This is a genomic window from Photobacterium panuliri (assembly GCF_059920555.1).
Window position 1 is genome coordinate 1,782,037 of record NZ_CP197192.1, and the last position, 57,671, is coordinate 1,839,707.

47 protein-coding genes (2 of these 47 only partly in view) are annotated in these 57,671 nt (G+C 46.7%); 15 read left to right on the plus strand and 32 right to left on the minus strand.

Annotated features, from left to right (window positions below; genetic code table 11):
* From ACSF8X_RS08315 to ald, 5 genes are all read left to right on the plus strand, one after another.
* Window positions 1-853 carry the 3' portion of an ArsJ-associated glyceraldehyde-3-phosphate dehydrogenase gene (locus ACSF8X_RS08315; RefSeq protein ID WP_500849632.1) on the plus strand. The gene continues 149 nt to the left of window position 1, outside the view, so only the last 853 of its 1,002 coding nucleotides appear in the window; its start codon lies off the left edge, out of view; its stop codon occupies window positions 851-853.
* Between the two features lie 63 nt (window positions 854-916).
* Window positions 917-2,137, plus strand: a complete 1,221-nt coding sequence (gene arsJ / locus ACSF8X_RS08320) for an organoarsenical effux MFS transporter ArsJ (RefSeq protein ID WP_500849633.1) — start codon at window positions 917-919, stop codon at window positions 2,135-2,137.
* A gap of 74 nt (window positions 2,138-2,211) precedes the next feature.
* A complete protein-coding gene (locus ACSF8X_RS08325) occupies window positions 2,212-2,859 on the plus strand; it encodes an HAD family hydrolase (protein ID WP_500849634.1) in 648 nt (215 codons plus the stop codon).
* A gap of 15 nt (window positions 2,860-2,874) precedes the next feature.
* Window positions 2,875-3,141, plus strand: a complete 267-nt coding sequence (locus ACSF8X_RS08330; RefSeq protein ID WP_047877897.1) for a hypothetical protein — start codon at window positions 2,875-2,877, stop codon at window positions 3,139-3,141.
* A 481-nt stretch (window positions 3,142-3,622) separates the two neighbouring features.
* Window positions 3,623-4,738: an alanine dehydrogenase gene (gene ald, locus ACSF8X_RS08335; RefSeq protein WP_500849635.1), complete on the plus strand. Its 1,116-nt coding sequence runs from the start codon at window positions 3,623-3,625 to the stop codon at window positions 4,736-4,738.
* A 153-nt stretch (window positions 4,739-4,891) separates the two neighbouring features.
* Here ald and ACSF8X_RS08340 read toward each other — a convergent pair whose 3' ends face one another.
* The 5 genes from ACSF8X_RS08340 to ACSF8X_RS08360 form a co-directional block, all read right to left on the minus strand.
* A complete protein-coding gene (locus ACSF8X_RS08340; RefSeq protein ID WP_500849636.1) occupies window positions 4,892-5,539 on the minus strand; it encodes a murein L,D-transpeptidase catalytic domain family protein in 648 nt (215 codons plus the stop codon).
* 465 nt (window positions 5,540-6,004) lie between these two features.
* Window positions 6,005-9,193 carry a chitinase C-terminal domain-containing protein gene (locus ACSF8X_RS08345; protein ID WP_500849637.1) on the minus strand — a complete coding sequence of 1,063 codons (3,189 nt, stop codon included), beginning with the start codon at window positions 9,191-9,193 and terminating at the stop codon, window positions 6,005-6,007.
* Between the two features lie 613 nt (window positions 9,194-9,806).
* On the minus strand, window positions 9,807-10,457 hold the full coding sequence (locus ACSF8X_RS08350; RefSeq protein WP_500849638.1) for a YccT family protein: 651 nt from the start codon (window positions 10,455-10,457) through the stop codon (window positions 9,807-9,809).
* Window positions 10,458-10,749: 292 nt separating this feature from the next.
* Window positions 10,750-11,940 (minus strand): class I SAM-dependent methyltransferase, encoded by a 1,191-nt coding sequence (locus ACSF8X_RS08355; RefSeq protein ID WP_500849639.1) that lies wholly within the window; start codon window positions 11,938-11,940, stop codon window positions 10,750-10,752.
* Between the two features lie 114 nt (window positions 11,941-12,054).
* The gene (locus ACSF8X_RS08360; RefSeq protein WP_500849640.1) at window positions 12,055-13,455 is read right to left on the minus strand and encodes a methyl-accepting chemotaxis protein; all 1,401 of its coding nucleotides are present in this window, start codon (window positions 13,453-13,455) and stop codon (window positions 12,055-12,057) included.
* A gap of 98 nt (window positions 13,456-13,553) precedes the next feature.
* Between ACSF8X_RS08360 and yccX the strand changes: the two genes are divergently transcribed.
* On the plus strand, window positions 13,554-13,826 hold the full coding sequence (gene yccX, locus ACSF8X_RS08365) for an acylphosphatase (protein ID WP_047877904.1): 273 nt from the start codon (window positions 13,554-13,556) through the stop codon (window positions 13,824-13,826).
* A 74-nt stretch (window positions 13,827-13,900) separates the two neighbouring features.
* Here the strand turns inward: yccX and ACSF8X_RS08370 are convergent, their stop codons facing one another.
* The 15 genes from ACSF8X_RS08370 to ACSF8X_RS08440 all read right to left on the minus strand — a co-directional run bounded on the left by ACSF8X_RS08370 (window position 13,901) and on the right by ACSF8X_RS08440 (window position 34,913).
* Window positions 13,901-14,230 (minus strand): TusE/DsrC/DsvC family sulfur relay protein, encoded by a 330-nt coding sequence (locus ACSF8X_RS08370; protein ID WP_047877905.1) that lies wholly within the window; start codon window positions 14,228-14,230, stop codon window positions 13,901-13,903.
* Window positions 14,231-14,378: 148 nt separating this feature from the next.
* Window positions 14,379-15,044, minus strand: coding sequence for a Bax inhibitor-1/YccA family protein (locus ACSF8X_RS08375; protein ID WP_047877906.1), 666 nt, complete (start codon window positions 15,042-15,044; stop codon window positions 14,379-14,381).
* 365 nt (window positions 15,045-15,409) lie between these two features.
* Window positions 15,410-16,159 carry an amino acid ABC transporter ATP-binding protein gene (locus tag ACSF8X_RS08380; protein ID WP_500849641.1) on the minus strand — a complete coding sequence of 250 codons (750 nt, stop codon included), beginning with the start codon at window positions 16,157-16,159 and terminating at the stop codon, window positions 15,410-15,412.
* 22 nt (window positions 16,160-16,181) lie between these two features.
* Entirely contained in the window at window positions 16,182-17,279 is a 1,098-nt protein-coding gene (locus ACSF8X_RS08385) for an amino acid ABC transporter permease (RefSeq protein WP_500849642.1), read from the minus strand.
* A 17-nt stretch (window positions 17,280-17,296) separates the two neighbouring features.
* A complete protein-coding gene (locus tag ACSF8X_RS08390) occupies window positions 17,297-18,505 on the minus strand; it encodes an amino acid ABC transporter permease (protein ID WP_500849643.1) in 1,209 nt (402 codons plus the stop codon).
* A gap of 30 nt (window positions 18,506-18,535) precedes the next feature.
* Entirely contained in the window at window positions 18,536-19,765 is a 1,230-nt protein-coding gene (locus tag ACSF8X_RS08395) for a transporter substrate-binding domain-containing protein (RefSeq protein ID WP_240478254.1), read from the minus strand.
* 285 nt (window positions 19,766-20,050) lie between these two features.
* Entirely contained in the window at window positions 20,051-20,995 is a 945-nt protein-coding gene (locus ACSF8X_RS08400; protein ID WP_500849644.1) for an SPOR domain-containing protein, read from the minus strand.
* A 186-nt stretch (window positions 20,996-21,181) separates the two neighbouring features.
* Window positions 21,182-23,458 (minus strand): cytochrome c peroxidase, encoded by a 2,277-nt coding sequence (locus ACSF8X_RS08405; protein WP_500849645.1) that lies wholly within the window; start codon window positions 23,456-23,458, stop codon window positions 21,182-21,184.
* Window positions 23,459-23,767: 309 nt separating this feature from the next.
* Complete coding sequence (locus tag ACSF8X_RS08410) at window positions 23,768-26,125, minus strand: cytochrome c peroxidase (protein WP_500849646.1); 2,358 nt, start codon at window positions 26,123-26,125, stop codon at window positions 23,768-23,770.
* Between the two features lie 455 nt (window positions 26,126-26,580).
* Window positions 26,581-27,807, minus strand: coding sequence for an L-lactate MFS transporter (locus ACSF8X_RS08415; RefSeq protein WP_047877912.1), 1,227 nt, complete (start codon window positions 27,805-27,807; stop codon window positions 26,581-26,583).
* Window positions 27,808-28,228: 421 nt separating this feature from the next.
* Entirely contained in the window at window positions 28,229-28,465 is a 237-nt protein-coding gene (locus ACSF8X_RS08420) for an HP1242/YdcH family protein (protein WP_047877913.1), read from the minus strand.
* 299 nt (window positions 28,466-28,764) lie between these two features.
* On the minus strand, window positions 28,765-29,991 hold the full coding sequence (gene gltS / locus ACSF8X_RS08425; RefSeq protein WP_047877914.1) for a sodium/glutamate symporter: 1,227 nt from the start codon (window positions 29,989-29,991) through the stop codon (window positions 28,765-28,767).
* 576 nt (window positions 29,992-30,567) lie between these two features.
* Window positions 30,568-30,903 carry a hypothetical protein gene (locus ACSF8X_RS08430; RefSeq protein WP_500849647.1) on the minus strand — a complete coding sequence of 112 codons (336 nt, stop codon included), beginning with the start codon at window positions 30,901-30,903 and terminating at the stop codon, window positions 30,568-30,570.
* 100 nt (window positions 30,904-31,003) lie between these two features.
* On the minus strand, window positions 31,004-34,153 hold the full coding sequence (locus ACSF8X_RS08435; RefSeq protein ID WP_500849648.1) for an EAL domain-containing protein: 3,150 nt from the start codon (window positions 34,151-34,153) through the stop codon (window positions 31,004-31,006).
* Between the two features lie 166 nt (window positions 34,154-34,319).
* The gene (locus ACSF8X_RS08440) at window positions 34,320-34,913 is read right to left on the minus strand and encodes an HD domain-containing protein (protein ID WP_500849649.1); all 594 of its coding nucleotides are present in this window, start codon (window positions 34,911-34,913) and stop codon (window positions 34,320-34,322) included.
* 867 nt (window positions 34,914-35,780) lie between these two features.
* Here ACSF8X_RS08440 and ACSF8X_RS08445 point away from each other — a divergent pair.
* From ACSF8X_RS08445 to ACSF8X_RS08480, 8 genes are all read left to right on the plus strand, one after another.
* On the plus strand, window positions 35,781-36,392 hold the full coding sequence (locus ACSF8X_RS08445; protein WP_047877917.1) for a hypothetical protein: 612 nt from the start codon (window positions 35,781-35,783) through the stop codon (window positions 36,390-36,392).
* Between the two features lie 62 nt (window positions 36,393-36,454).
* Window positions 36,455-37,474, plus strand: coding sequence for a penicillin-binding protein activator LpoB (locus ACSF8X_RS08450; protein ID WP_240478257.1), 1,020 nt, complete (start codon window positions 36,455-36,457; stop codon window positions 37,472-37,474).
* The gene (locus tag ACSF8X_RS08455) at window positions 37,474-39,015 is read left to right on the plus strand and encodes a hypothetical protein (RefSeq protein WP_500849650.1); all 1,542 of its coding nucleotides are present in this window, start codon (window positions 37,474-37,476) and stop codon (window positions 39,013-39,015) included. The genes ACSF8X_RS08450 and ACSF8X_RS08455 overlap by 1 nt, the downstream gene beginning before the upstream one ends.
* A gap of 25 nt (window positions 39,016-39,040) precedes the next feature.
* Entirely contained in the window at window positions 39,041-39,991 is a 951-nt protein-coding gene (locus tag ACSF8X_RS08460) for a hypothetical protein (RefSeq protein ID WP_500849651.1), read from the plus strand.
* A 23-nt stretch (window positions 39,992-40,014) separates the two neighbouring features.
* Window positions 40,015-41,133, plus strand: coding sequence for a tetratricopeptide repeat protein (locus ACSF8X_RS08465; protein WP_157037783.1), 1,119 nt, complete (start codon window positions 40,015-40,017; stop codon window positions 41,131-41,133).
* Between the two features lies 1 nt (window position 41,134).
* Window positions 41,135-42,748, plus strand: coding sequence for a hypothetical protein (locus ACSF8X_RS08470; RefSeq protein ID WP_047877920.1), 1,614 nt, complete (start codon window positions 41,135-41,137; stop codon window positions 42,746-42,748).
* Window positions 42,749-42,804: 56 nt separating this feature from the next.
* Complete coding sequence (locus tag ACSF8X_RS08475; protein WP_047877921.1) at window positions 42,805-43,407, plus strand: LPP20 family lipoprotein; 603 nt, start codon at window positions 42,805-42,807, stop codon at window positions 43,405-43,407.
* Window positions 43,408-43,418: 11 nt separating this feature from the next.
* Window positions 43,419-44,570 carry a transglycosylase SLT domain-containing protein gene (locus tag ACSF8X_RS08480; RefSeq protein ID WP_053062382.1) on the plus strand — a complete coding sequence of 384 codons (1,152 nt, stop codon included), beginning with the start codon at window positions 43,419-43,421 and terminating at the stop codon, window positions 44,568-44,570.
* Window positions 44,571-44,628: 58 nt separating this feature from the next.
* Here ACSF8X_RS08480 and torA read toward each other — a convergent pair whose 3' ends face one another.
* The 8 genes from torA to punC all read right to left on the minus strand — a co-directional run bounded on the left by torA (window position 44,629) and on the right by punC (window position 53,407).
* The gene (gene torA, locus ACSF8X_RS08485) at window positions 44,629-47,091 is read right to left on the minus strand and encodes a trimethylamine-N-oxide reductase TorA (RefSeq protein ID WP_047877922.1); all 2,463 of its coding nucleotides are present in this window, start codon (window positions 47,089-47,091) and stop codon (window positions 44,629-44,631) included.
* Window positions 47,092-47,112: 21 nt separating this feature from the next.
* Window positions 47,113-48,291 (minus strand): pentaheme c-type cytochrome TorC, encoded by a 1,179-nt coding sequence (gene torC, locus ACSF8X_RS08490; RefSeq protein ID WP_500849652.1) that lies wholly within the window; start codon window positions 48,289-48,291, stop codon window positions 47,113-47,115.
* Between the two features lie 38 nt (window positions 48,292-48,329).
* Window positions 48,330-48,506: a trimethylamine N-oxide reductase system protein TorE gene (torE, locus tag ACSF8X_RS08495; protein WP_084722167.1), complete on the minus strand. Its 177-nt coding sequence runs from the start codon at window positions 48,504-48,506 to the stop codon at window positions 48,330-48,332.
* Between the two features lie 496 nt (window positions 48,507-49,002).
* Window positions 49,003-49,674 (minus strand): arginine ABC transporter permease ArtM, encoded by a 672-nt coding sequence (gene artM / locus ACSF8X_RS08500; RefSeq protein WP_047877924.1) that lies wholly within the window; start codon window positions 49,672-49,674, stop codon window positions 49,003-49,005.
* Window positions 49,671-50,357, minus strand: a complete 687-nt coding sequence (artQ, locus tag ACSF8X_RS08505; RefSeq protein ID WP_500849653.1) for an arginine ABC transporter permease ArtQ — start codon at window positions 50,355-50,357, stop codon at window positions 49,671-49,673. The genes artM and artQ overlap by 4 nt, the downstream gene beginning before the upstream one ends.
* Before the next feature lie 3 nt (window positions 50,358-50,360).
* A complete protein-coding gene (locus ACSF8X_RS08510) occupies window positions 50,361-51,092 on the minus strand; it encodes an arginine ABC transporter substrate-binding protein (RefSeq protein WP_047877926.1) in 732 nt (243 codons plus the stop codon).
* 58 nt (window positions 51,093-51,150) lie between these two features.
* Window positions 51,151-51,879 (minus strand): arginine ABC transporter ATP-binding protein ArtP, encoded by a 729-nt coding sequence (artP, locus tag ACSF8X_RS08515; protein WP_500849654.1) that lies wholly within the window; start codon window positions 51,877-51,879, stop codon window positions 51,151-51,153.
* 319 nt (window positions 51,880-52,198) lie between these two features.
* A complete protein-coding gene (punC, locus tag ACSF8X_RS08520; protein ID WP_500849655.1) occupies window positions 52,199-53,407 on the minus strand; it encodes a purine nucleoside transporter PunC in 1,209 nt (402 codons plus the stop codon).
* Window positions 53,408-53,702: 295 nt separating this feature from the next.
* Here punC and punR point away from each other — a divergent pair, with 295 nt between their 5' ends.
* Complete coding sequence (gene punR, locus ACSF8X_RS08525) at window positions 53,703-54,605, plus strand: DNA-binding transcriptional activator PunR (protein WP_047877929.1); 903 nt, start codon at window positions 53,703-53,705, stop codon at window positions 54,603-54,605.
* Window positions 54,606-54,642: 37 nt separating this feature from the next.
* Here punR and ACSF8X_RS08530 read toward each other — a convergent pair whose 3' ends face one another.
* The 4 genes from ACSF8X_RS08530 to ACSF8X_RS08545 form a co-directional block, all read right to left on the minus strand.
* Window positions 54,643-54,846 (minus strand): DUF2986 domain-containing protein, encoded by a 204-nt coding sequence (locus ACSF8X_RS08530; protein WP_500849656.1) that lies wholly within the window; start codon window positions 54,844-54,846, stop codon window positions 54,643-54,645.
* A gap of 137 nt (window positions 54,847-54,983) precedes the next feature.
* Entirely contained in the window at window positions 54,984-55,595 is a 612-nt protein-coding gene (locus tag ACSF8X_RS08535; RefSeq protein WP_500849657.1) for a CDP-alcohol phosphatidyltransferase family protein, read from the minus strand.
* Window positions 55,589-56,248, minus strand: coding sequence for an ATP-binding cassette domain-containing protein (locus ACSF8X_RS08540; RefSeq protein ID WP_500849658.1), 660 nt, complete (start codon window positions 56,246-56,248; stop codon window positions 55,589-55,591). Before ACSF8X_RS08540 ends, ACSF8X_RS08535 begins: the two co-directional genes overlap by 7 nt.
* On the minus strand, window positions 56,245-57,671 hold the 3' portion of the coding sequence (locus tag ACSF8X_RS08545; RefSeq protein WP_500849659.1) for an ABC transporter permease. It continues 346 nt past the right edge of the window; 1,427 of the gene's 1,773 nt are visible here — the last part of the coding sequence; the start codon falls outside the window, past its right edge; it ends in the stop codon at window positions 56,245-56,247. Before ACSF8X_RS08545 ends, ACSF8X_RS08540 begins: the two co-directional genes overlap by 4 nt.

Here is a 57,671-nt window from a genome sequence, read left to right on the forward strand (position 1 = left end):
GGTACAAGGGCGTTGGCACCATGCCGTTACATCGCAAGGCGATACGATGACAATTGACGGCAAGTCGATCCGTTGCACGCAAGAGCGCGATATCGATGCCGTTGATTGGTCACAGTGTGATGTGGTTCTTGAAGCAACGGGAGTTCATCGCCAGACTGTGTTTTTGAACAAGTATCTTGCGCAGGGGGTTAAGCGCGTGGTTGTTTCGGCTCCCGTCAAGGAAGAAGGGGTATTGAACGTTGTCGTTGGCGTCAACGATCACCTATTTGATGCACAGCAGCACAAGATTGTCACCGCTGCATCCTGTACGACAAACTGTATTGCACCGGTCGTAAAGGTTATCCAAGAGAAATTCGGTATTGAGCAGGCATCGTTCACGACCATTCACGATTTAACCAATACCCAGACAATTTTGGATGCGCCGCACAAGGATCTTCGTCGGGCACGCGCTTGTGGTATGAGTCTGATCCCGACCACGACAGGTTCGGCAAAGGCAATTATTGAAATTTTCCCTGAACTTGAAGGCAAGATTAACGGCCATGCGGTACGTGTTCCTCTTGCTAATGCCTCGCTGACTGACATTATTTTTGATGTGAGCCGTGATGTAACGGCAGAGGAAATCAATGCGGCGTTGCAGGAAGCGGCCGAGGGTGAGTTAACAGGGATTCTGGGCTACGAAGATCGTCCGTTGGTTTCCATTGATTATAAAGGCGATCAGCGTTCGACTGTGGTTGATGCGCTGTCTACCATGGTTGTTAATAACCGCATGGTCAAGGTGTACGCGTGGTATGACAATGAAATGGGCTATGCCACCCGTACCGCCGAGTTGATCCGCAAGGTCGGGTTGGTGTAAGAGGTACTGAGCTGGTCGCAATAAGGCGGCCAGCTTGTTCAAGAGTGAATCGGGCTTACAGGTATGATTGCTGCTATATCGAACCTTTCTAAGGATGTCCGCCAGTACATGCTGGTGACGTTTAATTACTGGAATTTTACGATTACTGACGGTGCATTGAGGATGCTGGTGGTGTTGCATTTCCATCAGCTTGGCTATACCTCGTTGGAAATCGCCTCTTTGTTTTTGTTCTATGAATTTTTTGGCGTTGTGACCAATTTGATTGGTGGTTGGCTCGGTGCCAAGTTAGGTCTGAACCGAACAATGAACATTGGTTTGGGGATGCAGGTGATTGCTTTGCTTATGCTGGCGGTGCCTTCGACCATGCTGACGGTGCCTTGGGTGATGTTGGCTCAGGCGATGTCGGGTATTGCGAAAGACCTCAATAAAATGAGTGCTAAAAGCGCGATCAAGACGCTAGTGCCCAATGAGCAGCAGGGGGCATTGTACAAGTGGATCGCGATTTTGACCGGTTCGAAAAATGCGCTGAAAGGGGCCGGTTTTTTCCTTGGCGGTTTGTTGTTGGCTGTTATTGGCTTCAAAGGGGCCGTTGTTGCTATGGCTGCAGTGCTGTTTGTTGTGTTGATCCTGAGCCTGATGTGGCTTGAGAAAGACATGGGGAAAGCCAAGCAAAAGATTAAGTTTTCACAGATATTTTCAAAAAGTAGCAGTATCAACATTCTCTCTGCGGCCAGGATGTTTTTGTTTGGGGCCCGCGATGTTTGGTTTGTGGTGGCATTGCCGCTTTACTTAAGCCAAGTCTTTAATTGGGATCATTTAATGGTAGGGGGCTTCCTTGCCACTTGGGTGATTGCCTATGGTTTGGTACAGGGATTTGCACCGCGGATCACGGGTAAAGCCAAAGGTGTTGTTCCTGATGGGCGTGCAGCTATGGTATGGGCTGGTGGCCTGGCGGTTGTTACTGCGGTGATAGCTTTGGGGATAGGCTATCAATGGCAGCCGCAGTTGATGATTGTGATTGGCCTGTTGGTGTTTGGTGCTATTTTTGCCGTAAATTCTTCGCTGCATTCCTACCTGATTGTTAGCTATGCAAAAGATGACGGTGTTTCGTTGGATGTCGGCTTCTATTATATGGCTAACGCCATGGGACGCTTGATCGGCACCATCTTGTCTGGATTGATTTACCAGCAGTATGGGCTTGCGGCATGTTTGTGGGTCTCTTTTGCCTTTTTGGCGGCAACGACGTTGATTTCGATTAAGTTACCCGCCCATCCCAAATCATAATTGTGAGGTGTTGGTGTTTTTGCTAACGCCTTACTCCAGTATGATATCGCTCCGATAATGGAGGATAAGCGTTCATGCAGGCAGTATGTTTTGATTTTGATGGAACTCTGGTTGATTCAGAGGTTTTCCATGCTGGTAATTGGAGCCAGTATTTTGCCCGTTATGGGGTTGAAGTGAGCCCTGCTGATTTTTTGAAGGAGTTTGCAGGGGTACCGTGGGAGAAAGTGGCGGCGGCTTTCCATGAGACACATGGTTTGGCACATTGCCCGACAATTACCGTTCGTGACATGGAGGCCTTGACCTTTGATGCGCTTGTGGCGGGGTTGATGCCGGTACGCCCTGGCGCTGAGGATATGATAAAGCAACTGCATGGGAGTTTACCTTTGGCGGTTGTGACTGGGGCACCAAGGCACTATGTTGAAGGTATTCTCGGTAAGTTGGGTTGGCTAGCATATTTTGACCACATAGTGTGCGGAGAAGATGTGATTTCAAATAAACCGTCACCAGATATTTACCTATTAGCCTGTGAACGGTTAGGATTACCGACAGATAAAGTGGTGGCGATTGAAGACAGTGAAACCGGCGCCCAGTCAGCACATTCTGCGGGGCTGCGCTTGGTTGTTGTCAATGATCTACACTCGGTAGGGGTAGGCAAAACAAATTACCGCTATCCAACGCTAACGCACGCATCACAACATCAGTCAGACTGGCTGGTGGCTTAAACGAAAGGCACTAACATGCAAGATGAAGATATCATGACTGGCGAGATGCTGGTTGAGACAGTAGAAAACCAGTTGGCAGACGGTAACCCAATTCAAGTAAAAGAAACCTTGATGCGTCTAATGATGACAGGTACCCCACGCGAAGAAGCCATTGAGATGATTGCTTGTGCATTGTCGGTTGAGGTCTTTGATGTGGTAAAGAATGGTGGGAGCTTTGATCTTAAGCGATATGCTGAGAACCTGTCTGCTTTGCCTGATATGCCATGGGAATTTGAAGATTAATCTTCATTGCTGCTCCTAAAAGGAATATCTAGGAACGATCCAAAAGCCACGTAATGTGGCTTTTTTGTTGCGCGTGTGTTGGTGACTTGGCGGTTTATATAGGCTCTGCGCAATTATCCACTGCTAGATTTAGTTATTTCTTCTGATTGTTAGAATATTCCCTCCCTTTGGATGCATAAATTTACGTGCATCACGATATTGATACGGTGTTTGTGCTGTATTTTCTAGTGTCAGATTTTGGTGTGTTACAGTATTGGCAGTCTAATACACCGCCGATGTTGTCCTTTTTAGCTTTCTAATCTGATTTTGATTCTTTGCGTAGTGATATTGTGTGTGACGACGATCATGAAAGGAGTCATGTCCTGCCAAATAAGATATTCTTGGTTTCTCATGTTGTCATATTGTTAAAATTCAGTGGCACATTCCAAGGTTTTTTATTTATCGTGTATATAAGGTTTAATCATTCAGTAGGGAATAGGAAATGATTATTGGTGTACCAAAGGAAATCAAGGTCCATGAATACCGTGTGGGTATGGTTCCGGCATCAGTCTGCGAAGCCGTTGCCCATGGCCATAAAGTGTATGTTGAATCCAACGCTGGGGTGGGTATTGGGTTTAGTGATCAAGACTATATTGAGGCGGGTGCTCAGATCCTTTCAACCGCAGAGGCTGTTTTTGCCGAATCGGATATGATCGTAAAGGTCAAGGAGCCGCAGGCGAATGAATGCAAGATGCTGCGCGACGGGCAGCTTCTCTTTACGTATCTGCATCTTGCCCCAGATCCAGAGCAGACACATGCCCTGATGGAAAGCAAAGCCATTTGTATTGCCTATGAAACCGTTACAGATGAGCATGGCCGTTTGCCATTGTTGGCCCCTATGTCTGAAGTGGCAGGGCGGATGTCGATCCAAGCTGGTGCTTTTTCTTTGGAAAAATCCAGAGGGGGTAGCGGTATGTTGCTTGGTGGGGTGCCCGGGGTCGAGCCTGCCAATGTCGTGATTATCGGTGGTGGTGTCGTGGGGGCTAATGCCGCGCAAATAGCGGTTGGCATGCGTGCCAATGTTGTTGTATTAGACCGTAATATCGATGTGCTTCGTCAGCTTGATAACCAATTTGCAGGTAAGGTTCGGTGTGTGTATTCCACCCAAGACGCGATCGAGAAGCATGTGTTGGAAGCTGATTTAGTGATTGGTGGGGTACTGGTGGCTGGAGCTGCGGCTCCTAAATTGGTGACGGCTGAGATGGTAAAAATGATGAAGCCTGGATCGGCCATCGTTGATGTTGCGATTGATCAAGGGGGATGTGTTGAGACATCGCATCCGACAACACACAGCGATCCGACCTACATTGTTGATAATGTAGTGCATTATTGTGTTGCCAATATGCCGGGAGCGGTTGCTCGAACATCGACTTTTGCCCTTAACAATGTCACATTGCCGTATATTCTCACCTTAGCGGACAAAGGTTACAAAGCAGCTCTGAAAGAAGATAAGTATTTGATGAAAGGTTTAAATGTTTATCAAGGGAAAATAACTTGCGAGCAAGTATCTATGGCATTGAACCTTCCTTACCACGATCCATATAAAATAATTGTCTGATTTATTGAGAATAAAAGCCCCCGACGAAGGGGCTTTTTATTATTTGTTTTGTGACAGGTAAATAAATACAGAAGATATATTTTAACTAAGGCATTGATTTGTAATTAGTGAATGTATCTATGTATATTTATATTAAGCGTCATGCCTTATTAATTAGGCGCGTGCGTAAATAACGCTGCCACCTTTGATGGTATCAATAATTTGTCTTGCTAGTTTTGTCGGTAATGCTGGGCATCCCCAACTGCGTCCCAAGTAACCATTACGACGGATGAAAGATTCGTTGGCATAGTCTGCGCCGTGAACAACAATATAGCGACGGCGAGCATTGTCATTGATGCCCGGGGTTATGCCGTCAAGTCGCAGTGAGTAACCGTTTCCGCCGTAATAGGTACTGTCCGTTAGGAATGTTCCCAATGATGTTTGGCGTGAATTGACGATGTTCGAAAAGCGGGTCGATGTTTTGCCACCGCTATTGACGCCGTGGGAGACATAGGTGTTGTAAACCAATTTGTTTCTTTTAAGATCAATGACATAAAATCTCTTTTGGGTCGATGGTTTACTGTAGTCGATGATCGTCAAAAGCTGTTTCTTGCGCTTTGGGGTATTGTAATAGGCCTGATAGCCTTCATTAAATACTTTAAAATCAATAACTCCCTTTAAATTGGCCTTTTTATAAACATCCTTGGCTAGCAGGTCACTTTTATTATGCTTGGTATAGGTGTAGTGGCTAATGACGCTGGCAGAAGCGTACATTGGCATGGCAATCAATGAGAGTGCCAATACAAGAAGTACTTTTTTCATTGTCCCTAAATTGATCAAAATTGAAGTTAGTAATTGAGTGGCGTGACTTTAGCATAAAAATTTCATTGTTTTACTTTTGTAGAAAATCAAGGCTGATGGGGATTAGCATTAAAAAACAGGATTTATTTAATGAGAGACAAGAAAAAATGGTTTAATGACAGTTAATTAAATTGAATTGTATTTTTTATTAATAAAAATATTCAAGTTTGTCTGTGGCGCATTGATAAATTGAAAGTTGTGATTTTTGATAAAGTAACTTGCTGTTTGGGATATAAAAAAGTTGCATCACATTTTGTAATAATAGAATTATCATAAAAATGACTGATTGGTTGTTTTTTGTCCATCAAGTTACGATATCTTGCTTGGAAGTTGGTTGAAAAAGCATCGCTGTTGGTGAGGGGGGTGACATATAGAAAAGCGCAGGCCGAAGGCCTGCGCTTAATTTGGTATTACTGACGTTAGGGATTAGATGTTACACACCTTAGTCCAGCTGCCATCGCTACCCGGTACAGAGCTTGTCCACCAGTTGGCTTTGTAAACAACGCCATCGTGGATCATCTTGTCGCCTTGGTTTGCGTGGCTAGGGTTACCGCCCCAGTCGCTTTGTGGCCAGTTAGGGTAAGTGTTAACACCGTTGGTGTCACAAGTACCGTCACCAGGGTTGCCACCGTCACCGCCACCAGGGTTGCCGCCGCCATTCAGGTCGCCGATTGGCAGATCTGGTTGCTCAGCAGCAAACGCGTACTCTTTACCGTTGATGGTTACAGAGTAGTTTGACGGGCCAGTGATTGGTAGGTAGTAGACCATATCAAGCACATAGGTGCCGCCAGCCGGTAGGTTCTTCCAACCTGGTAGGCTGAATGCTACGCGGTGCTTCTCGCCCTTCAGGCCGCCGATGTTGTTGGCAGCTGTATGGCCAGATGCAATAACCTTCAAGCCGCCGCCAGATTGATCTTTGGCGTTGTCAGGTGCTGAAGTTGGGATATCGAACTGGAATTCGGTACCGCCAGGGATTTCAGAGCCTGTGTTGTTGGTGAAGGTAATTTTCGGGTTGATAGGGTAGTTCTGGTCGCCCACTTTGAAGCCAGAAACATCAACGCTGATATCCAGTGCTTCTGTTGCAACAGCACCTGCCGCAATCTTGTTGCCGTAAGGTGTAGCAGACTTGAACTTGTCGTAGATGGCTTTGGTCATGGTGTTACCCATGTGGTATTCACCGTTGCCAGTCTTACAAGCAGCTTCTGTTGTATCGATAGAAGTACGGTTGCCGTTGGCATCTAGCACGTAACAGTTATAGTCACCGGCTAGTTCCCAGAACATGATGCCGCCGATTTCCTTGTCGATAATGTAGTCAGCTTTAACGCTTACAGAGTCTTTATCTTCAGTTGATAGGAAGACTTTCTTCTGTGCGTTCCATAGCCAAGGTGCAACCGCGACGCTATCGTAGTGACGGTTGTACTTGCCCACTAGCTCGTAAGCTGGGTCAAGGGCAGGATCGACACCATAAGCCTTGTTGTAGCTACCGAAGATACCTTGAGCAAGGTTCATCGCGTGCCACATTGGGTTAGAGCCTGCGCCCATTTCGTCGCCTGCAGCATTCTTGTCGTGCCATAGGTTGTCGATACCCATTGCGCCGTAGCCACAGTTGTTCTTCTGGCCTTCACCGGTACCTGGTGCACACTCAGCTTGGTTCGGAAGCGGAGCTTTACCCCATAGGCCGTTTTCACCGCCATTTACGCTCTGCCAGCCACGGGTGTAGTAAGGAACACCGATGTTGATACGACCAGCCTGCATAGAGCCACGGAAGTAGTGGTAAGCCCAGTCAGTGTTCAGGTAACCAATACCGCCATACTCTTTAGTGGTGTATACATCCCACATTGCCAATTCGGAGTCTTTACCTGTGTCGTAAAGGGCTGCGTTGTGGCCAACGTGTTCGTTCCATGCACCGTGTAGGTCGTAAGACATGATGTTGACATAGTCAAGGTACTGGGTCACATCAAAGTCTTCCATACCACGTAGCAGATAGCCTGATGATGGCGCTGCAATAGTCAGCATGTAGTGGATGCCGTCTTGTGCAGAAGCTGCATCCAACTTCTCACGAAGTACTTTCATCAACTCTTGGTAAGAGGCCCATAGGTAAGGACGGCGAGGTTCCATGAAGGCTTTGTCGTCTGGGTTACCCGCACCGGCCATTGAGGTTGGGTACTCATAGTCGATATCTAGACCGTCGAACTTGTACTTACGCATCATTTCAACAGCAGAGTCAGCAAACTTCTGGATACCTGCGTGGTTGATGCTGCCGTCAGCATTCGTTGTCATGGTGTAGAAGCCACCATCAGCAACGCGGTCGCCGTTTGGACCGAAGTGGCCGCCTGTTTCTGCCCAGCCACCGATAGAAATCAGAGTCTTAACATCATGCTTGGCTTTGTAGGTTGCAAGCGCACCGAAGTGGCCCTTGAAGCCTAGAGCTGGGTCAATTTCAACCCCCGGCCATTCTTGGCCTGTTGCAGCATTGCTCGGATCATTGACGTCGCCTACGTTAACCTTGCCGTCAGAACCGATGCTGACGAAAGCGTAGTTGATATGGGTCAGCTGTTCCCAAGGGATGTCATTCACAAGGTATTGAGTTTGTGGGTCATCGCTAGCACGCCAGCTGGTGAAGTAGCCGATCACACGGCGAGGGTGGTCGGCCCCCATTTGCTCGCGGCCTTCTGCATCGTAAATTGTACAGTAAGGAACTTTCACGCCAGGAGTTTGGTATAGGCCATCTGGACGACAGTTGTCTACGATTGGGCCAGTGCCAGTTACTTTCAGCGAGGCTGCAGAAGAGTCGCCTGTTGCACCTAGGTTGTCGGTTGCACGGGCGAAGAGTGATACGTTACCAGCAGCATCTGGAGTGTAGGTTGCCACATACGGTGCTTTGTTCGCGGTGTGGAAAACCTTGCCGTTGGCGAAGAATTCTACTTTGGCAACAGTGCCATCAGTATCGGCGGCATCCGCTGTTAGAGTGACGGCTGTGCCCACTTCTACTGTAGTGGCCGAAACGTTCAGAGATACCGTTGGCAGTTCGTTAGCAACGTCTTGAACATTGATGACAACAACTTGTTCTGAGGTTGCACCTTTGTCGTCAGTTGCAACTACTTTGATAGTTTGCTGACCTAGTACGGCTGTCCATTGTGCCGCGTATGGTGCTGCAGTGGCTGTATCAACTAGCTTACCGCCAACAAAGAACTCGACTTTGGCTACACTGCCATCGGCATCAGCGGCATCAACAGAAATGCTGACAACGTCACCAACGATAAACTGCTGGTTGCCTGAAGGGGAAGTGATCGACACGGTTGGTGCTTGGTTATCTGGATCAGGGCCAGGACCTGGGCCAGGACCTGCGCCGTCACACTGATCAACCAAGGTCCACTCCTGCCATGGGCCTGAGTGAGAGGATGGCGCATTGCCTTGTGTCCACCAGTTGGCTTTATAAACGTTGTTCGCTTCCTGAACTTGGGTGCCGGTAGTGTAAGCCTTGCTGCTATTCCACTCAGGGATAGCGCTACAGTCTATTGCAGCGTAGGCTTGAAACGACATCATGCAGCTAGCTGCAAGGGCAGAGAGTTTGAATACTCTTGAGGTTGCCTTTCCTTGTTTCAAGTATTTCATTGATAGTCCTTAACTTATTGAAATTAAGCAGAGTTACATTGTAACGGCATGCTTTTGCCTTTTGTTTTGCCGTGAAATAACTATAGTTTTGATAGCAAAACGATCACCGAGCATTGTTCATATTTAGAAAACATATCGCAAAATATGGGTAAGAATTTGCAGAAGCCACAGGCTTATTTTGCACCGATAACGAATTTTTCTGGTGTAAGCAGAGCCCGATGAAGCACGATGGCTATGTCCGTCACCTATGCATCGATGGTGAAAGTAATTGCATAATGTGACAGAGTTGACGTTAACAACTGTAAACCAGTGCATATTCAGGCGAATTAACTGAAGTTGCGCAGGGCAGAATTGGGATGCAGATCAGTAAGTCACAAGGATAAGAGCTTGTTAATTCCGTCGTGTTAGGTGTTGTTATGGAGGGGGCGCGAAAAGAAAGAAGAGCACGCGGCGAGGTTATGAGTCTCTCACCGCGTTGGAGCGTATACCTTTTTCGCTTAGGTATATACCCATGCTCGTTCAAGATGCTCGTTTCAGCGAGTCGACCTTGAGTTTCATATCAGGGCGTCAGTTTGTAGATAGGGTATCTACACTAAGGCACTGAGAGGGGGGATTACTGCTGATTAATTCTTGCCTTGAAGCGGGCGCGAGTTTCGGCATCAGCCTGCTCATACCAGTAGTTGAGCATATTTTCTGCCACGCTTGCACCTTGTTGGTTGCTTGATACCGTTGATGACGCCGGGGCTGTGGTTGCCACAGTTGCAGTGACAGGTGCTGTCGTTGATGCTGCAAGTGTTGAGACTGATGCAATTTTGCCAGCGGCGTTGTAGGCAGCCATTTCGCTTTCGTAGTTACGGCCGAACTGTAGGCCGGACTTCATCAATTTGTCTTTTTGAGTATCGATCACCTTGCCCGCTTCATTGGTTAGGGTCAATTCTGGTGATTGGTTGAATTTACGTGCATCTGAACTTGTACGGAGTTTTGGCAGGCTAAGCGTGAGTTTTTCATCGGTGGCGTTGAATTTGACAATGACAATGTCGGAGCTGAAGAAGTTGTCGTCACCGTTTTCGCGAACAGAATCTTCGTAGCGGAAGGCAATCTGGTTCTCGCCGTTTGGCAATGTCAGTGGGCTTTTTACATCCTTTTTAACGCCATTGATCAGAATAAGTTCGGCTTGGTAAGGCAGGTCTAGGCTTACATCAGCGAAAGCAGGTACGCTGATGCCACACGCTGCTAGCGCAAGCAAAGCATGACGAAGTTTCATAAGTTGTCCTTGTGATTGGGGGGTCTGACTGCATTTATGGTCAGTTATATTAATTAGACAGCGCAAAAGCTTAATCAGCCCTGAATCATAGCCTTAAAGTATGACAAAGTAATCTAACTTGCTTGGTTCTATAGGGTTTAGCTAGTGGTGATCACAGTTAATATACTCAATTCGCCTCAAATTATATCAAAATGCTGGGACTAGGGCGTTTCCGATGTACGTCTTTTCTTGGCGGAAAGAGAAAAAAAGAGCTGCAATAGCAGCTCTTTGTGTTGTTAGACATGCTCAATGGTTACTTGACGTAACAAGCAAAGCCTTTGAGGTAGAAACCTTCAGGATAGGCACTATCAAGCGGGTGGTCAGCAGCTTGGCTGAAGCGCTCGATAAACTGGACTTCACGGTGCGCATCAAGTGCGGCATCAGCGATGATTTTCTGGAATAGGTTGTTGTCCATCAGACCAGAACAAGAGTATGTCAGCAGCATACCGCCAGGCTTGATGATTTGCATCGCTAGCATATTGATGTCTTTGTAGCCGCGACAAGCGCCGATAAGCTGAGACTTAGACTCGGCAAACTTAGGCGGGTCCATAATCACAACATCGAAAAGCTCACCACGGTCGCGGTAGTCACGCAGTAGTTTGAATACGTCGGCGTTAAGGAACTCGGCATTTTCTACCGGGTAGCCATTCATCTCGGCATTCAGGCGAGCTGTATCTAGGGCTGGTTGTGACACATCAACGTTGACAACCTGCTTAGCTCCGCCTTTTAGGGCATATAGGCCAAAACCACCGGTATAACAGAAGCAGTTCAGCACACGCTTGCCGTTGACATACTTAACGGCAGCTTCGCGGCTGTCGCGTTGGTCAAGGTAGAAACCTGTCTTGTGGCCACCAATAATATCGACATTGATTTTGACACCATTTTCTTCGATGGTGACAAATTTAGGTGGCTCTTCGCCCGACAGTACGCCGGTACGCTGTTTCAGTCCTTCCTTCTTACGAACGGCGACGTCAGAGCGTTCGTAGATACTGCATTCTGGGTAGCAGGTATTCAGGGCGGTGATGAGGTTGTCTTTTTGAGCTTCGGCACCGGCACTTAGCAACTGGCAAACCAGGTAGTCTTGGTAACGGTCGATGGTGATACCAGGAAGGCCGTCAGATTCGGCTGCAATCAAGCGGTAACCTGTCAACCCGTCACGGGCAGCAAGGATATCACGCAGGCCTTGTGCTGCGTTCAGGCGTTTGATGAAGAAATTGACATCAATGGTTTCATTACGCTCGAAAGTCCATACGCGAACGCGGATCTGTGATTGAGGAGAGTACGCGCCACGTGCTAGCCATTCGCCTTTGTGATCGTAAATATCGACGGTTTCACCGAGAGAAGGTGTACCTTCAATACGCTGAATACCACGAGAAAATACCCAAGGGTGGCGACGGCGCAGTGACTTTTCACGGCCTTTTACCAGATAAATTGAAGCTGTCATGACATGCCCAGTATGGATTTAAGGAGGGGGCGTATTATGTTGTCGAATCAAGGGAAAAGCAAATGAAACAAAAAAGGGATGCCGTTGGCATCCCTTGAATTTTATGGCGATACGTTAAGTGCGCAAACCTCGCATCAGCGAATCAAGCACTTTGGCTTGCTCGTTTAGTTTGGCAATGTCGTGGGTTGATTCGCGAATAACCCCGCACACCTGCTCTGATTGCGAACGTACCTGCTCGACGTTGGCAGCGATATTATCGGCCACACTGCCTTGCTGCTCTGCCGCTGCTGCGATTTCGGTACTGCGTTCGGAGATCGTTTCGTTCCGAGAGGTAATCTGTGCGATTTCTTGGTCAACCGAATTCATTAATGACTCACTGTTTTGGGCATGCTCGACAGTGCGGCGCATGACAGCAAGTAGCTGCTGACTGTTCTGCTGCAGTGATTCGATCATCTGCTGTATTTCAACGGTTGCCCCTTGGGTACGGCCAGCAAGTGTTCGGACTTCATCGGCAACCACGGCAAAGCCACGGCCTTGTTCACCCGCACGTGCGGCTTCTATCGCTGCGTTTAGGGCTAACAGGTTTGTTTGCTCAGAAATACCATTGATGGTGGTGACCACATCATCGATGCTGGCGGCATTGCTGTCGAGCTTGGCTACAGCGTCAGCGGCTTGGCTGATTTCGTTGCTTAGCACTGCGATAGCACTGCGTGTTTGGCCGACTTGAGCCCGGCCATGTTCTGACACTTGCTGGGCTTCGCGGGTCTGGGCCGAGGTGTCGTGGGCATGGCTGGCGACTTCTCGAATAGAGCTTGCCATCTCTTCAGTGGCACTGGCCAGAGAATTCAAGTGCTGCTGTTGGGATGAAGATAAGTGTTCATTCTCAAGGCTTCGTTGTTGCAGGCTCTGGCTGATTTGCTGCATTAACTGCGTGGCTTCTTGGGTTGCCAGTACGAGTTGGTGCTCACGTTCTGTGACCCGATCGATGGTAATCGCAATGGTGCTGAATTCGTCTCGCACCGGGAAGAAATTTAGGCGAGAGGTGAGATCACCATCAGCAAGCGACTGCAAGGCGCGGTTTGTCACGAACATTGCCCCGCCGATAAAGGTCATGATGTAGTAGATGGTTGCCCAAACTGCAATGAGAATAGCTACCGCAATAGCGATTTGAAGCGGACTGAGATATGACAGTAGATTTGGGAGTTCGCTGATGCTAATGCTATAGCCCATTTCGTTAATGGCGGCTGAGTGCTCCCCTTGTCCTACTTTGAGCGCGCTTCCTGCCAGTAGCTGGCCCGCATCAGCCATGCTGATTTTGTGTTGCGAAAACAGGGTAGCGGTTGTGTTTAATTGTTGAGTCGTGATTTCAATACGTTGCTCGTTTGCCGCATCCGCTAGAATCAATCCAACGGTAAGGACAGTAACGAGAGGCATCAGGAAGAGAAGATAAAACTTTTCCTGTAGAGTAATGTGAATAAGGTATCGGTCGATCCATCGAAATGCAACTTCTTTCATAATTGTGCCTTTATAAAACAGAAGCTTAGCTGGGGAAAACAAAACAGGTCTAATTTTATATTGTTATCAGTGAATGGATAGAAAGCTTGAGGTGAGGCATGTCACATAAATGTGTAAAAGCGCTAATAAAAGGGATGGTTCAGGGGGTGGGTTTCCGTTTTCATACGGCTCATCAAGGGTTGAAACTCGGCTTGAGCGGTTATGCCAAGAATCTCCCCGATGGAACCGTTGAGGTGCTCGCATGTGGTGAGGAGGAGCAGGTTGATGCCCTAATGGTATGGCTTGAGGACGGGCCAAAGACGTCACGGGTTGATGCGCTGGTCGTAGAGGATGTGGAATGGCGCCATATTGACGGCTTTGAAATTATGTAATCTTTGTTGGTTGGAAATGAAATAAGGACGGGATACCGTCCTTATGGATAGCCATGGAAAATGCTATGAGTGGCTTACAAGCATTTTGCTGGCTTTGGCAAGCCGGCCAGTTTGGTCGCTTGCTTCGCGGGTCCTTTAGGGAAGAGTTTGAATAGGTAACGGGAGTTACCTTTTTCTTCGCCATATTTTTGAGCCATTGCCTTAACCAGCATTCGGATCGCTGGAGAGGTATTGAACTCTTGGTAGAAGTCACGAACGAACAGGACAACTTCCCAGTGCGCATCTGTTAGAGTTAGCCCTTCCTCTTCAGCCAGTAATGGCACCAAGCCGTCGCACCAGTCATCAACATTCTTTAAATAACCGTGGGCATCGGTTTCGATTTGTTTGCCTTCAAATTCAAGCATGATAAGCCTCGTCAATGGAACGCGCCAAGAATAGTGACTATTACCGTGTGCTGCAAGCATTGTTCTATAAACAGTGAGGTTGTGGTGGGCTTTGCTTGGTACAAAAAAAGCGCCCTCAGGCGCTTTTTGCTTAATGAAAGACGACAGGTTAGTCGTCGCTGCCCATGATGCCAAGGATTTGCAGTAGGCTCAGGAACAGGTTGTAGATTGAGACATAAAGCGTCACGGTTGCTGAGATGTAATTTGTCTCGCCGCCGCGAACGATCTCTTGAGTCGTAAGCAGGATTGCTGCTGATGAGAACAAGACGAACATTGCGCTAATTGCGAGTGATAGCATCGGCAGCTGTAGGAAGATATTCGCCACCATAGCAACCAGAATAGCCACGAAACCTGCGATTAGCATGCCACCAAGGAAAGACAAATCACGTTTTGTGGTTAGTGCATAGGCTGAACAGGCGAGGAAGGTCACCGCTGTACCGCCAAGCGCCGGAATAATCGCATGGCCCATGCCCGCGCCAATGTACATGTTGAGGATCGGGCCAAGGGTGTAACCCATAAAACCTGTTAGGGCGAAGGTAAATACGATACCCAAGCTGCTGTTGCGGTTACGCTCGGTCAGGAACATCAGGCCGTAAAAGCCAACCAGCGTAAGGATAAACCCTGGGTGCGGCATGTTCATTGCCATCGCAAAGCCTGCCACGACAGCAGACCATACCAGCGTCAGAGAGAGCAAAAAGTAAGTGTTACGCAAAACCTTGTTTGTAGGGATGTTCAAGCCTACAGAACTAGATTGGTATTGTTCATTGAAATTCATAATAAGCCCTGTATCAATGCAATATATGTTTTAAAACGTCGACTCAAATGCTCGAGCGCCTCTGCCGCAGTTATACTGTGCGACAGTGCAGTGATCAACCATCAGTCGTCCCTAAAGGGTTCGTTATGTTGATTGCTAAACCCTATATTGAGCTAATCAAGATGAAATGCAAGGTTCAAATATGCATATTCTCGACTAACCTATAACAAAATCAGTACGCTAACGATTAAGATAATACTTAACAATGGTCTAATATTGAATGCCAAGTTGTAAATGAATGTAACATTACGCCACTATTTTGTTTTACAGCAATGGTTTGCCAGTGCGGATCTTTGACTGTCATTTCTGCGAAATATCGACTCACGTTAATGCAATATTTGTTCTAGGAACAGTTGTGTTCTGTCTGATTCGGGATTCTCGAAGAAGGCTTGCGGGGCACTTTCTTCGATAATTTCCCCCATATCCATGAAGATGACTCTGTCAGCCACTTCGCGTGCAAATCCCATTTCATGGGTCACGCAGATCATGGTCATCCCTTCGTTGGCCAGTTCGGTCATGACATCGAGTACCTCCCTGACCATTTCCGGGTCGAGTGCGGAGGTGGGCTCGTCAAATAACATTACCTGGGGGGTCATGCATAGCGCACGAGCAATGGCGACTCGTTGTTGTTGGCCACCAGAGAGCTGGCCTGGGTATTTCCCGGCTTGTTCTGGTATTTTTACCCGTTCCAAAAACTGCATGGCCGTTTGCTCTGCTTCTTTTTGTGGCATTTTTTTTACCCAAACCAGTGCTAGAGTGCAATTTTCTAATACCGTCAGATGGGGAAACAGGTTGAAATGTTGAAAACACATGCCAACCTCCCGTCTGACAAGTTCGATATTTTTTAGGTCGTTGGTCAATTCGTGCCCAGCGATTTGGATCGTGCCTTGTTGGTGTTCTTCAAGTCGGTTTATGCAACGTATCAGGGTTGACTTTCCTGAACCGGATGGGCCGCAGATAACGATTTTCTCTCCTTTGTTGACGGTTAAGTTAATGTCTTTCAATACATGAAATTGCCCATACCATTTATTAACGCCAGAAAGGGATATGACCGGTCGTGGGGGGGATGCTGACATAGAACGCTTCCTTGTTTATCGATCAGAGTTTGTGGCCTGTGTGTAATTTTTGTTCAAGATAAATGCTGTAGCGGGACATGCTGAAACAAAATCCCCAGAATACCAAGGCGACAAAAACATAGCTTTCAGTGGCAAAGCCAAGCCAATTGGGATCAGTATTTGCCGCTTGACCAATACCCAAGACATCAAACATGCCGATGATGAGTACCAAACTGGTGTCTTTGAACAGGCCTATGAAGGTGTTGACGATCGCTGGAATGCTAATTTTCAATGCTTGGGGTAGTACAACCAGTGCCATTTTTTTCCAGTAGTTAAGGCCAAGGGCATCGGCGGCTTCATATTGGCCATTAGGTATCGCTTGTAGCCCGCCACGCACTACCTCGGCCATGTAGGCTGCGCTAAACAAGACGACGCCAACCAATGCCCGGAATAATTTATCTGTTTCCATTTCTGCGTCTAAGAATAGGGGGAGCATGACGGAGGCCATGAATAGCACGGTGATAAGTGGTACGCCGCGCCATATTTCGATATACAGGGTACATAGGCCTCGAATGACTGGCATTGTTGAGCGGCGACCCAGCGCGAGCATAATACCGATGGGCAGAGAGACGACGATGCCGACGATGGCGATAATCAGGGTGATTAGTAGGCCGCCCCAAAGGTGGGTTTCAACTGAAGGTAGCCCGAAGACATTGCCATACAATAAAGCCGCGACAAAAAAAGGATAAATATTGACGAAGATAAGCCAGATCCAGAGCTTTCCGGGGACTTTGTTTATGGCGAGCAAGCTGATAAACACCGCCAGAGTCGCATAGAAGAGCTGGGGGCGCCATAGCTGATCACTAGGATAAAACCCATACAGGAACTGGTCTATTCTCATTTTGATGAACACCCAGCATGCCCCTTCTTTGCTGCAGTCGGATCGACTTGTTCCTGCCCAGTCAGCGTTTATCACCGCCCATTCGATAATCGATCCGATCCCAGCAATGATCAGTAAGCCGAGCATGATGCTAGTCAGAGAGTTGAGCGGTGACGAAAACAGGTTTTTACGCAGCCATTCAATTGCGCCTGTCGTGTTGACCGGAGGCGGAAGATCGGGGCGAAAAGAATGTTTATTCATAGGCGATAACCATAGTTTTATCGTTCGACAAGGGCAACTTTGCGGTTATAGATGTTCATGAGCAAAGAGGTGAGTAGGCTCAATGCCAAATAGACCGCCATCGTCATAGCGATGATCTCTATGGCTTGCCCCGTTTGATTGAGGGTCGTACCGGCAAAAACTGATACTAAGTCAGGGTACCCAATGGCCATTGCTAATGAAGAGTTCTTGGTTAGGTTGAGGTACTGACTGGTTAATGGGGGAATAATGATCCTAAGTGCCTGAGGGATGACAATTAACCGGAGGGTTTTACCTGCAGATAGGCCCAGAGAGCGTGCTGCTTCGGTTTGCCCGGTATCGACGGCATTGATGCCGGCCCTGACAATCTCGGCAATGAAGGCGGCAGTATAGATACTCAATGCCAATAGCAGTGCTGCCAATTCAGGAATAATGGCGATGCCACCTTGAAAGTTGAAGCCTTTGAGTTCGGGGTATTCAAAGTTAACGGGCATGCCGCTGGCAAAATAGCCAAAGATAGGTAGCCCGATCAGGATGAGGCAGTTGATTAACATGATGGGGGATTGCTGACCCGTTATTCGCTGTTTTCGCTTGGCATAAAGTCGAAATATGATGGCCAGCGTGATGGCAACCACGACGGTGGCAATAAGCCATCCGCCCCCTTCCTGCAGTACCGGTTTGGCAAGGTACAGGCCTCTGACATTGAGAAATACCGCATCACTGAGCTGTATGCTTTGTTTGGGGGAAGGCAGTGCTTGTAGTACCGCAAAGTACCAAAAGAAGATCTGTAGCAAAAGTGGGATGTTGCGAAAGGTTTCGATATAAACAGCAGCCAGTCGATTGACCAGCCAATTACCCGATAGTCTTGCAATGCCAATTGTAAAGCCGAGAAGCGAAGCGAGTAGAATGCCAAGAACCGACACTAAAGCCGTATTAATCAGGCCGACAAAAAATGTACGCCCATAGCTGTATGTTTCGTCGTAGTCGATCAGGCTTAGCCCGATACCAAACCCTGCTTCTTGGTGGAGAAAATCAAACCCCGTGGTGATACCGCGTTGCTCGAGGTTGTATAGCGTATTGTCAACAATGGAATAGATAGCAAATCCAAGGATGGCAAGTGCCACAGCTTGAAAGGCAATTGAGCGGAAAACGGGGTTATAGAACAGGTTGCGTTTGGAATTACTCACTACTTCACGTCCTGTGCAAGAAAGGTCTGGGCGGGGAGTCAATTTCCCCGCCGGATAGCAAGGTATCTTGTATTAACGCATAGGCGGGGCGTACTGAAGACCGCCATCGTTCCACAGTGCGTTCAGGCCACGTTTGATCTGGAGCGGAGAGCTCATTCCTATTGTGCGCTCAAAGCTTTCGCCGTAGTTACCTACTTGTTTGATGATTTGGTAGCTCCAATCATCATTGAGACCAAGCCCTTTGCCCTTCGGCCCGTCGACACCAATTAAGCGGCGAATATTGGGGTCGTTGGATTTTTTCATGTCGTCAACATTGTGTGAAGAAACACCGAGCTCTTCGGCGTTGAGCATGGCAAATAGCGTCCATTTTACGATGTTGAACCATTGGTCATCACCTTGGCGGACGGCAGGGCCTAGCGGCTCTTTGGAAATAATATCGGGCAGGATTACGGCAGAGCTGGGATCCTGGAGATTAAGGCGCAGTGCGTATAATCCTGATTGATCAGTCGTTAGGACATCACAGCGACCGGCCTCGAATCCTTTCACTGTTTGGGCGGCGGTATCGAACACCACTGGCGTATATTTCATTTCACGGTAGCGGAAGTAGTCAGCGAGATTGAGCTCGGTTGTCGTACCGGATTGGACACAAACAGCGGCACCGTCGAGTTCAGTTGCACTCTCGATCTCCAGCGATTTGCTGATCATAAAACCCTGTCCGTCATAATAGTTGATACCCGCAAAATTGATCCCCAAGGAGGTATCGCGGTGCAAGGTCCATGTGGTATTTCGTGAAAGTAGATCTATCTCACCAGATTGCAGGGCAGTAAAGCGCTCTTTGGCGGTAAGCGGAATATATTTCACTTTGGTTTTGTCACCAAGAGTGGCCGCAGCCACGGCCTGACAAAATTCCACATCCAAGCCTTCCCATTCACCTTTTTCGTTGGGGTTTGAAAAACCCGGTAAGCCAGTGGTCACACCGCATTGGATATATCCCTGTTTTTGGACTTTTGCGAGAGTGTCACTGGATGAGGCGGTTGTTGGTTTGGGGCTGGTGGACGATGGTGACGGGCTATTTGTCAGCTGTTTTTCGAGTTCGGCAATTTTAGCTTCGAGCTGAGCAGTTTCTGAGCCGGCCTCTATGATTTCAGCATTGCCTGAGGACTCTAATTGCTTTTCGAGTTCGCTAATTTTCGATTCAAGCGCTGTAATAGTTGCTTTGTCTTGACTGCTCCCATTATCACAGCCGTACAGGAATAAGGCGAAGGAAGAGATGGCGAGCGTAGAGCGAATGGATGGTTTCATATCGATGTCCTATCAGTCCTTAGTCAATGCACCGACAGCAGATGTTGACGGTGTTGTATGCCGCATTTATTAATGAATTATTGTGTTGTGTATTTCGACAAAAATAACTGCCTGAAATAGTGTCACTATTCAGTATAGGAACTGACGGGGATACGTCTAGTTAACATATCCCCAACATTTGCAAAGAGAGGAAAGAGAATCCGGAGGCAGGGAGTGTGCCACGCCAGAGCCGTATTTATTCGGCGTTGGAGTGCATAGTTCGTGTGATAGCGGCGGCAGTTTACGTTAGCTCGCTTCTTTTACACATGTAGTATAGAGCTGTGCGAGAGGACGGTAATCATCGGCTCGGCCACTGCGAAGATTCAGGGTTTGTATCTCACCTGAGTAACTGCTGATGGTGCTGCTCCAGTAATTGTTTGATATCGGCCAATGATTGCGTAACAAGAAGCGTTGACCATAGGTTTGTAGTTGCTTGAGTTCATCATAACTAGGCAAACGGAGTTGGTACCGGGTACACCAGTTCGTTGCTGCTTGGATATTGACTTTAGACCAGAATTCACCGTTTTCCTTGATGAAGCTCGGGGGCATGTCTTGGGCAGAGTCAATCGTTAATGGTTGATAATATTCAAGATTATTGAACGTAAAGGCATAAATGGCAGAATCAAGAACGACTCGATCTGTGGCAATTCTCTCTTTTGAGGTCGTGTCTTGCGCGGGACGATGGCGAGACAGGTTCTCTGAAACCTCGTGAGTGGCTGATGCAGCTTGATTAGATGCTGTGTGGATCGCCTCAAGTTCTACAGTGTCTGTAGTTTGTCGTATAAAGCTATTTTTAATCTCGTTAGCAGACAATATTTTGGTGATCTGCTGTGCCGCTGGATAATTATCGATAGGCCCAATTAAACAGCGATAATGTCCTTGATCATTATATAAAAATAAATTGTTGATAAAGAGTTTGGCGATTTTCTCCCTAAACGCTTTGTCGGGCATTGCCTTGCTGTAGTTGCACTGTACCCAGTACTGGCTTTGCGAAGCGTTAATCGGCTCCTTGCCCCACAGTGCCTTTCCGATATCACAGTTCGGATCCAGTATGCGCCATGCACTGCTTAATGTTTTTGCCGAGCAGGAAGATGGTGAGGTGGTTTCGGTAGCTAAGATGGGGCTGGTAAATGTAAACAAAGAACCGATAATCAGACCGCCAAAGATGACAGGGCAGTGCAACTTGAACATGACACAAACACTCATTAGATTACTTACATTCATATCATTAACATAAAATAACTAAAAAGAATGTGAAATCATCTGAAGTTATCTAAGTGAAATTTGCCAATGGTTAAATATCTAACGTGTATTGGGTCTCTTGCATAGAAAAACCCTGCCTTGGCAGGGTTTTGTTTATTCAAACAGTAGAATCAGCTATCGGCTAGCTCGTACTGTCACGGTTGCAGATGACGATGCCTGACCATTCTCATCAATGACCCGATAGGTAAAGGTGCTCTCACCATCACGTAGTGCCGTGTAGAGGAGAGTGCCGTCAGGATTAACCGAGACGGCTCCCAATCGCCGGTTGGGCTCGGTGCCAATGATAACCTGATTGCCAAGAGGGGCATCTCCGGCGATATCATTGGCCAGTACATTGAAGGTGGTTCTTGTACCCCGTTTAACGTTGAAGGTGTCGTCGTTGGCCTTAGGCGCGCTTGCGGGCTCTTCGCTCAAGAATCCTTTGACGGGCGGTAACTGTTCTGCACTTCGGCCCGCGGCACCCACACTTGGAATTTCCAGCCATTCAGTCTCTGCTCTGCCGGTTCCGTCGTCTTGAACATTGTGTTCATCACCGAAGTGACCGACAGGGACAAAGAGTTGCGGATGATCAAATGGAGCTTGCTCCCAGCGAACCCGCTCGTCAGTGAGGGTCTTCATGAAGGCCACCAGTGAGGCTTTTTGCTCGTCGGTAAGTCCAAGAGGACGCAGGTTAAAGGCTAAGTTTGAATCGGTACCATTATGCCCAGAAGAATCTTGAAGTGGATTTTGATTGACGATTCGACGGTTACCACCACGGTTGTAGAACTCAACAACTTCTTCCAGTGTCGCAAGGCTACCGTTATGCATATACGGCCCAGTTAATTCGATGTTGTGAAGCAGTGGGATTTTGAATGCGCCATCAACTGCGGTCGCTGCTGTTGGGGGGAGTTGCCCACTCAATAACTGGCCGTCAGGTGCATATCCACCAGAGGATAGAGCCTGTGCCTGACGGGTGAAAGAGAGTGGGTTGCCGAAATCATCGACGCCGCCAAGTCCGAGATCCTCACTAGTTGGTCGTACCCCAATATTCATGAAACCGGTATCGGAAAATGCACCGCGAGTTTGAGGACCCACTGGGAATGGGTTGGTCGGGCCAACAAATATGCGATTGACGACATCGCCGGTTGGGTTAATCAATGATCGCGTTGCGCTACTAAATGCAGGGCCTGAGTGGCAGAATACGCATGTACCTTGAGGGCTGTTGAAGAGTTGCTTACCCGCAAGTTCTTGTGCCGTTAGCTTATCATCACCTTGCTCATTTCGCGTTGCCCCCAGAGAGACTAAGGTACTTTCATACATCTGGATGGAAAGCCCCCAGAAGAGGGAGAAGTTCTTTTCAATTTGGCTGTAGCCCTGTTCATCGCGGTGCGGGTATTTCCATAGTTTGTCATGGAAGGCGGTTTGGATTAGCTTACGGTAGTCGAGACGGAGTCCGGGTGACGGGAAAGCACTGATTTCGCCTAACGCGCTGTCTGCGGGATGCACTTCTTGTAAGCCCAATGGTCGCAGGGACAGTAACTTTTTAGCCATAGCTTGGAATGGTTTTCCATCACAGGTCATTTCGAAATTACTGCCTGGAGGACCGACCGCTTGTGACGCTAAGCTGGAGTTAATTAGATTTGCCTTTTCTGGTTTCATTTTACCTGAGCTGTAATCATAGACATAGATATAGGCATCTTTATTACGCGGGCCAAAGGGATCTACGCCATTGAATATATTATTTGCACGCCCATCCCAGAAATTACGGAAATTATAAACGGCATTGATAACCGTTGGTGTGTTTCTTGGCTCGACCCGTTTTGTATTTAGCTGGTTGACATGGAAAATATCAGGAATTGTTTTACATTTTTCACGTCGATCTTCGAAATCACTGCGATAATCATTTCCGTTAAGACCACTGAATTGAGCCAGAGAAACCCCTTGTGAAGAGATAACATCATCTGTCTCATAGACGATATCAGAATCTCTATCGTTCATATCAGATAATTTATAAAGAGGGAAATCATCTTTAGTGAGTTGATAATTAGGCCCTCCATCACCACCAGAAGGTAAATGAGGGTAGTCAACATGATTAAATAGATTTTGGAGTGACTCGTTAGTGTGTAGTAACCCCGGACTAATTTGGTTCTTTGAACGGTTATCAGCGCCGGCGGCAAAATGGCAACTCGCACAACTCTGACCTTGGCTACCGGCTTGCATATCCCAGAAGAGAGCTTTACCTAATTGGATAGCGGCATCTTTGTCTTTGATATAATTATCTAATTGAGGAACAGGCGGCAAGTTATCTGGCAGATAATCACTTGGCTTTGCCTGAGCATTGCTTGTCACAAGGCATAAAGATGTAATGATAGCACCTAGCCCCGCTCGTTTATTCAATGACGAGAATCTCATTGTTTGCTCCGTAAATATTATAGTTATTGGTATTGATACCCACACGTCTCAGTTGCTGGATTCAGAGTAGGCGGAATTAGCATCTTGAGAATGTGTGGTTATAGTTTTTATCAATAATAAAAGTATGGCTGATACGTTAGATAGGTTGTTATTATGTTTTGGAAATTCATTTATTTAACCATGCTGTGATTAGGTGATTTATTCAGTTAAAAATGACACGCATCATCGTTAATATTATTTCGCTTATAAAGAAAGCCGATCAATAAATGATCGGCTTTATATCATGTACCCATTAGATGAGCGTTGTTATTAGCGATAGGCGTCAATATTGACGGTGGCTTCGTTCGAAATATTACCGTTGGTGTCTTTTACCGTATAGGTAATAGTGGCATCCGTATCGCGTAATGCCGTGTAGCTGATCGTACCATCGCCATTATTGGTATAGCGGCCATAACGAAGGTTCGGCTCACTAATAATAGTCACACTGGTTGGATCGATACTGCCGCTACCTGCACTGTCATTGCTGATGACGTTGATAGTGACGGTGTAGCCTCGCTTGACCTGTGCATCATCATCGTTGGCGACCACACTGCTCACGGGCTCCTCGTTGAGGAATGGCTCTACAGGGCTTAGTCCTTTAGCGTAACGCCCAGCAGCACCGACCATCGGAATTTCTTTCCATTCCTCTTCAGCTGTGCCGTTGCCACTGTCTGTGACGGCATATTCATCACCGATAGCTCCATTTGGAATGAACAGCTGCGGGTGATCGAACGGTGCGACTTCCCAGCGAACACGTTCGTCGGTCAGTGCTTTCATAAAGGCAACAAGTGCGGCTTTTTCATCTTCGTCTAGGCCAAGACTGCGGATATCCGGGTCAAGGTTAGAAGGTGTGCCGTTGAAGCCAGATGAATCGCCGTTATCATCTCCGGTTCGGTTACCGCCACGGTTGTAGAAGTTAACGACCTGTTCAAGGGTAGACATGCTGCCGTTATGCATATACGGGCCGGTGAGTTCTACGTTACGCAAGCCAGGTGTCTTGAACGCACCATCAACGGCTGTCCGTTCTTGGTTATTGAGAACACGCGGTATGAGAGCGGCTGTTTGTTGTGCTGAGTTACATGGGCTTTGCTCAAAGACCAAGGCTTCAAAGGTACACGGATCAACCTCGAAGTTATCAGGTACATTCTTGCCACGTAGGATATCAAGGTACTGACGGGTGAATGACAGCGGGTTACCCCACGGGTCTTCAGCACCCAATGCGATATCTTCCTCGGTTGGACGGACCCCGATATTGTAGAAACCGTTATCATAGAGTGAGATATTATTGTCACCCATATGCATGCGTTCTACTAAGCCTTCTTCCTCTTCCTCTGCAACGAGGTGAGTGGCGGCTTTGGAGAATTCAGGCCCGCTATGGCAGTTGACACATTTACCTTTGCCGACAAATACTTCCATGCCTTTGATTTCTTGCTCGGTCAGTGCTGAGTCATCGCCATCCATATATCGATCGAACGGGGAGTCATCGGAGATCAATGTCGCTTCATATTCTTGAATAGCGAGTCCCCAGAATAGGCTGAAATTGTGCTCGATCTGCTCATAGCCATCGATTTTCCCTGGGTGTCCCCAAAATGTATCGTGGAATGCCGCTTGGATCATTCGGCGATATGAAGTACGTAACCCGTTGTTTGGAAAAGCACTCATTGGGCCCAGTTCGCTATCACTGACGTCGACTTTCTGAATACCCAGCGGTGTCAGACGTAGCAGTTTCTTGCCCATTTCCTGAAACGCTTTAGTGGCACAGGTCATTTCGAAATCACTACCAGGAGGCCCTACGGCTTGTGAGGCGGCACTGGAGTTAATTAGATCAACCTCTTTGAGGCTAATTTTCCCGCTGTAGCGATCGTAATGCATTACTCTCGCGTCTTTGTTGCGACGTCCGAACGGGTCTACACCGTTGAAGGAGTTGTTAGCCCGGCCGTCCCAGAAGTTGCGGAAATTGAAAATGGCATTGATGACGGTTGGCGTATTACGTGGTTCAACCCGACGGGTACTAATATGGTTTACATGGAAGATGTCCTTGACGTTAGAACAATCTTCCCGCCCATCTGAAAATTGCTGATCGTAGGTAGCCCCGAACAGATCATTAAATACACTGGCAAAGACCCCTTGTGATGACGCGACATCATCGGAATCGAAAAGTACGGCCGAATGGCGGTCATCGGGATCGGCATAGAGTCGGAACGGGAAGTCTGCCTGAGTCAAAGTGTAGTTAGGACCACCTTTGCCACCTGAGAGGGTAGGGTCAAAAATCTCGCGTTTGGCCGGATCTGTGTGTCTGAGACCTGGACTGAGTTGGTTTTTCGTTCGGTTGTCAGCACCAGCACTATAGTGACAACTGGCGCAACTTTGTCCCTGACTACCCGCCTGCATATCCCAGAACAGGGCCTTACCGAGCTTGATCGCAGCCTCTTTATCTTTTATGTAGTAATCCAACCCGGGAACGGGGGCTGGTTGAATGCCTTTTAGTGAACCTATGCCTGAGAAATCAATAGGCTCAGGAACTTCCTCTTCGACCTCCGCGACGGCAAAGCCTGCAGACAAGCCCAATAGACTCATTGCTATTAATGCTTGAAGTCGATGGCGGTTTTTGATTGATTTGTCGTTCATCACTCACCCCTAAAATCCATCTAATTGCTATGTGTTTACTTCTGAAGTTACCTCTCGATGGATAAGAATGGTGGCGTTTTGGTGTTTTTGATTATCAATAATGTGAAAAACCGAACTCATCGGTAAATAAAGTACAGATAAAAATATTCAAAATTATTAAAGATGAGTCGTATTCGTAGCAATAAAGCAATTTACTAACAGGGAAGATGGTAAACAATGAAGATTTGTCATTTTTCTAATAATAGAGATTATGCGGGTTTCTGGGGTTATAAGTTATAAATCAATGGGAAAGGCGGAGTTTTATGGAGAGGGGAAGATGCTTTGATAAGAATAAGAAAGGGGTGGGGATGTAAGATTATGTGTTATTTATTTGAAAGAGAGATTTGTGTCTTTTTGCTGGGATTAAAAATAAAAGCACAGCCGAAGCTGTGCTTTTTTATCGAGGCTGTATCGTATTAAGCGTTAGCCAGTTTTTTCTCTAGTGCTTCGGCATCAACAGGCTTAGTGATGAACGACAGGAATACGGCCACTGCCATCATTGCTGCACAGATGGTGTAAGCCAGCGTGTAAGTACCTGTGGTATCTACTGCAACAGCTGCAACTACTGGACCGATGAAGCCACTTACGCCCCAAGCGGTGTACAGTACGCCGTAGTTTGCGCCGTAGTTTTTCAGACCGTAGTAGTCAGCCGTGATTGATGGGAATACGGCTAGAAGCGTACCGTAGCCCACACCGGCTAGTGCCGCGCCGATCATCAGCGTGAAATCTGATGTGAAGCTGGCGAATAGTGCCATGTTGATGCCCTGCATGATGAAGGCGATCATTAGGGTTTTCACACCACCAATCTTGTCAGACAACATACCCGCCGCAATACGGCCGCCTGAGTTGAAGATCGATAGGATCACAACAAGGTAAGCCGCTTGAGTGATATTAGCTTGCTGGGCAGCGATAGACGTGATGTTACCGATAACCATTAGACCCGCAGAAGAGGCTAGTGCAAACATTACCCACAGAGAGTAGAACTGTGGTGTTTTAACCATTGCACGCCAGTTGATGTCAACAGGCTTAGATGCTGGCTTGCCTGCCGCGCTCGCTGGTGCAACGGGTGTGTAGTCTGCTGGTGGGTTGTTGATAGTGCATGCTAGAGGAACGGCAATCACCAATACTGCGCCACCTAGGATCAGGAAGCTGGTGTTGATACCGTAAGTGCTGATTAGCATAGAAGTCAGTGGTGCAAGGTAAACCGCAGCCAGACCGAAACCTGCAGCGATAAGGCCGTTTACCATACCTTTCTTAGAAGGGTGGAACCACTTCATTGCAGATGGTGCAAGACACGCGTAACCGAAACCGATACCACAACCAGTGAGTAGACCGAAAGTTACGATAAGTAGCAGTGGAGATGTCGCAAAGCTAGAGATGATCATGCCAAGGCCAACCATCACAGTACCTAGGATAAGGATACGGCGCGGACCCATGCGGTCTTGTAGTACACCTGCAACAAGCAGAGAAGCTGCGAAAGTAATAACAGCAACGGTATATGGCATAGATGCATCAGCGTTTGACCAACCTAGGTCAACGACTAGTGCTTGTTTGAATACACTCCATGCGTACAGGATACCCATACACAGGTTGATACAGAAACCTGCGAACAGGATCTGCATAGCTTTATCGAATTTTTTCATTTTGCTCTCAGTCACCACGACGTGACAGCGGTATGGATACCGGCTGCTGACGCTAAAAATATGTGCTCAAAAAATTTTGGCTTTATCAACAAAAGTTATACTGCTGCCAAAGTTGCGCGGATTCTATCAAGTTTATTTGGCGAGAAAACAGGTAGACACACACTGTTACAAATGTTTCCGTTGGTTGCGGATGTATTCATAATTTGTTCATCGGTGTTGCCATTATGAATCAATGAGTTGGATCGTTTTTATTAAAAAAGGCTGCAGAGAGTGACAAATGTAAAAATGTGTATTTACATTCTGTAAGTCGATGAAATTCCACGCTGGGTTGTAGATTCTGTTTAGCTACTTTGCAGCGGCCGGGGTTGGTGCCTGTTTCCTAACGGAAAAGAATCACCCCGCTTGAGCGGGGTGCTGTGGGCTAGTTGGAGAGAATACTGAATATTTGGTCTTTAAGTTGAAGCCGTTCTAGCTTGAGTTGGGTGAAGTGCTGGTCATCAGTGGGGACATTGCTGCACTCTAAGCCTCTTATTTTGTGGTCAAGGTGGTGGTATCTGTCTGCCATTAGTTTGAAATGTTCGTTAGACGATTTGAGCTCTTGGATGCGGTCCTGATGCTCAGGAAATTCAACGTTCAATGAATGACTTTCACCTAGCATTGTTATAACTCCGTCAGTCGAGTGGGCGGTGGCGCACGTTGCGTGGCCTGGCTGGTAAAAGCAGGTTTAATGCCTGCTTTTTGATTTACAGATCCCTAAGTGAATAAGTCGCATTGTTTTTTGTTTGTATCAGCAGTGAAAACCCACCACTGGCTGGTTTGAGGCAATAGCCTACTTTATACCTGTAAGAATAGTTGCTGCATGAGCGCTGCTCAAGGTGACATGATGTGGGGGAGGACAAGGGATTATCGAGAGCAGGATAGAAAACGGGCCTGTCGTATGACAGGCCCGGAGAGCGGTTACTGGATAAAGCTGATGAAGGTCTGGAGGACCACCAAGTTGGCAATATCAATAAAGAACGCACCGACAATAGGCACTACCATGAATGCCTGCGGTGAAGGGCCATTTCGTGTAACCAATGCGCCCATATTCATCACCGCGGTAGGCGTTGCGCCCATACCAAAGCCGCAATGGCCGCCAGCGATGATAGCTGCATCATAGCTTGAGCCCATCAGACGAAAGGTGACGAAATAACAGAATGCAGCAAGGCAAAGTGTTTGAACCGCAAGGATCACCAGCATTGGCATAGCGAGCCCAGTCAGTTCCCATAGGTGCAGGCTCATCAGCGCCATCGCCAAGAACAGAGACAGTGAGATTGTGCCTAGGGCATCGACGGTTTCGCTGTTGATCTTGTATACCTTGGTGGTTTCGCAAAAGTTAGTGATGAAAACACCAATAAACAGTGCGTAGACAAAGTCTGGGATGCGTAGCCAGCTGATACCAAAGCTATCTACCAGTTCTTTAACGTGCGCAGCACCAGCGACACAGATCAGAAGAATAAACAAAACTTCGATAGTATTTTTGGAAGTAATGCGATCTTCTTCATTTTCGCTATAGGTAATGAGATCTGGATGATCATGGTGGTGTTTTTCGCTACCGCCACCAAACTCAGATTTTAGTTCGAATTTGTCGATAAGACGCTGTGCAACAGGGCCACCAATGATACCGCCCATCACCAAGCCGAAAGTGGCTGCAGCCATAGAAAGTTCAAGAGTATGAAGACCATATTGTTCAGCAAAAGTTTGAGACCATGCCGCACCTGTACCGTGGCCGCCAGAAAGGGTGATAGAACCGACCATCAAGCCAATTAGAGGATCAAGGCCAAGCATCGAACTTAGGCTTACACCGACAGCATTTTGGATAATGATATACAGTGTAGCAACACCCAAGAACAGAAATACGCGAGAGCCGCCCTTAGCGAGTAGTTTCACGCTGGCAGCAAGACCTACTGTGGCAAAGAACATTTGCATGAGCGTGTCTTTTAGGCTCAGTTTAAATGTAATGTCGACGCCTTGCTTGTGCATTAAAGCGATAATGATAGCGACAATTAAACCACCAACAATAGGTTCGGGAATATTATACTTCCGCAATACCTTTACTTTGCTATTAATAAAGTAGCCAAGAAAAAGCACAATAATCGCGATCAGAAATGATTCAAGTTCGTTCACTTGTAAAGTTGTATTCATGATTATGTCTTTTCGTTGTTTTTTTAGACGTCAATTTTACCGCCAGAAAACGTGCCTGCATATCTTGTGTGCCCAATGAAAATAGTGTAGGGCTGTGATTTCCCAATTGTTATTCATGTTTATTATTGCAATCTAATGTTGAGTAATTGCTTGTGTTTGGTGCTAATTTGTTCGTAATTTGTTTTTATCTTTGCATTTTGAATTGATGGGTATCTTTGTATAACTGGTCATTTATCCAGTATATTTACCGTATGGATTCCCTATCAAATCATTGTTGCTAGCCAATATAGGTAAACAGGTTAAGCGTTTAGCGTAGATTGAAGCAGATAAGCCATTTGTGACTGATATGTTAATGCTGTGGCGGTGGCGGTTGTTTGTTGACCAATTCTCAAGTGACTCTACCGACAAGCAGGAGTTAAGCTAAAATTTTGTCGAAATAAATAAAAAAAATTGCACACAGTAAGAATTGGGTGAGATACGCAATGTATTTTGCGCTAAATTTTGTTTAATAAAACGGCGTTTGATAGTGGTGTTGACACTTTTTACAAAAAAGGAGGCTATTGCCTCCTCTTAATCTTAATTGCGTTTTTTTAATTTTAAATTGCGACGTAGTTGGTTTATATAGGCAATGCGGTCAGGGTTGGCCGGTGCACACTCTGTGTGCATTTTTTTCATCGCTTCGGCTTCTTCCTCTGTAACATAGCGGCCATTAATACAGCAATGGGGGAGTTTGGTATCGTATTCCGCCTGGCGAGAAGCATCCTCCTGAGCTTTAGCCATGGCTTCTCGTGCCAGGCTTTGGTTCGTAGGATCCTGAATAGTGTGTTTGCGCGGTTGGCCAGCTACTGAGAGCCCTTGTGCTTTTTGTTCGCGCTGCTTTAATATATTGTCTAAATGATCACTAAAACTCATGGGCTAACCCTGTCTGTCATGGCCAATAACACATTGGCCGCATGGGTATCTACTTAAACGTTATCTGCTCTCTGTCCGAAAATCAATTCCTTGCTCAAATTTAATGTGTCGCAATTTCATCTGGGTAGGGGGTCGGCCGTTTGGTGAGAGAAAAACCGTACATGGCATCAAATTCAGGGACCGACATAGGCCTGCCGAAGTAGTACCCCTGAAATTCTTCGACACCGACACTGGCAAGGAAATCTGCTTGCCCTTCGTTTTCTACCCCTTCAGCCACGACACGCATGTTCAAGTTGTGGGCCAGCTCAATAATAGAACGTGTAATAGTGATATTGTCATTGCTCCATGGGAGATCTTTGACGAACTCACGATCGACTTTCAAGATATGGATTGGGAACCGGTTTAGGTAAGCCAGTGATGAATAGCCGGTGCCAAAATCGTCAATGGCAATTTTAACGCCAATAGCTTCAAGTTTGATGAGCTTGTCGAGTGCATTTTTGACATCTGACATCAAAACGGACTCGGTGATTTCTAATTCGAGATAGTTTGGATCGCAACCGGATTCTGTAATGGCATTTTGTACTGTTTCGACAATATGGGAGTTCAGCAACTGTCGCGCCGAAATATTCAGGGCAAAGTACAAGAAGATGTTGTTATCTTGCCACTGTCTTAATTGTTTACAAGCCCGATAGATCAGATCTTCACCCACGTCGATGATAAGTCCAGAGCGTTCTAGAATCGGGATGATTTCTAGCGGCGGTTGGATTTCTCCCTGAGGATTATGCCAGCGTAGAAGGGCTTCTACACCGCATATCTTGTGCGAGTGAGAATTGACTTTCGGTTGATAATAGAGTGCATATTGATCCGTGCCCAATGACTTTCTCAGCTCGGATTCCAATTGGTGTAGACGCGTGCTCTCTACTCGCATTTGTGAGGTATAGAAACAGAATTGATTACGGCCAAGCTCTTTGGCTCGGTGTAGGGCAATATCCGCATATTTGTTGATTTCCTCGGGGTTGGTTGAGTCTTGGGGGTAAATACTGATACCAATACTCGCTGTGAGGAATAGCTCGAGGCTATCAATGGCTAACGGTGATGAAATATGTGAAATGATACGGCTGGCCATTTGAGCGATCTCGGTGGGAGACAAGTTCTGTGAAACCAATATTGCAAACTCATCGCCGCCAAGGCGCGCGAGTATATCGCCTTCACGTAAGGTGTGTTTGAGCCGTTTTGCTATAGACTGTATAACTTTGTCGCCGACCTCATGATCATAGGAGTCGTTGACGTGTTTGAATTGGTCCAAATTCAATATCATTAGCGACACGCTTTTTGTTAGCCCTGCTTGAGCAATAGCACGTTCGAGGTCTTGCTGGAACAACATACGATTTGGGAGCTCGGTCAGAATATCATAATGAGCCAGTCGGTGAATTTTGTTCTCGAAAAGCACCCTTTCGGTAATATCTTTACCGGTTGAAATGTAGTGACTGATCTTCCCTCTATTATTACGAATGGGGGCGATGGTCTTTTCTTCGTAAATGATATCGTCGCCTTTATCGCGATGAGTGATGATTCGCTCTATTGTCTGACCTGATTTCAGTTGTTGCTGCACTTCAAAGACTTCATTATTGCTGAGTAAAGCCTGCCTGAGAAGATTGATTGATTGAGTTCCGACAACATCTTTGTGCTTAACTTTGTTATTTTTTTCAAATGATGGATTTACGTATTCAATGATACCTTTGTAGTCGGTGATGATAATCGCATCGTTGCTTTGTTCTAAAGCACGAGACATGCTTTTGAGTTTTTCCTCACGTTCAATCCAATAGGTAATGTCGCGTAGATTGAGCAGAATCTCAGTGCTGTTACTGTATAAAGTTTGAGTCGCAATGATTTCTATGTGTTTGGTTTTTAGGTTCTTTAGCTGGATTCGAGTCTTTAACGGCCCCGATTTGTAATTCTTTCCTTTAATGTCTTTGATAAGGTTTCTGACTTCTTTACGGGCCTGTATTCCAGATAACTGCTTTATTAGGATACGACCTTCGGTGTCTTGATTAGTAATGTTGAGAATGGTTTTGGCTGCCTGATTGATAGTGATGATCTCACCCTTTTCGTTAATGGTGAGTAGGCCATCAGGTGCGTGTTTTAGAACGGTACGATACTTTTTTGCGGAATCTTCATTTGCCTGAGAGAGGATCCGTTGTGCTGAAAGTAGTTGGAATAAATGCCAGGATAGTGCCATACAACCTGAAAGTAAGGATACAAGCAGAATGCCCAAGACAATGAACTTGATAACACGAGAAGGTGAATAGGCTAGATTTGCCACTGCTTGATCGAGATTCACTCGTGAAATGATGGTCCACGGTAAGTCGGTTCCTTTGAAAGGGAGCGTAAAATGATTGTGTCCAGAGAATGATGAGCCAGAAAAGAAGCGTGTATAGGTATAAAGAAAGCCGTCTTGGACATATTGGCCTTTGGGATGACTTAAGATCTGTTGCCATAATGTTGGGTACTGTGTGAGGAAATCATCACTTGGTCGCCGCTCGGGATCTGCCATGAACAGCCACTCTTGCCCGTTGGGGCCCAATAACCACTGGCCGTGGTTGTTGATTAGCCAGTTTTGGACATCGGTTGAGCCAAATTGACGTTTCAATTCGCTGAGATAATCTTCACCCAGATAGTTGAATGACAATAACCACCGTTTTTCACCAACTTTAAAATGGCTGATAAAGCGTAGGGTCGGTTTGTATGGATGCTCAATTTTACCATGTTCTGTATTGAGGTCGAATTGAGAGGTAAAAATGCTATCGAGCGGAATTTTAAGCGCTGATTGAATGTAATTACGATGACTCTTGTTTTGTAGTTGTGATTTGGCGACTAGGGTTGATTTTCCCTCGTTTCGGTCAACACGAATGATTTCCTGTCCTTTGCTATCAATCAGGCGAATTTGATCGTAGTAGCCACGGGTGCGGCTCATGCGAATAAAACTGGCGACCATCTGTTGCTCGAACTGTGAGGGTGTTGACAGGAGAGTTTCTTTGGCCTTCTCCGTTAAATAGTTGAGATCATCGATAATGGGGGAAAAGTGCAAACGGGTAATATGAAGGTTGGACAGGTGACGGCTTCGTTCCCTATCCTGAATCTGATGGTGTAGTTGTTTTACATCCTCGCTGTAAAAATAGTACGTTGCAACGGATGTAAGTCCGAGCAGCAAAAACAACAGTATAAGAAAACGCAATAGTACAGCCTTCATATATCATCCATGATAGCGTTAGGTATAAACTATTATAGTTAAGCATTGTTACGTGTTGCATATACTGTGCGGTTTTATCTAGATAAACTTACATAGTTGATCACGATTTAGCGGGAAAAAAAAGAAAACCAGTATGACGGTGGCCATACTGGCTGTATCTAGAGTGTTACTGGTCAACTAACCAGCCGCGTTCAACGGCAAGATCAATTTGGCTGCAGGCGTAATCCCAAAGTGCCGGTGTGACATTTTTTAGGTATTCATTGCGCTTGAGCACTTGTGCACGAGTGACGTGATGCTGAACCCAGCTACCACCGTTATTCGCCATGTTCTGTAGGAGTGGCAAAATGCGATCCATACTTTTTGCGAAACGGGCATCAGCAGTTTGAGCTTGCTCGAACTCGATCCATAGCGTTTTCATTTCATTAAACTGTGCTTCAGGTAATAGGCCGAATAAGCGGTTAGCCGCGATGAGTTCTTTTTCTTCTTGCCCATCAAGATCGCTTTGCGCTGCAAACGCGAAGGTATCGCCTGCATCAATCTCAACAATATCGTGAATAAGCAGCATCGATACTGCCCGGTTGATATCCACTGTTTCTGCTACATACTCTTTGAGTACTTGTGCCATTAGAGCGATATGCCAGCTATGTTCGGCACTGTTTTCCTGTCGGTTATTGTCAGGCTTTACCATTGTCTTTCGGTAGACGGCTTTGAGTTTGTCTAATTCATGGATAAAAGCCAACTGTTGTTCAAGTTTGTTCATTATATCCTCGGTGTGTAAGCGGTGATTTTGTTATTTCTCGGCAGGTGGAGTAGGCCAGAAATAGGGTTGCTTGTATTAGACAAGGCTTAAGGAATGAGTGTAAACGGCAATTGCACGATGGCACAATATCTAGCTTGTTTTATTCTGTTAATGAAATTATTTACTCAAGTCTGGCTGTTTCTTATCACAGCTGTTGAGATAAGTTAATTCCGCGGAAGCATGCGATGGGTGAAAGCACTTTATGAAACATTTTATTTACATTGAATGTATGGTTTTGAGGGGGATGAGGTAAATATTCATAAATTAAACGTTGTTTTATTGTTTTGTAATGAATGATGATTTTGTCTTGTGAGTATTTGGTGTTTAATGATTTACTACTTAAAAGTATAAATAATGAACGGCTAATGTTTAAGATCACAAAAATAAATAAATTATGCCAATATATACCATGATAAATTTATTCAGTTTGATGAATAAATTTCGATGCGTCAAAAAAATGGCGCGATAAATAGTGTATAAGTAGGTTGAAATATGTTCAGAAAAGCATGTGTAAAAACGGCTTTCTCTTAAAATATGGGAGTAATATCAACTTTATAGGCTTCTTGTTTGCATTTTTATGCATGTTTCATGGTTACTTCTATCGCTCTTGCTCAGTTGCGTCGGCTTTAGTTTTTGGCTAAATTCGCGTGGTTTTAAATGCGTCATTAATCTCATTAAACCTTACGAAAGTTCGCAAGGCTAATAGTTAAATGGCTGCTTTGTGTATAGAGTCCGGTTTAATCTAAATTTTCCAAAAATTAAATTGTGACTAAGCACGTTTAATATTTATAAGCTCCTCATGGCATTGGTTAAATAAAGGGCATAAAAATGAAAAAAACACTATTAGCAGTGGCACTTGTTGCATCTTTGGGTTCAGGCTGTTCAATGCTGAATAAATCAGACACAGTTAATTACGATGCGCTGCGTAAAGACGGTGCTGAGCTGATGACTAAAGCAAATGCGGAAGGCTACCAGCCATCGAATGTTAAGCAGCTTGAAGTTGTTCGCTTTACTGTAAATACAGCGTTCCTTGCAGCGAAGCCTACTTATGAGCGTTACATTGACGAGCTAAAGAGCACTCCTGTACTAGGCAACTATTTTGCAGCAACAGAAGCAGTTGAAACTGAAGAAGAAAAGCGTGCAATTTATGACGCTCTACCAGCAGATCAGAAGAAAGTTGTCGATAATTTCATGAAGTCATCTATGTCTGAAGAGATGATGTCTGGCCTAGGCGAAGCTGCTAAAGTTGCCCTTGAAAACTCATCACACTTCCTAGCGCTAGATTCTACAGATATGCTGTCAGGTATTGATTTCACTCAGTTGCTAACTGAGAAAGAAAACGTTTCTTTCACTATCGATCAAATCTCATACCTGAACGCAACTGTTATTAGTGCATACAACAACTACAAGACAGTATCTGCGTTCAGCCGTGCCGGATAATTTTAAAAAAAGCCAGCTAGCCTGGCTTTTTTAATATTCTTATTTTTTGTGAGAGTGTTGTGGTGAAAAAATATCTAAGCCTAGCGGTGATGATTGCCGCTATCTCAGGCTGTCAATCGACAAGCCTAAAAATCAACTCTGAGGCTGATGTAGACGTCAACTCAAAAATCCATAGAGTCAACAAAGAAGCACTCTATGAGAGCCAGAATATCCAATTGCCAAGTAACTATGATGTAAAGGCATTCAGCAAAATGTCCATTGCAGCATACGTAGATCATATCCGGTTCGAAAATGACGCGGAAAAGACGACGATTGATACCGGTATCATCGCAAAGCTTTTGGAAAATGAACTAGCTCGTACCAAGCGTTATGAAGTACTTACGCGTAACTGTGATGCTTGTGATTACGAGGTTGCATATCAAGCTGAAAATACGCAGGAAGAAGGTGCGATTCAGCGTGGTAACCAACTGAACCCGGATTTTGTTTTTGAAACATCCGTTGCCCTAGGCAGCGTAATCAAAAAGAAAAGCGATCACAACGAAATCATTTTCCGTAGTTTGGTGACGACAAAAGTTGTTGATCCTCAAACGGGTCGTATCATCCACTCATTTGAACCCATTCGCCACAATATGCCGGCAAAGCGTTTCTTTATGGTTGAGGGGACATTCCTAGGCGGTTTTGATTACCGTAAGCAAAATGAATTGCAGGAAGCCTATAAAGAAGCGGCGCAAAAGGCAATTCAGGTCTTGGTAAACCGTACCATTGACTACTACCCAGTGGGTGGTCGCGTGACGAACTTCCGTAATGGTCGTTTTGCGATTGATGCAGGTATCAACCAGGGCTTTGCGACCAAGCAGCCTGTTGTTTTGTTCCTAAGCGATGATGGCCTGGATATTCCAATTGCCTCTGGTGAAGTAACGCCAAAAGCGGAAAGCGGTTCTGGTGTTTTGTTTACGTGGAAAGAAGATGATCTTGACGCTCAAGACGTCCAGAAAAATCTGGAAGCCATGGGTAAAGAGTACCTAAAACGTCATAAGATCTACGCCGTATCAGTCGGTACACCTGAAGACTGGGCTCTTTAATGATGAAAAAGCTGCTACGTAATATTCTTAAGACGGCCGCTGTTGTTATCGCCTCATCAACCATGAGTGTGCCGGTAATCGCAGAGCCCATGGATGATGTTTTTACTTTGTTTGATATGGGGGGCGGCACCATTTCAGGCCGCAGCGCTGCGACAGGTTATTACGTAGTGGCTATGGGATTATCCGATCGCTCAAATGAAACGAAGGGGTTGGAAGAAGCGCGTATTGATGCGTTGAGGAAGCTCAACGAAATGATCAATGGCGTTACCATGAGCGGTAGCTCATCGGCATCTATGGAATATATCACGGTGTCGGCGGAGGAAGATCGCGAGTTCTCCAAAGAATCATTTGTCGATGTTGTTAACACCCGCTTCAGTGGTTCACTGTCAGCAGTTAAAGAGCTGAAGTCTGGTAAGTATGACGGCAGTTATTTTGTTGCGATGCTGATTACTGAATCTGACGTTAACAAAATCAGCAAGCTCAGAGCATCTTCGAGTCATTCTGGCGTGGCGGGTAATACGATTATTATCGCCAATGGTAGTGATGGCGCTTCGATCGCACAGGCAGAGCTAAAATCTGAATTTGTCGAGGCCAAAGGGCTTGCCGATATGAAGCATGGCGAGGCAGAAGCTCGCAAGCTAGCTCTGACAAATGCGCTGCATAATGCTATTCAGCAAGTGCAGGGCGTCATGCTGCAAGGAAAATCCGGCAAATTTAACGATGCAATCGCATTGGCAATTTCTACTAAAAGCGAAGGCTATGTGAGTGGATATGAATTGTTGGATGAAGATATTGCTCGTGGCCAATACTACGTCATTATCGAAGCTGAAGTTAATTCAGGAAAACTGCTTAATGACGTCAGTTTTTATACGAAAATTTTTGGCCAGCCGGTTTTTGATGTTCATTCAGAAAATAGCTTTAAGACAGACTGGCTAGTCGATGAGTTGGAAAGACTGGGTTTTTCTATCAATGATGGAAAAACGAAGTCGACACATAGTTTTTACCTCAACCAAAAACAGAAATCGGTAGAAAATCACAAAGGTGTCCAAGGAATCGAAACCGCGGTAAGCGTGGAGTTAAAAGACAACCAGACTGGTGAAATTCTTTTCACGGTTACCAATGACCCGTTAAAGAGTCGGATTTATGTAGATCCTATCAGCCGCTCAAAACAAGTTTCGGAGCATGTGGCCTATAAGCAATTGAAAAAAGCGATGGGTGTGGAAATTATCCAATCACTGGCCCGCCATGCGGAAAAGGGAATGCTTTATCAAATTGTGCTTAAGAACGCCAAGCGTACGGACGTAGAGCTATTTAAGCATGTGCTAAATAATGGAAGCGGTGGTCAAGTCGAAGGGTGGAACTGGAATAAAAACGGAAAGGTGATGATTCTGGATTTCCGTTATTCGGGGCCATTGAGCGAGGCTTTCGACCAGAGTTTGAATGAAATTTACCGTACGTTTAAACAAGAAGGTAAGGGCCGTCGACCGCATGCTGAAACGATTAATAATCGTACTGCTGAATTCAAAATAATTACTAGCTAGAAATAATAGGTTCAATGGAATCGCGATGAAATACAGCTTATTTATTGTTGTATTCGCCTCTCTAAATGCTTGGGCTCAACCGGACTGGGTTGAACAAGTTAAGCCTGATTCCAGTGCCTATGTGGGCATTGGAATCGGTGATACATTGGCAAATGCAAAGTTAGATGCGAAGAATCAGATCGCATCTTCTATCAGCTCTACGCACTCATTTGAAATTAGCCAGACCGTCGAGACAATAGGGGATGAAGGAACGCAACGTTCTTCGTCCCATACTCATACAAACGCCGATCATATTCTTTTGCCGGAGATTTCATGGCCGCAAATAGCATCCGAAGACGGTATCTATTATGTCATGGGGAAAGTCTCCAAAACGGAGTTGGTGAACTTGTATGAAAGGACACTGGCTATATCGAGCAGCGAGTTCAGCGGTCAAACAGGGCCGGAGGCGTTAAGTTTTAAAGATTACTTACGCTTGTTTGAAGCGCGTGATGAGCTCGCTTTGTCGGCTAAGCGTGCCGCTATTATTTCTGATAGTTCTGCGGCCGGTAAACACTATCACGCTCAGTTTGTTGAATTGCTTACAAAGCTTAATGGGTATCAGTCTTCATCTTGCCTGAAGGTTAATTACAAAGGACATTCGTACGAAGGCAAGATATTCAAGCCTATGGTTGAGTCAGCGTTATCTACGGCAGGTGTCAATGTGAAGAATGATGCGGCCTGTGAAACGCTTGATATTAATGCGAGTTCGGAGTCGAGTCGTTCGGGCACCCAGAGGGTGGATGCGATTACCCTGTATTTTGAATTGGGTTCGCCTGTCGTTAGGTCCAAAACGGTCGCTCTTGAAGGCAAGAGCAGCGGTTCAAAAAAAGCGGCACTCATTAACGCAACGGATGTCTTCAACCGCCATTTCGATCGTTCAAATTCTCTGATGAATTTTTTGCTAGACCCAGCAACAAGCGATGTTGTTATCCAATAGCAGTTAGGTAAAGGTCAGTTAGCATGTCTTTAAGAAAAAGAATTGCCACAGCGATGTGTGTAATGATGAGTCCGATGCTTATGGCACAAACGCCAGCGGATGTATATCAAAATACACTCTCTAACAATGATACCGGTGTATATACGGTAGATGAACATGTCTATTTTGTTGTAAAGCAAGAGTGTCTCTCAAAGAAAAAATATGCAGGAACCGCTGAATCCAAAGCCGCGGAGCAAGAGTTCTATAAAATGCTTGCCCGAGAAATGGTAGATAGGAGTGTTTCTTTTTCTGATCGTATTGCTGATATTACTCAGCCGTTGCGAAGTGACATTAAGCTGGATGTTTCAACACAATTGAATGCTCAAACTGTGCTAAAGCATCAGCTGCTATTTGACCGTAATACCGCCGCAAACAACTGTATCCAAGAATACGTTGTGGTTGTTGACAGCAAACAATTTCAACCCAACGGTGTGACGATCCCGCGTGCAGAAGTCGAGAGCAGCGCCGTCAAATTGCTATCGGCTGCCGTACAATCCCAAGATTACTCACGAGTAAGAGCGTACTTGCAAAGCCTTGGGCTAGAAGAGCTCGCCAATATTTACCAACACATTGAAAATAGTACAGCGGTTCCAGTCAACCTGGCTGTTACCGATGAGCGTCCTGACTGCCAGCAAGCACGTTGCGGGCTAGCGGAGAAGGCCTTCTCAGATTACGACATCCACCATGTTGTGGCGACGATCTTGGGTGCAGAAGGGGTTTTCCGTATTGAAAACAAACACCCGAGCTATGCCTTGGCTGATATTTTGTTCAAGCGGGCAGAGAGCAATTTTTCTCAAGGTAGGAATGCACAGGGGATCATCGACGATCTGACCCTTTCAGTAAATTTGGCGCCCCAAAAAGCACAAAGCTGGAAAATGCTGGCCGATATATCACGGGCATTAGGGCAGAAAGAGTTAGCTCAGGCATCCTCGAAACAATACATCATGCAATCCCCTGATTCCCCTGAATCTTGGGTCTACCTCTATTTATCCCAAATTGAAACCGATCCTAAGGCTGCAAGTCAGTTAAGGCATTGGCTGCAATTAATCAATAAGAAGAATTCCTTTTCGCCTTGGTCGAAAAAGCAAATAAGTGGTGAGTAATATGAAGAAAATTTTAACCCCATTAGCGCTAGCAATTGGTTTAGCCATCCTACCAGCTGCGAATGCTGCAGACTTTATCGCCAAAGAGGCGGATCCGGCGCTTGAAGCTGTTGCTGAGTTGACAGAGCAGCCGTACCAGCAGCAGGAAATCACCGAAGAAGTTTATGTCTCTGCTGAAGATCAACTGCGGGACTTGATGAAAACTCGTGGTTGGGGCCAAGGCTGGGATGCAAATAAGAAGCGCATTTTTGTCGTTCATAGCGAGTCATTTGATAATGAAGACCCTACGTATGACGACTCCTTTATTGCCAAACGTTCAATGTTTAGTACGTTGGCGGTAATGGGCGCGAAAGCAAAAGTCGTTGAATTCATGCGTACCCAGATGACCGCGGCAGATCAGCTAAGTGCTCCTGGTACCAATGTTTATGCAGAATTGAACGAGCAGTTCCTTAAGATTCAAAAGAAAATCGCGAGCTCGGAAAAGGCGCTTGCCAAGCTACTTGCAGAAGTTGATGCAGCAGAAGCGGAGAAGCTGAAAGGCGTAACTTTAGAAGATCGTACCAAGGCATTCATGGATGCGTTGATTAAGCGTTTGGATACGGCTTACTCATCAGGCGATATCGAAGAGAAAAAACGAAAAGCCTACCAGAAAGCCAAGACTCGCTATGAAGAAGCCATGGCCGAGCATGAGGACATTGTCGCAAAAGCAGAGGCAATCAAAGGCAGTGTTGCTTTGGAAGCGACAAGCGCTGTTGAGACTCTGGCTAAAGCTCCACTAATGGGCACATCCATTCTTGCTCAGGCGGAATCTTGGAACGCAGAGGAAGAGCGTTATGAAGTCGCTGTTCTTACCGTTTGGAGTCCAAAGCTGGAAGAGGGCGCTAAAGCCATTCTGACAGGCGAAGAGCAGGATACTAAGCCTAAGAAAGCGTTGTCTGTACAAGAGTGGCTAGATACGCAAGATGCAGCGACCTTGGTTGGCCCTCGTAGCTACGTGGATAACAAGGGTGACCGTTGGTTTATCGGTGCCTATGCAATGCCGGTTAGCGGTTCTTCAAGCAAGATTCGTAAAAACAAGGGTATTGCAGACCTGATGGCCAAGAAAGAGGCTGTGATGGCGCTGTACTCTGACATGGAAACGCAAAAGCAAGCAGAGATTGCCCTGCAGACTCGCTCTGGTGAGCTAGGCGGCAAAGACCACACTGAAGTGGCAACCAGCTTTGCTGAGACAACTCGTCAAGCGGTAGAAAACCGTCAAGTGAATGGTATGTCTCAGCTGATGAGCAAAACGGTAACGCACCCAATTTCTAACGAGAAAATTTATGTGATCGCTTACGGCGTTTCAGGACAGAGTGCAGCAGAAGCTCTGAAATTGAGCTACTCAACATATCAATCGGCAACGAAAGCAAACCTGAGTAACAGTGTGAAGCAGGTTGTCGCAGATAAGTTGGAGCAGTCTCTTGAAGCATCGAAAAAAGCGGATGTAGAAGCCAGCGTTGGCACTGACAGTGGTGTTATGCCGACAAAAGCGGCTAATACGGTTTCACACAAGAAAGTGGCTACAAGCAGTAATACCTTACTCAATGCCCCAACCATCGATGAAGATGACTTCTAATTCTTAAGAATTGTGAGTCTGACTTTTCGAATATTTAATAAAAACAGGAATCAATAATGAAAAAAGTAGTGATGTTTTCAGTAGCTGCGGCATTGATGGGTTGTCAATCTACTCCTGAGCAACCAGCACCGCAAGTCGTTAACCCTGTGGTACACGAGTGCTACTTCTTTGGTGCACCAGAGAAACCTGCTCCAAACTGGATTTGTAGTGGTGAGGTTAACCGCGATGGGTATGCTCGTTCAGCCGTAGGCTTTAGCGGCAACTCTGCTGGTGGTTTGGCTCACCAGAAAAACTTAGCGATTCAGCAAGGTCAAAAAGAGCTAGCGGATCAAGTTAAGAGTGAAATCATCGTTTCGATGAAGAACAAAACGGGCACATTAGGTGTTAATGGCCAGGCTGGTGCGACCCAAGCGACATCTGCAGAGCTTGATTCTGTGTCAAATGTTGTTTTGGAAGGTGTTGAGACTATTCGCACAATGCGCGGCCCAGATGGTTATTTCTATGTTCACCTAGCGCTACCAAAGCAGGCATTGCAGCAAAATGTTGAGCGCGTTGTGGATGAATATCAGGACAAGCATCCTGAAGAGAAACAAGGTATGACTCCTGAGGAAAACCTAAAGCTTGCTGACGATATTGCTAAAGCACTAGCGCATCAGTAAGGGGGAAAACTGTGGCTAAATTAAAAACAACATTATATATCGGTGGCTTGTGCTTAATGTCGAGTTTGGCCACAGTAAATGCCTCTGATGGCCCAAGCGAATTTGAGAAGAAGAAACTTTCCACCTTGTCTTCTTTTTCTCAAACCAAAGAGCAACACTATGATGCGTTTGAGCAATCAAAGCAGGCATATTTGAATGCGTTCAATCAGGCAAAGCAGGCTTTAGCAAAAAAATGGGATAACCCTGCGTTAACCAATCAGACCCAGTGGGTGCAGTACAGCAGTGACGATACAGTTAAGCGTACTGTGGATTTCGAAACCGGTGCTATCGTTATCGAAATCCTTGATGAGGATATGCCACCGAAAAAGGTGGAGAGTATTGTTCGTGAGCAGATTAAAGAGCTTACAGAACAAACAACGCAGCAGGCCTATGCAAAGGACAAAGTGCTAGCGAGTAACAATGTGCAGCCCCCTGAGTCATTGGCGAAGACCAAGGTAATGTCCGGGCTTAATGTTGAAACTGTGTTGGGGTCGCAGAAAAAAGAGTCATTTACCCAAAAAAATGGCTCTCATGTGACTCGAGTGAGCATGGCGGTTTCTCAGGATACGGTCAACTCACGTGCACAAGCGTATATTCCCTATGTACGCCAAATGGCAACGAAATGGGATATTGAGCCGGCTTTGATTTTGGCGATTATGCATACTGAAAGCCATTTCAACCCAATGGCCCAATCGCATATCCCAGCGTATGGCTTGATGCAGGTCGTGCCAACTTCTGCGGGTAAAGATGTCACCAAACGGTATTTAGGCAAAGAGAAGCTTTTGCCGCCGGAGGTGCTCTTTAACCCAGAATTCAATATTGATATTGGTACAAGTTATCTCAATATTCTGGACAAACACTATTTGAAGAAAGTCAGTAATGACGAGGTGAGAACTTACCTTGTTATTGCCTCCTATAACGGTGGAGTCGGGGCTGTTGCGAAACATTTTTCAGGTAAGCCTTCATTGTCGTCGCTGCCGGTGGCAGTGAATGAGCTAACGGCCACCAAGGTTTTTAGTTCGATAACGGAGGATTTTCCTTACAAGGAAACTCGCAACTACCTCAAGAAAGTTCAGGATAAGCGCCGCTACTACAGCCAATTGCTAAATACGCAGTCCATTTAATCCCCATAAAAAAGCCCTGAAATATCAGGGCTTTTTTCTATAGTGTCTAATCAATTAATCAACTAATCTCGATCGGTCCACCGAAGGCCGTGACCGGTGGGACTTCGCCCGTGAACTTTTCAAAGTTAACCAAGCAGGTGTTAGCGCTGGTGGCCTGAGCAAGTTCTGATGACGGAATATCCTGTGTCAGAGTATTCGGATCGCCGTAGGTATCGATAGCCCCAATTTTTTCGTTAAGCGGGCCATACCATGCACCTTCTTCAATGCGAATCACGCCGCGAGGGTAGCTGTCTGTTAAGACTGCACCGGCAAGCAGTTGGCCGCGATCGTTGAATACGCGCACCAGATCGCCATCTTTGATCCCCTTGGCTGCAGCATCCTCTGGATTGAGGTATACCGGTTCGCGGTCTTGTACCGTATAGGTTGCCCGGAAGGCATCAGATTCGCACATCTGTGAGTGAAGGCGTTTGTCCGGGTGGCATGATTGCATCCAGAACGGGTGCTTACTGGATCCCGGGCCACCGTGGGAACGTTCACTCTTCTCAAACCACATAGGATGTCCTTGGCAATGGTCGTAGCCGTAGCGCGCTATTTTCCGGCTGGTAATTTCGATGAAGCCTGATGGGGTGCCAAGGGCATTGATTTCAGGATCCTGACGGAAGTCGGCATGGCGCACCCAAGGTTTTCCTGTACCAAAGTCCAGTACGCCCTGTTCCCAGAATTCATCGAATTCCGGCATTTCAAATTTGCCTTTGTTGGCTTCCCGGCAATCTGCATACAGCGAGCGAACCCACTCCATCTCATCCATGCCTCGGGTGTACTCTTTGTGACGCCCGAACCGACGGGTGAGTTCCGTGAAGATTTCGAAATCAGTCTTTGATTGATAGAGAGGATCAACCAATTTGTGCATCGCCAGCAGACCACGGCCGCTATACGAACCGTAAACGTCAATGTCGTTACGTTCGAATTGGGTACAGGCTGGCAGAACAATATCCGAGAATCGGCAGGTTGCTGTCCATGCAAAATCAATGGTTACGACGGTTTGAAGTTTTTGGAATGCTTGCTTCATCCGGTTTCGATCTTGGTGGTGGTGCCACGGGTTATTACCGCTGATCACCATCATTTTGTAATCGGGCAGGATAACCTTGCTGCCGTTGTAGCGGATCTCTTTGCCAGGCTCCAAGAGGCAATCAACCCAGCGGGCGACCGGAATGGTACGGCTGTAACCATTGAAATCGTTGTTGTCCCATTTCGGCTTGTGGCCTTCGTCGACGTTGCGGGGGAACCCGCCCGGTGCGGCAAAGCCCGTTGATGGAACGCCAATACCACTGTAGTGGTGACCATAAGAGATACCGCCACCCGGTAGGCCTATCTGGCCGACCATCGCCGCAATCACGGCACCCATCCAATATGGCTGTTCACCATGCTCCTGACGCTGAATACACCAGCCAAAAAGGATTTGGGTGCGATCCGAGACCAGCATCCGAGCAAATTCACGGATCTGATCGGCATTGACGCCACAAATTTCAGCCGCCCATTCCGGTGTTTTCTCGATGCGGTCTTTGGTTTTACCCTGTACGTAGTCAATAAACTCCTCAAAGCCTAGGCAGTACATTTTAATGAAGTCTTTGTCGTAGAGATCTTCGTTGTACAGGGTGTGGGCAACGCCAAGCATGAATGCGACGTCGGTCTGCGGGTTAATGTAGAGATGCTCATTGCCAAGATAGCGTTGGGTTTTGTTCTTGACCGGATCGACCGACAGAACCTTGATTTCCCCTTTGGCTACCTTGTTCTTTAGCTGCTCAAGATAAGGATAAGACTCATGGGTTTCACAGTTCCAGCCGACTTGCAGGTTTTTGACCGGATCGGTTGCCCACAAGACAACGTTTTTGCTGTGGTTGAGAATTTCTGACCAAGAGGTTCCCTGGGCATAAACTTCAGTTGAGCCTAATACGTAAGGCATGATTGTCTGGCCTGCGCCAGTTGAGTAATCACCTACCTTGGTAATGTAGTTGCCGTGCATACCTACCGCACGCTGCATATGACTGGTACAGCTGTGGAACTGGCCAGTTTGACGCCAGCCGGTTTGTCCTGCATGCAGGGCCCATGGGCCATAATCTTTTTGAATTCGTTCAAGTTCACGGTAGAAAAGATCAAGGGCCTCATCCCAGGTCACACGGACAAAGCGGTTATTGCCCCGTGTCTCTGCACTGTATTTGTGCTTCTTCAGCCAGTCCAAACGTACCATCGGGTAGCGCACCCGAGATGGGTTGTAGATCACCCCTTTGATGCCATTTAGCATCTCAGTTGGATACTGGTCAATTTCAAGAGCCTTAATTTCTTGAACTTTACCAGCATAAATATGAGCCCTGAATGCGCCCCAGTGGGAGCCAGAGACTTTCCATGTTCCCGTTGTCTCAGCGGCAATGGCTTTGGATGAAGCAAGCAGGCTTGGGCCAATAACAGAGGCGGCGCTGGTTGCGGCAACGCCTTTTAGAAAACTTCTGCGAGAAATTGACATTGTTGAGTACTCCGTTACGGCTTAGTGTTTGCTGTCAGAAAAATCGGAAGAGTGCTTCTGAAGGTATTTCAGAACCAGTGCTTCGCTATCACGGTCAAAGTTCACGAAGGCAAGCATGCCGTTGAACATTCCCGGCCAGGTATTGGCGTCGAAGTGTGCTTCGGCAGGTTGGGTATGGCATACCGAACAGTTTGTGGTGTAGGCCGACTTTGCTTTTTCCCACACTGGGTTGATATCGTTGATAAGGGAGTCTTTAGGCAGCCATACCTTGGCTGTGACACGCTGCCAAGGCAGGCCGGTTAGATCATCGACTTGACGTTCGAAAGTATCGACGATCTGATCATTTTGGGCTGATTCTTTGAGAAGCGATGCGACCGCTATGTTCATCCCGAACGCTTCTTGAATAACGCGCCCATAGCCTTTGTCCTTACGCCAACCGGCGATTTCGACTTCGACGGCATCCTTGGTCTGGTTGATGACTTTGACGGCTGAGGCAGGGTTCAACAGTCCAGCCTCAGTTGTCAGATCTTTGTCTTCATATACCGGAAGGTAGCGAACGCTGTATACCGTTTCGTTATCGGTGAATTTGGTATTGTTGGCAAGCTGGACCAGCTCTGCAACTAGGCCACCGCTGCTGTCCATATTCTTAGGTAGATGGTGGGCAATCCCTTTGTGGCAATCCACGCAGCTTTGGTCTCGTTCCGCTGCATTTTTCATTTGAACTCGGGCTGTTGGAGACATCTTGCTGAAGTCCATGCCATCATAATCGTGGCAATTGCGGCACTCGAGAGATTTGTTGGCACTGAAACGATCCCATTCATGCTGGGCGAGGATGATTCGACGATCCTCAAATTTTTCCGGGGTGTCGATAAAGCCAGCAAAGTGAGCAAAGACCTCTTTGCTCGCTTGGATTTTCCGAGAGATTTTCGCTGTCCATTCATGAGGGACATGACAGTCAGGGCAGGTTGCCCGTACACCTGAGCGGTTTTTGTCATGGATTGTACCAGCGTACTCCGGAGCCACATTTTCGGCATGGCAGCCGACACAGAACTCTTCGGTATTGGTCGCTTCAAGGGCGGTATTGAATCCACCCCAGAAAATGACGCCAGCAATAAAGCCGCCAAGCGTGAGTACCCCCAGACTGATATGTACACTCGGTCGGGAAAATGTTCGCCATGCTTTTTTTAAGAAATTTTTCATTATTTATTCTCTTTATTGATTCCGCTACACGTCTTGTATTAAGCCCCGTGGCCCGGAGGACCAAAAAGGAAGACTTGCATCATCCAAACAATGAATCCGTAGCCACCTACGGTAATGATGCTGAGAATAGGGAACAAAAAGACAGTGATAAAAAAGAACGCTCCCCATTCACGCTTCTTTTCATCTTTGGCTGTAGAACTTATTTCATTATTCATTAGGACTACCTGCTAAAAAATGTTAATTGAGTGAGGTGACAAAAGTGTTAATAACTATGCCTAGGGGATCTTAATTGAAGCTGTTGTTAATATTCAATTGATGAATAGTGGTTGAATGAGACGGGGTAATGTTTTTTTGATCTTCGACGTCGCTGTGAATGGTTTATCAATTGATATTATTGATTGTGGTGATTTATATAAAATAATTAACAGTCATTCGCGGTGATCTAACTGTTAAAATTGTTGATTTGTTGATCGCAATCTGTGCTTATTCATATTTCAGTTAGGTTGTATTCAGCTTTAGTACAGATATTGTCGATAAAGAGATATGACTATCTCGTTTGTAAATATTAACCATGTAAATGGTGTTTGGATGAGGATGGTTTATCGGTCGAAATCACACGCAGGATGAATGTTAAATCCTTGGTGGTTATCTGTTGCTCTAAAAGTGCCCCTCTCGTTATGGAGGAGGCACTTGAGTTACCGTGTTTGCTGATCAGCGGATGGTCTCGAAGGCGAGAGCTTTTTTTTCTATTTTGCGAAAAAGAATCGTCAGAAGGCCATTAACGGCTAAATAAAATAGACCTGCGGTAGCGAATACCACCAAAGTATCGTATGTCTGGGCATTAATGCGTTGCGCATATCCCATAATATCCATAATGGTAATCGTACTGGCCAGTGATGTCCCTTTGAATACCAAAATTACCTCATTGGAATAGGCGGGAATCGATCTGCGAACCGCATAGGGTAGTAACACGCCCAGAGTATGGCGGGTGTTCATCCCCAGCGCTTTACATGCTTGCCATTGTCCTGAAGGGATGGTGTTAAATGCACCTTTGAAAAGCTGGGTGCTATAGGCTGCGGTATTGAGGGCCAGAGCAATCATGGCACAAAACCAAGGTTGGCTGAGCCAGTGCCATGCCATACTGTGTCGGATTAACTCAAATTGTCCGGGTCCATAGTAAATCAGGAATATTTGAACCAGTAGTGGCGTGCCCGTAAAAAGCGTAATAACGCAGCGACTGAGCCAGTGTATCCCCGGTATTTTAAGGATCAGAGACAGTGTCATTAGCAATGCGAGTACGCAGCCGACAACTAGCGATACAACGGTGAGTTCTAGGCTGGTGAGCAAGCCTGTGGCCAGTTGCCAAATATGTTGATCGTTCATGCGCCTGCTCCTTGAGTGTTGCTGTCGTGCAGGCTGTACTTGTTATCAAGCCGCTTAACAAAACGTTGGGTAATCAATGTAATAATTAAATAGATAGCAGCGGCACTCGCGTACCAAGTAAAGCTCTCATGGGTGGCTGCCGCTGTGAGCTGTGCCTGCTTGAGTAGATCGGTGACACCAATCAGTGAGACTAATGCTGTATCTTTTAATAGTACTAGCCATTGGTTGGTCAGGCCGGGTAAGGCATGACGTATCGCTTGGGGCAGTACGATGTTGAAAAAGGTCTGTGTCTTCGTAATACCCAAGGCACTGGCGGCCTCGCGCTGCCCATTGGGTACAGCCTTGAGGGCTCCACGAAGGGTTTGTGACGCATAAGCCGCAAAAATTAATGAAAGTGCGATAACACCTGACAGAAAAGGGCTTATTTCAATAAATTGGCCGGTGAGAAGAAAGAAAACTTGGCTGGATCCAAAGAAAATAAACAGGACAATGAGTAATTCCGGCAAGCCTCTGAGAACGGTAACCAATGCGGTTACAGGCCAGGCGACAGCCTTAAACCGTGACATTTCCCCACAGGCAAACAATGTGGCCAACAACAGCCCGACGACGACACTGGCTAGGCTGAGCTGGATTGTCACCCAGCTCGCCTCCACAAGTGTCAGAGCATAACCTGACAATGCCATAAATTATTCACCAAAGTATTTATCGAAAATTTGTTGGTACTGGCCATTAGCCTTGACGGTTTTTAGTGCAGCGTTCAGTTTTTCTAGCAGCGCATCGTTGTCTTTGTTGATGGCAATACCAAACCCGTTACCAAAGTATTTAGCGTTGGTGATTGGATCTCCGATATAGCTCAGTTGATCATTTTTCTTGAACCACTCCGCAACGACCGCCGTGTCACCGAAAACAGAATCGATACGGCCATTTTGCATATCGATAAATGCGTCTTGGTAGCTGGCATAAGGTACGGCCGTTACTCCAGTCATTTGTTCTGTCAGGTAGCTTTGGTGAGTCGAACCGTTTTGAACGCCGATACGTTTACCTTTCAATGCTGCTTGATCCGCAATTGAACCTTTGACAGCGACAAACGCGGCTGCATTGTCGTAGTAGGGAGCTGTGAAGTTGACGACTTTCTGCCGCTGCTCTGTGATATCAATACCGGAGATCGCGGCATCATAACGACGGAATTTCAGCGCTGGGATTAGGCTATCAAAAGGTTGATTGTGGAAACTGCATTTAGCCTTTATTTCATTACAAAGCGCATTGGCTAGATCAACATCAAAGCCTTGGATTTCGTTGTTTTCGTCAACATACTCGAAAGGTGCATAGGTGGCTTCCATGGCAAATTTAATTTCATCCTGAGCAGATGCATAGTTAGACACCAAGCCAATAAGCGTTGCTAGTACAATTTTTTTCATCGCGATACTCCGTGCGTCATTATTTGCTGCCCTATGTCATTGAAGGGCAATGTTGTTTTTAATGGGTTAGGTAATCAGCAAATTGCTGGGTTGCTGGTTTGCTGAATGCATCTCGAGTGCCATGTTCAATGACATGTCCGTTTTCTAAGTAGAGAACATGACTGGCAATTTTCTTTGCGAATTCAACTTCGTGGGTGACCACAACTTGAGTGATCCCTGTTTTACTCAACTCTTTGATAATATTGACAACTTGATTTGTGATCTCGGGGTCGAGAGCCGCCGTTGGCTCATCGAACAACAAGACATCGGGTTTCATCATGAGTGCCCGTGCAATGGCAACCCGTTGTTGCTGCCCGCCAGAGAGTTGCAGCGGCCAAGCATCGGCTTTGTCCGATAGCTGTAAGGTAGCCAGAATTTTCATCGCATCGTCAGTCGCTGCTGATTTACTGATTCCGGCGACCTTCACCGGTGCTTCAATCAGGTTTTGCAAAACCGTCAGGTGCGGCCATAAATGATATTGTTGAAATACCATGCCGACTTTTTTCCGCAGGTATAGGGCGTCTTTTTCACAAAGAGAGTCAGAAAAGTGGAACTGGTTGTTGGCGATATGCAGTTCACCGCTACTGGCAGACTCAAGCAAGTTGAGTACTCGAAGTAGTGAGCTCTTGCCTGCGCCACTGGGCCCAAGCAGTACCAGAGTGTCTCCTTTGTCACAGCTGAAATTGACATCGTGCAGTACTTGCGTGTCACCGTAGAATTTATTGATGTTGCTTGCTTGAATACCCATGCTTAATTACTGCATTTATTGTCATTTTTCTTATAGTACATTTAGTGCTTTATTATGCAAGTTAATTGTATAAAAAATCTAAAGCATCTTGTTTTCAAAGATGTTGTCTATAGAAAAGCGTGGTTTGACCATGCAATTTATGGTTTTGCGGGGATTCGGTGAAAGATGTGAAAGTTTGCAGAGCAGAGCAGAGCAGAGCAGAGCAGAGCAGAGCAGGATGGAGAGTGGCCTAAGCCTTGTTGTATCGTTTGTTGAAGAGACAAAAAGACCGCCGGGTGGCGGTCTTTTGCTGTGATTAAGCGAGTATGCTCTTACTTAATTACGCTGTTTGAGCTTGTGCAGCCGTTTCGTGACGGGCTTTAACAACCAAGGCGTAACCGATAAGGGCAATAAAGCCAGTGATGAACATTGCAGTTGTCACTGTCATCAGGCCGTGTACCGCAAATGCTGATACCAAGCCACTTGCCGCGAAACACACCATGGTTTGTAGGAAGTTCAATAGACCTGCTGCTGTCGCGCTACAGTTTTTGAAGTCTTCCAATGCTTTGCTGATGATAATTGGGTAGATAGCACCGTTAGCCACCGCCAAGAAGCAGAATGGGATCAGGATCGGCCAGATTGTCTTTGGTTCAGTCTGGATGGAAATCATGAACATTACGGCAACGCTGGCAAAGAATAGCTTCAGGATCCATGGTAGAAGCTTTTGGCTGTCATATTTGTTTAGTAGCGTACGGCAACCGTAACCACCAACAATGAACGCAACAGTTTGTGGTGCGTAGCTCAGGCCGATATCTGCACCTGAGTAGCCCATTGCTGCCATCACAAATGGTGAGCCAGTTAGGTATGCGAAGAAAGCTGCAGAACAGGCGGCAAAAATAATCATGTTACCCATGAATTTTTTTGAACCTAGGATTTGCTTGTAGTCACGGCGTAGCTGGACACTTAGCTTATCTTGTTTTTTCGCTAAATTAGCACTTTCAGGTTCCTTGAGTGTCATAACAGCCAAAATAACACCAAAAGCAACCAAGGCAATAAAGATGCTACGCCAGCCGAATTGATGCTCAAGCATCGCACCAGCTAGAGGTGCAAGTGCTGGAGATAGGGCTACAAGAGGCATGATCGTTGCGAAAACACGCTCAGAGACTTTGCCTTCATAGCGATCGACAACCACAGCCTGCCAAATAACAGTTGCACTACATGCACCTAGTGCTTGTAGGAAACGTGCAAACAGCATGATTTCTACATTAGGGGCAAATGAACAAAGTACCGATGCAGCACTGAAAAGTACCATACCGCCTAGCAGTACTTTGATTCGGCCAACGCGGTCAGAAAGGGGGCCGTAGACAAGTTGGCCTAGAGCCATGCCTAACAGGAAAATACTTAGCGTTAAACCAATAAGCGATTGTGAAGTATTAAAGTCTTCACGAATAATTTCAAAAGCTGGAAGGTACATATCAGTAGCAAGGAAACCTAGCATACTTAGACATGCGAACCAGATAATGGTGAGTTTTGATGGTTGATTAGTCATGATAAATGATTCATTACAGTTTTTACTTTGGAAGCAAGTCTATACATGGTTGGGAAAGCTGTGAAATGGTAAAATTTCAAAGTTGCTTTCAAATAATTTGATTTGAAAAACTGAAGATGGTACCACTGGCACCACGCATACGATTTCGTCATCATTTCACCAGCAAATTGGGGGGAGAATAACCGGTTTTCTGGTGATGAGGTAAGGCGAACTTTTGGGTGCAACCAGTAAATAATTTGAAAAAATGTGCGCTGGATCTAGCTGTTTGATGCATTGGCGCATGAGGAAGTACGAAATGTTTTCATACAACGACTTGCAAGTTATCGATGTGGTCGCCCGGCGGGGCAGTTTTTCGGCCGCTGCCGAGGAGCTGCACAAAGTACCTAGCGCGATCAGTTATACCGTGAGGACAATTGAAGAGCGACTGGCTGTTGAGTTGTTTGTCAGGCTGCACCGTCAGGTCGAATTGACGCCTGCTGGCGAATTTTTTGTTGAAGAAGCCAGGCACCTGCTCAAGCAGATGGAGCAACTGAGACTACAGACGCAGCGGGTGGCTAATGGGTGGTCACAAAGTGTCTCGGTTGCTTTGGATACGGTTGTCCGAGAAAGCAGGGTGAATACGCTTGTGAGGGATTTCTATCGCCAGTTCCCCGATATGGAATTACACCTGACCATGGAAGTGTTCAATGGCGTATGGGATGCCTTGGCTGATGGACGGGCGGATATAGCCATCGGTGCAACCGCTGCTGTACCAGTGAGTGGCCATTTTGACTACCGTGATATGGGAGTGCTAGCTTGGCGGTTTGTTGTTAGCCCAGATCACCCGCTGGCGGCGGCGGAGCACCCATTGGAGGCGGCAGAGTTGGCCCAATATCCGGCAATTTGTCTTGAAGATACCTCAAGGGTACTGCCAAAGCGCATCACCTGGCTGATGGATAACCAACGTCGGATCATGGTTCCTAACTGGCACAGTGCGATATCGTGTTTGAAGTCTGGGCTGGGGATCTCCGTTGTGCCGGAGCATATGGCCTTGGCGAAAATTGCCAGCGGTGAGCTGGTGGAGAAGTCGTTGGCAGTGAGCCCGCCAGTGAGCCCTTGCTGTTTGGCCTGGAATAAAGAAAGCCAGAACCCGGCGATTGGTTGGCTATTGGGTTATCTGGGGGACAGTGAGCAGCTGCATCGGGAGTGGATGCGCTAAAAATATACCCAAGACAGTTTGCTTGGGTATAAAGCGGTTATTCGGCAGCAGTGTTGTTGTCTGACTGGGTAACCGTCTCAGTTGCGTCGCTTGCCTGACCTTCAGATTGCTGGGCTTCTGCTTCCATTTTCGCGCGTTCTGCTTTTGAGATGTAGCGTGGTTTGTTGCTACGGTGCAGCTTGGCATTTTGTTTTTTGATTTTAGATTTTTGAGTCTGGATAACTTTCTTTTTGCGGTTCATTGTATTTACCAATGCGAAATGGGCTGGCAATTCTATGGGGAAATGAGCGTGAAGGGAAGGGAGAGATGAGAGTGGCAAGGTCATTATGCCTTGCCAAGATCGATCGAGCGTTGTTGTTTGGCCTGAAAAGGGTTGGTTCAGGCTTCTTTGAGGGTATTGTAACCGGCCCAAATGCGTGTTGCGGTGGTGATCCAGCATAGCGAACCAAAGCACCAGGCAATGACGGCGAAGTGTTGAGGCAGTAAGCAGAACAACACAAAACAGACAATGGTTTCAGTGCCTTCGGTTAGGCCGCCTATGTAATAGAGCGATTTTTGCTTATAGACAGGGCTTTCGATATTGCGCTTGCCGGCCATGATGGCAAAACTCAGGAAACTGGATCCTGTACCGATAAACGAAAAGATCAGAAAAGCGCCAGCCACTGCATTGCTGTCTGGGTTGGCGAGGACGAACCCAAACGGCACTAGGGAATAAAAGAGAAAATCGAGGGTGATGTCGAGAAAGCCACCGCAATCTGTGATCCCCTGCCGCCGGGCAATAGCCCCATCCAGTCCATCGAAAATACGGTTAGCGACAATAAAGCCCAGTGCGAGTAAGTAATGCTCGAAAATCAGAGCGGGCAGGGCACATAACCCGATTAGAAAACCGAAGACTGTTACTTGGTTAGCGCTGACCCCTAGTTTGTCGGGTATCGCTGAGATGAGGGTTAACGGCTTGCGGATCAGAGCGATGGCGTAGCGGTCTAGCATAAGTGATTTTCCTGAGAGGTGTTGGTCCAAGGCCAATGCATGACGATTCCGTCTGCTGGAATATCATCATGGTCATGGGTCACCATGATCGCGGGGATCTGGCGCTGCTTGATTTGATCAAAGACCCAGCTGCGGAATTCATGTCGAAGTTCTTTGTCCAGTTTGCTGAATGGTTCATCAAGCAAAACAGCTCTGGGCTCAGATAATAGCATGCGCATCAAGCTAATTCTTGCCCGCTGCCCTCCTGATATCTCGTTGGGCATATGATGGGCAAGCATTGCCAGATTTATCTGCTCTAATGTTTGTTGGGCGATAGCAACACGTTCGGATTTGCCATAACGACGCGGGAGCCCAAACATGAGGTTTTCCAGTACATCAAGGTGGGGGAAGAGCAGGTCATCTTGGAATAATAACCCAATATGCCTTTGGTCAGGCGGCAGGTTAAGCACGCTAGAATTATCCATTTGTACATCACCTTGCAAGGTAAATGTCGCGGCAAGATGGCCTGCAATAGCACTGAGAAGGGTTGATTTCCCGCATCCGCTAGGTCCCATCAGGGTGACGATCTCTCCGGGATTGACCGTAAAACTGACGGGAGCGATAAGCGTCTCTTGCTTGTTAAAGACGGTGAGATTGGTCACAGACAGAGTCATCCGTGTTTGTACTCCTGTTGAGGCTTGATTGCCTTAGATTGCATTCGGTTAGAGCGATCATGGCGGCGATAGTGGTTAAGCATAATGACACCTGCAAAGAACAGCAGTGGCAGGAGTCCCTGCAGCAAACCGTAGATCGCCATCACCCTGCGATCCTGCCCGCTGCTCAGGGCGATAGCTTCGGTAGTCAGTGTGCTGATCCTACCAGCACCAAGGAGCTGCGTTGGCAGATATTGGGCAAGGCTGACGCTGAGCCCGACGGCGACGGCGAAAAATATCGCGGGCTGGACCAGAGGACGTTTTACCTTCCACCACGTTTGCCAGCCGTTCAGGCCAAGGCTCCTGCTGCACTGATCGAGCCTGATATCGTAACTACGCCATGCTCCATCCAATGCGAGATAGACATAGGGGAACACAAATAGCAGGTGGCCCCAGACAACCCAGATAAGATAGTGCTGTCCCGGTACTAGGTAAGTCAGTATCTGAATCCCAAATAGCAGCGATAGCTGCGGAATAATCAGGGGTAGGGCGATGAGCCATGTCGGCAACCCTCGCAAATAGCGCTGACGGTATTCCAAACATGCAATGGCCATGATCAAGGCGGCAAGGCAGGAGAGGATGGCGATACCAAGGCTTGTCGCCAGTAACTCAGTAATTGTATCGAGCTCTTGATGCCAAAAGCGCCCGCTGTATCGGCTAGGGAGCAAATCCGGAAAACGCCACCTCTGTGCGAATGACCATAGTACAAGAATAGGGAGTACCAGTGCTGGGATCAGTGCGAAAGGCAGGTAGATCCCGCGCCATGTTGTTAAACGGAGCTGGCGGGTTGTGTGGGGCTTGGGGCCTGAGGTTTGCCAGTTACGACAACGCCTGAGCCCAAGCCACTCCATCAGCCCAAGTGTACCGAGTCCAAGAGCTGTTACGGCCAGCATTAGGATCGCACCGGCTGCCGCCCGTGGTACCAGAGTCAAATCAGGCTCGTTAAACCATTGCCAAACGACCAGTGACAGTGTTGTTGGTCTTGTTGGTCCCAGAATCATGGCAACATCCACGACGGATAAGCCATACGCGGCGATCGCAAAAATAGACAGGCGCATTTTCGGCAGCCATTGTGGCAGAATCACTTTGTACCAGCATTGGGAGCGGGTGTATCCCAATGCCGATGAGACAGCGAGCAGACGCTGGATATTAAGTTGCTGCAAAACCGAAACGCTCATAATGAGCAAGAATGGCGTTTCTTTGATCGCCAACGCCAGCAGCAATCCTAATCCATGAGGATCTTGAATTAAACCGGTTGAATACGTGCTGTTCACGCCGAATAGATCTCCAACTCGGTAGAACCAGCCTGTTGGAGACATTAACAGGGCAAACCCGATAGCAAAGGCCACATGCGGCATTGCCAGCATTGGTGAGAGGAGTTTTT

Excerpts from the sequence above, each read along its gene's own strand:
- ACSF8X_RS08410 (WP_500849646.1), bottom strand. The coding sequence starts at position 26,125 with ATGAACGACAAATCAATCAAAAACCGCCATCGACTTCAAGCATTAATA.
- ACSF8X_RS08465 (WP_157037783.1), top strand. The coding sequence starts at position 40,015 with ATGTCTTTAAGAAAAAGAATTGCCACAGCGATGTGTGTAATGATGAGT.
- ACSF8X_RS08535 (WP_500849657.1), bottom strand. The coding sequence starts at position 55,595 with ATGCTAGACCGCTACGCCATCGCTCTGATCCGCAAGCCGTTAACCCTC.
- ACSF8X_RS08380 (WP_500849641.1), bottom strand. The coding sequence starts at position 16,159 with ATGTCAGCATCCCCCCCACGACCGGTCATATCCCTTTCTGGCGTTAAT.
- ACSF8X_RS08385 (WP_500849642.1), bottom strand. The coding sequence starts at position 17,279 with ATGAATAAACATTCTTTTCGCCCCGATCTTCCGCCTCCGGTCAACACG.
- ACSF8X_RS08510 (WP_047877926.1), bottom strand. The coding sequence starts at position 51,092 with ATGAAAAAAATTGTACTAGCAACGCTTATTGGCTTGGTGTCTAACTAT.
- ACSF8X_RS08455 (WP_500849650.1), top strand. The coding sequence starts at position 37,474 with ATGATGAAAAAGCTGCTACGTAATATTCTTAAGACGGCCGCTGTTGTT.
- artQ (WP_500849653.1), bottom strand. The coding sequence starts at position 50,357 with ATGGCATTGTCAGGTTATGCTCTGACACTTGTGGAGGCGAGCTGGGTG.
- punR (WP_047877929.1), top strand. The coding sequence starts at position 53,703 with ATGTTTTCATACAACGACTTGCAAGTTATCGATGTGGTCGCCCGGCGG.
- ACSF8X_RS08430 (WP_500849647.1), bottom strand. The coding sequence starts at position 30,903 with ATGAGTTTTAGTGATCATTTAGACAATATATTAAAGCAGCGCGAACAA.
- ACSF8X_RS08355 (WP_500849639.1), bottom strand. The coding sequence starts at position 11,940 with ATGACAGCTTCAATTTATCTGGTAAAAGGCCGTGAAAAGTCACTGCGC.
- ACSF8X_RS08370 (WP_047877905.1), bottom strand. The coding sequence starts at position 14,230 with ATGCTTGAATTTGAAGGCAAACAAATCGAAACCGATGCCCACGGTTAT.
- ACSF8X_RS08530 (WP_500849656.1), bottom strand. The coding sequence starts at position 54,846 with ATGAACCGCAAAAAGAAAGTTATCCAGACTCAAAAATCTAAAATCAAA.
- ACSF8X_RS08445 (WP_047877917.1), top strand. The coding sequence starts at position 35,781 with ATGAAAAAAACACTATTAGCAGTGGCACTTGTTGCATCTTTGGGTTCA.
- ACSF8X_RS08395 (WP_240478254.1), bottom strand. The coding sequence starts at position 19,765 with ATGAAACCATCCATTCGCTCTACGCTCGCCATCTCTTCCTTCGCCTTA.
- artP (WP_500849654.1), bottom strand. The coding sequence starts at position 51,879 with ATGGGTATTCAAGCAAGCAACATCAATAAATTCTACGGTGACACGCAA.
- torC (WP_500849652.1), bottom strand. The coding sequence starts at position 48,291 with ATGAAAAATTTCTTAAAAAAAGCATGGCGAACATTTTCCCGACCGAGT.
- ACSF8X_RS08345 (WP_500849637.1), bottom strand. The coding sequence starts at position 9,193 with ATGAAATACTTGAAACAAGGAAAGGCAACCTCAAGAGTATTCAAACTC.
- ACSF8X_RS08325 (WP_500849634.1), top strand. The coding sequence starts at position 2,212 with ATGCAGGCAGTATGTTTTGATTTTGATGGAACTCTGGTTGATTCAGAG.
- ACSF8X_RS08405 (WP_500849645.1), bottom strand. The coding sequence starts at position 23,458 with ATGAGATTCTCGTCATTGAATAAACGAGCGGGGCTAGGTGCTATCATT.
- arsJ (WP_500849633.1), top strand. The coding sequence starts at position 917 with ATGATTGCTGCTATATCGAACCTTTCTAAGGATGTCCGCCAGTACATG.
- ACSF8X_RS08440 (WP_500849649.1), bottom strand. The coding sequence starts at position 34,913 with ATGAACAAACTTGAACAACAGTTGGCTTTTATCCATGAATTAGACAAA.
- torE (WP_084722167.1), bottom strand. The coding sequence starts at position 48,506 with ATGAATAATGAAATAAGTTCTACAGCCAAAGATGAAAAGAAGCGTGAA.
- ACSF8X_RS08360 (WP_500849640.1), bottom strand. The coding sequence starts at position 13,455 with ATGAAAGAAGTTGCATTTCGATGGATCGACCGATACCTTATTCACATT.
- ACSF8X_RS08350 (WP_500849638.1), bottom strand. The coding sequence starts at position 10,457 with ATGAAACTTCGTCATGCTTTGCTTGCGCTAGCAGCGTGTGGCATCAGC.
- ACSF8X_RS08330 (WP_047877897.1), top strand. The coding sequence starts at position 2,875 with ATGCAAGATGAAGATATCATGACTGGCGAGATGCTGGTTGAGACAGTA.
- ACSF8X_RS08470 (WP_047877920.1), top strand. The coding sequence starts at position 41,135 with ATGAAGAAAATTTTAACCCCATTAGCGCTAGCAATTGGTTTAGCCATC.
- artM (WP_047877924.1), bottom strand. The coding sequence starts at position 49,674 with ATGAACGATCAACATATTTGGCAACTGGCCACAGGCTTGCTCACCAGC.
- ACSF8X_RS08420 (WP_047877913.1), bottom strand. The coding sequence starts at position 28,465 with ATGCTAGGTGAAAGTCATTCATTGAACGTTGAATTTCCTGAGCATCAG.
- ald (WP_500849635.1), top strand. The coding sequence starts at position 3,623 with ATGATTATTGGTGTACCAAAGGAAATCAAGGTCCATGAATACCGTGTG.
- yccX (WP_047877904.1), top strand. The coding sequence starts at position 13,554 with ATGTCACATAAATGTGTAAAAGCGCTAATAAAAGGGATGGTTCAGGGG.
- torA (WP_047877922.1), bottom strand. The coding sequence starts at position 47,091 with ATGTCAATTTCTCGCAGAAGTTTTCTAAAAGGCGTTGCCGCAACCAGC.
- ACSF8X_RS08435 (WP_500849648.1), bottom strand. The coding sequence starts at position 34,153 with ATGAAGGCTGTACTATTGCGTTTTCTTATACTGTTGTTTTTGCTGCTC.
- ACSF8X_RS08540 (WP_500849658.1), bottom strand. The coding sequence starts at position 56,248 with ATGACTCTGTCTGTGACCAATCTCACCGTCTTTAACAAGCAAGAGACG.
- punC (WP_500849655.1), bottom strand. The coding sequence starts at position 53,407 with ATGACTAATCAACCATCAAAACTCACCATTATCTGGTTCGCATGTCTA.
- ACSF8X_RS08375 (WP_047877906.1), bottom strand. The coding sequence starts at position 15,044 with ATGAATTTCAATGAACAATACCAATCTAGTTCTGTAGGCTTGAACATC.
- ACSF8X_RS08340 (WP_500849636.1), bottom strand. The coding sequence starts at position 5,539 with ATGAAAAAAGTACTTCTTGTATTGGCACTCTCATTGATTGCCATGCCA.
- ACSF8X_RS08460 (WP_500849651.1), top strand. The coding sequence starts at position 39,041 with ATGAAATACAGCTTATTTATTGTTGTATTCGCCTCTCTAAATGCTTGG.
- ACSF8X_RS08475 (WP_047877921.1), top strand. The coding sequence starts at position 42,805 with ATGAAAAAAGTAGTGATGTTTTCAGTAGCTGCGGCATTGATGGGTTGT.
- gltS (WP_047877914.1), bottom strand. The coding sequence starts at position 29,991 with ATGAATACAACTTTACAAGTGAACGAACTTGAATCATTTCTGATCGCG.
- ACSF8X_RS08415 (WP_047877912.1), bottom strand. The coding sequence starts at position 27,807 with ATGAAAAAATTCGATAAAGCTATGCAGATCCTGTTCGCAGGTTTCTGT.
- ACSF8X_RS08400 (WP_500849644.1), bottom strand. The coding sequence starts at position 20,995 with ATGTTCAAGTTGCACTGCCCTGTCATCTTTGGCGGTCTGATTATCGGT.